Origin of the sequence: Bartonella sp. AC535YNZD (assembly GCF_042196625.1) — a bacterium.
In the GTDB taxonomy this organism is placed as follows: Bacteria; Pseudomonadota; Alphaproteobacteria; order Rhizobiales; family Rhizobiaceae; genus Bartonella.
Window position 1 is genome coordinate 288,358 of the sequence record NZ_JBHIQP010000001.1, and the last position, 48,263, is coordinate 336,620.

A 48,263-nucleotide genomic window follows, 5' to 3' on the forward strand; every position below is an offset into this window, starting at 1 on the left:
AATGGCATTCATATCTATGCTTTGTGGGAGAGAGTAGATCTTATTATGCTGTAAAATACCGTCATTTGAAGTGTAATGATATAAGGCAGTTTTTTGAAACATGAGGTTTTTAAGAATGTGTGGTGAATATTTAGATTTACGTGTCGAGCTTTGGGTTAAGTGAATTGTGTGAGTGGGAAGCAGGTGGAATCTGCTCGATAGAGAATTCGGACTATCTATAGACCGGAGTGAGTAGAAATCTTCGTTCTTTAAGATGTGTGTGGGACGTCAATTTTATTATGCTTTTGTTCCACGGCGTCCCATCCCGATCAAGGGCGGGGCTTTTTCATCTAATGGCCAGCGTGAGCGGGGTGCAATGTCAAGAGAGCTTGTTTCTCCTCGTGCGAGTTTTTGTGCACCGGCAAAAGCAATCATTGCAGCATTATCCGTACACAAGGAAAGAGGAGGGGCTATAAATTCAAAACCATGTTGATGAGCAAGGTCTTGCAACGTAGAGCGAATGGCTTGGTTTGCGGCAACGCCGCCCGCAACAACTAAAGCAGGAGAACGCTTTTCTTGATTATCAGAGAGAGGATATTGGTGGGTAAAGTGTTGTAAAGCTAGGTGAACACGATCACGTACCGTATCAGTCACAGCGGCTTGAAAACTTGCGGCAATGTCAGCAATATCATTTTCTGTAAGGGGAGCTATGGCTGTTGCGGCTTGTCGAACAGCAGTTTTGAGTCCTGAAAAAGAAAAGTCTAATCGTTTTTCACCTTTTAAAGGTCGTGGAAGAGGGATGCGATTTTTATCACCAAATAAAGCTGCTTTTTCAAGTGCTGGTCCACCAGGATAAGGAAGACCTAAAAGTTTTGCTGTTTTATCAAAGGCTTCTCCTAATGCATCATCAATAGTGGTTCCTAAACGCCGGTAGTTGCCTACTCCATGAACAATGATTGTTTGTGTATGACCTCCTGAAACTAAAAGTAATAAATAAGGAAAGCTGACGTTGTGCGTTAACACAGCTGTTAAAGCATGTCCCTCTAAGTGATTTACCGCAATAAATGGTTTGCCAGTGGCAAGAGAGAGTGCTTTTGCGCTCATAACGCCTACCAACAATCCTCCTATCAAACCAGGACCACTGGTGGCTGCAATGCCATCAATATCTTTTAATTTTGTGTTTGCTTCTGTTAGTGCTTGCAGAATTAAATGATCAAGAACTTCAACATGGGCACGAGCAGCAATTTCAGGAACAACACCGCCGTAAGGTGCATGGTGATCAATTTGACTCCAAACAACATTGGAAAGAATTCGGCTGTTTGATTCATTGTTATATTCAATGACAGCCGCTGCCGTTTCATCACAACTTGTTTCTATTCCCAGCAGACGCATTTTAAACAAAACCTTATATTGAAGCTTCTTTCTTACGTGCGTACCATGAACAGAAAAAGATGCAAAGTATTTCTCTTAGAATTGATTTTTCTATGAAAAATATGTGTTTTGGCATTTTCTTTGAATTTTATGATATCGTTGATTAAAAAATAAAGCTGTATTTTCGAGTATAAAATGCAAATATTTTTTTAAAACTTGTCTATTAAAGTCTATAATTGTAAATATTATTGAGAAAAATGAGATTTGGAAAATTTCTGTAAATTTATACTCTTTCGAAGATATTTGAGAAAAGCTTCATTTTTAAAACTTTTTTCATTTTATTATTTTATTTTTGAAAAAAGTGTGCACAAAAAGTGATAAAGATGGTCGATTCTTCAAAACCAAAAGTTAAATCACATTATACTGGTACGCGCCGTAAGAAACCAGTTATTGAACATGAAGCTATTCCCCATGATTCAGAGGAAAAAATCCACAATTCTGTAGAATCTCCTGCACGAGAAAAACAGAATATGCAAGGTCAGGATAAAAGTATCTCTAGTACAATTTGGCTTTTCTTATCCCTTTCTGGGATTTTGGGGGGATTCATTGCTTTGGGAATTTTTATGGGGCTTCAATGGGCTGGTTTTTTTCCTTCTCCTTTTGTGGCAAATTCTGCTGGGCAGGAAAAAGCCTTGCAGATTGCTGAAGCCGCAAAAAGTCAAGGTGAAGACACAAAGGAACAATTGAGCCGGGTCTTTCAAGAAATCGATGCGTTAAAAACAGAGTTTTCTTCTTTTTCATCACAACAGTTTAAAACAATGAAAAATGATGAACTATCGAAAGAAGAAAGCAAAAAAGCTTTTGCGATTTTAGAGGAAAAAGTAAAAACTCTTGAAGAAACTGTACAAACTTTTGTTAGAGAGTCGAAAGAGATAGAGACGGCTTTGTCTGTTGGGCAGAGCAATGCAAATGATCTTGCTGCGTTAAAACAACAGTTAGAAGCACTACAGGAAGAAACTGCTGTTAAAAATAGTGAGAAAAAAGAAATAGATACCGCGCTCTTTACTGCAATTAGTTCATTAAAAAATGCTGTAGAGCGTGGTGGATCTTATAATAATGAATTAAAGCTGTTACGGCAATTATCGCCTTCGATTAATGGACTTGATGTGTTGCAAAAAACAGCTACTGTGGGTCTTCCAAGTTCAGCACAACTTTCAGTTGATTTTGCTCATGTTGCTGATGCAATTGTTGGTACGCAAAATCTTGTTGCGTCAGATGCTGGTTTTTTTGACCGAATTTTAGCGTGGATAAAAGGGCTTATTGTTTCGCGACCGATTGGAAATGTTGAAGGGACAACGCTGGGGGCTATTGCGGCACGCATGGAAGTTGCCATTCAAGCTGGTGATTACGAAAAGGCTTTGAGTGAATGGCAATCATTGCCCCAAAGTGCAAAAGATGTTTCAATGGATTTTGTTAAGCAGCTTGAAAGACATATTGCTATTCAACAGTTGTTGCAGCAATTGTTATTGTCTGTGCAACAAGGATCTTTTAAAGCAACAAAGATGTAAATAGGCCCAAGATGATACGTGTTTTTATTTATATTTTTGTTGTTTGTATCCTCGGTTTAGCTTTCACGTGGGTTGCTAATCACAATGGTATTTTTGTTCTCACATTTTTGCATTTCAGATTTTCTGCTTCATTTCTTACAGTGTTAAGTGTGCTTATTTTGTTTTTTGTAACGCTGGTGCTTTTATGGTGGTTATTGTCTTTCTTTTTTTCCATACCGAATGCTCTTTCCAATTATTTTTATAAACGCCATCAAAAGCGTGGTTACGAAGCTCTTTCAAAGGGGATTCTTGCAACTTTTGCTGGTGATAGTATGGTTGCGCAAAAAATGGAAACACGGGTTGCTAAATATCTTGCAGGAAAACAAGAGCCATTGGTAAAACTCTTACAAGCGCAAACCTTGTCTTTACAAAATGATTCTGTTCGCGCCATCGGTCTTTATGAAGAGATGAGAAAGGAAGATCCGACAAAACTGGTTGGACTTTATGGTTTGTTTCGTGAAGCGATGAAGAGTAAAGCTTATGAGGCAGCGCAACAATATGCCGAAGAGGCACTGACTTTATCGCCAGCACTTTTATGGGCGCATCAGGCGGTGCTCGATCGGTTAAGTACTGAGGGTAAATGGGATAAGGCACTTACTATTTTTGAAAGAACGCAAAAAGCTCTCCCGCGTTCTATTCGCGCGACTCCAGAGCGGCAGCATATACAGGTTTTACTACTAAGTGGGCAGGCACTTTCTTTGTTTGATACACATCCTGTACAAGCACGTGAAGCTATTTTGAAAGCCCATAAATTGGCGCCTGATTTTGTTCCAATAATAGTTATTGCTGCTGATATTCTTTATAAATTAAACGAAACGCGTAAAGCGGATAAAATGATTATAGCGGCTTGGCAAAAGGAGCCTCATCCTGACTTGGGAGCGCTTTATCTTGAAAGAGAAGAAGGAGCCATTGGGCGATTGAAAAGGGCTAAGACACTTGCTTCTTATAATAAAGATGCATTTGAGTCGGCTTTCCTTATTGCTAAAGCAGCTTTGGATGCTGGTGAAACAGCATTAGCAAGAGAGAAGGCACAAAAAGCATTACAATGTCATCCACGGGAAAGTGTTTATTTATTGTTGGCAGATATTGAAGAGGCACAGGGAAACAGTCAAGGTGCTGTGCGTCAATGGCTTTCTTTAGCACTTCGTGCTGAACGTGATCCAGTGTGGATGTGTGATGGGGCCATTTTTTCTTCTTGGTCAGCGGTTTCTCCAATCAGTGGACGTTTGGGCTGTTTTGAATGGAAGGCGCCTCCTTGTATGCCTTCTCTCACATTAGAGGCGGACAATATTGTGTCGAAAAGGCAAGACAAAGAGTATGTTATGGGAAAAAGTGATGATGTTGGAGATAAGAAGCTTGAAAAATTAACACCTATAGATGATTCTCTTTTGCATAATGCGCAGGTGGAGAAACAAGATATAAAAGAAAAAGATGTAAAAATGTTCAGTCAAACTCACTTAAATGTTGATGATCCAGGGGTTAAAACAGAAGAAGAAACATCTTTATCGAGGAAAAAATTTCGTTTATTTTAAATTGCATCAATATGGTAGTATGAGCGTTTTTTCAGAAGAAAAAATTAATATAGAAGAAAAAAAATTATCTTTAATCTTGTCCAATAAAATTATTCTCTTATGCTTAAAAAATGAAATTTTGCTTGGTAGCAGATGTGATTGGTTAAAAAATGTTTTTAAATCAGAGATGTCTTGATAAAAAACAAAAAAATAACAAACCAAGGATTGCTGTCGTTATTCATCGGCGCTCTACCTATACTGGTCGTTTGGGAAAATTTTTACAACAAAATGGTTTTGTTCTTGATATTTATCGTCCTATTTTTGGACAAAAACTCCCTGATACATTAGAGCATTATGCCGGCGTTGTTATTTTAGGGGGACCGATGAGTGTGAATGACAGCGAAGCCTATATTGGTGAGGAAATTGATTGGATTTCGTTATCACTAAAGGAAAATAAGCCTTTTTTGGGTATTTGTCTTGGAGCACAAATGTTAGCGCGAAATCTAGGGGGGCGCGTTGGTACAAGAAGTGATGGGACTGTTGAAGTCGGCTGGTATCCACTAGAAGCAACCCCACAAGGGAAGGAATTGATGAATTGGCCAGAGATGGTCTACCATTTCCATGATGAAGGTATTTATGATTTACCGAAAGAGGCAATGCTTTTGGCAACAGGGAATACATATCCTACACAAGCTTTTCGTTATGGAAACAATGCATGGGGCTTGCAGTTTCATGCTGAATTTACACGCGCTATGATGCGGCGTTTGGTCGTGCGTTCGGCACATAAATTGACTGAAAAAGGTGCTCAACCTGCTTGTGCACATTTGAAAGGTCGTTTAATCTATGATCGAGCTTTGAGTCAATGGTTTGAAAGCGCATTACACCAGATTTTTTGTACACCGCCCGTACTTGTGTGATTATTGATAACGCATTGATTTATATAGGTAATTCACGGTTTTGTATATTGAATGAGAACCCCGAATATAGTAAGGTTTTTTCATTCCAAACCTGTGTATATTGACTCAATAAAAACCTCTTGTTTGCATGTCACAAGTAGGGCTGGCGTGTGGGCAAAAACTGTATAAGAAAAGACTAAAAATGCTTCTTATGAACTGTCTTAAGTGCCAAGAGCTGTCGCAACATTTGGGGGCTAGCCAAATATAATGATGGTGCTAGCTTTGGGGCCTCCATAAGCGTAAAGATGGGGGGCTCAATGGCTTTATCGTTAAGAAACACTATTCATTATCATTTTTGTTGTGCTGTAAAAGAGTATGGTTTAAGGCAGAGGTAGAAAATCTATGTAAAACTTTACACATGAGGTATTTTTTGTTAAAGGGTATAATCGTTCTTCTTAAGAAAACCTTGTTGAGTTTATGAGATACAGTACTTTAGAATGATGTATGGGGGCTTCTTGAAGTGATCAGTAGATAAAGTCCGGTCGATTAAGAAGTTGGGTTGTGTATAAACTGACCGGGGTTAGAAATCTTTGTCCTTTTTAGGGTGGGAGAAAGTTAAGAGATAAAGAAAGTTTTAATGTTGTCCAAATCCTCTCAATTACCATTAAGACGAAAAAGTTTTTCTTTAAGCTATTTAATTTTTGGGCTTTTTTGTTTGGCTCTGATATTTATTTATAGCGCACTCTGGTTTTTTTTTCACGTAAAATAGAAGACCATGTTTCTGATATATTTGTAAAAGTATCTTCCCATAATATGGCGGCGGTATGCGAGAATGTACGCAGGGATGGTTATCCTTTACGTGTCGGTGTTGTTTGTGACAAGTTTCAATTTTCTTGGCCTTTACATGGGGTTTCTTTATCGACGGGGCGTTTGACGGCTGGTGCACCAATTTATTCACCTTATTTGGTCGAGTTTAATGTTCGTTCTCCTGCATTAATTGTTTTTTCCGGAAAAACTCCTATAGTATCGCATTGGCGCAATTTGGTGATTGAAACAGAGCCTTATTGGAAAACGGGTAAAACATTGAAGTTTATAGCTGAAGGGCTTGAGATTGCATCTTTTTCCTCTTTCTCTGAAGATCAAAAGCTTCAAGAAGCATTAAGAGCACAAACGATAGATAAAAAAACGACACAAGAAAATATTGAAGATCCGGCATCTTTGCAAAATACGCATGACGTGATTATTCAGCCATTAGAGCCACAAGATATGCCTCAAAAAATAACGGCAGAATTTTTGCGTTTTGATCTAAAACATGAAAAGAATGATTTATCGGGACATATAACTTTTGACGGTTTTGATGCTTCTCCCTTTTTAAAATCTTCTTTTGTTGATATTCCTAAAATTGATGGTAATTTGAAATGGATTTTAAATGACATTTCTTTTCTATCTGAAGATGAAGAAAAAAATTGGCAACAGCGACTGTATGGAAAAAGTGGACTTTTAAAGCAAGGTGAATTGACTTTTCATACAGGTGGTGCAGTGCGTATTAGTGGACCTTTTTCTTTTGATGATGAAGGATATTTGACAGCAAAATTTGAACTTGTCCTTATTCAGTCCATGAAGCTTCTTGACACTCTGCAGCGCTTATTTCCCGCGCAAGCCAATAATCTTCAAGCGTTATTTTTTATTTTAGGTGCTTTGCCTAAAAATGCGGACGGCGCTCCCGTTCTTTCATTGCTCATTAACAATGGGTGGGTAAAACTGGGATTTTTAAAACTTGGTCGTCTTGCTCCACTTTAGGTGTTGTACCAAAGCCTTTTTTCATCTTTACTATCAAATTTCGACTTTTTCTGATTTTCACACTTTTTTGCAATTTTAGAGTGTCAAAATATATTTTAACAAAATGCGTATTTAATGGTAAAAAAAAATAGCTATAAAAATAAAAAATTATCACCTACTCCTAACTCGTCCAACCTCTTTTCACTTAGTACAAAATCTTATGTCAAACTACATATAACAACAGTGTTTGTATGGAAAAAGTGGCATTTTAAAGTATGCTGGATTACCTTTTTATACAGGTGGTGGGTTGTGTGTTCGTAGATTTTTTATGTATGGAGCAAGCATATTGTATATATCTGTTTGGGGGTAATCTATTAAAACAAGTCAACAGCCTAACTGGAGGAGAATATGAAGTTGTAAAGGGGAAAATCAACATCCATCTTTACTGTCATTTTTTATTCGATTTTACGCATTTCAAAAGCAGTTACAGTTATATCTTTTAAATAATGGATTAAGCTTATCCTTTTATTTCTGATATTTTTTAATGAAGCCATATGTCTTCCACGTAAAACAGAATATATTTGTATTGCATATTTACGCATTTGTTAAAAAAATATTTCTCAGTACTTCTTGTTTCCGATGTCGCTTATGAATGGTATAAGGATAAAGCCATTAAGCACCACCATCTTTTCGGTTATGGAGTAACAAGCTAAGGGGCAACACCATCATATTATATTTGCTAACTCTCAATGTTACTGCAGATTTTGGCACTTGAGGCAGTTTATGAGGGGCATTTTTAGTTCTTTCTTTACTGTTTTTATCTATTCGGCTTTCCCATTTGCAATATGCAAGGGGAAATGTGGTTAATTAATTGAATATAAACAGATTTTAAATGAGACAAATTTAGAATATCGAATTATCAGTCATCATAAAAATGATAAAATTATGATTGTAAATCAATATATTATATTTTTATGATGAAGGATATTTGACAGTAAAATTTGAATTTATTTTTTATTTTGAGTGCTCTGTCTAAAAATGCAGGATAGGGCTTCCGTTCTTCCCTTGTTGGTTAGTCATGGATGGATAGAACGGAGCAAAAGCTTAGCTGTTTTGTACTGCTTTTAAGTCTGAAAGTTTATGTTTTTAGGGTGAAAAATCAATCCTGTTGTTTTTTTGAAATTGTTGCAAACAATTCTATTGTGATAAATAGCGAGATTTTATTTTGGGTGTTATGTTTAAAATGCAAACTCCCGCTCTATATTTTCGCTGGTTTGTTGTGGTGGTGGGATAGAACGGGAGATTGAGTGGGTCGTTTTGTATTTGCTTTAGGTTTGAAAGCCAACATTTTGAAGTTGAGAAATTAATCCTGCTGCAAAAGTAAAACGAGAAATATTGAGATCATTTTCAATAAGGGCACTAATGCGGTTTGTAATATTATGAATATTATTTTCTTCTGTTTTTTTCCAAGTGTCAAAAGGATCTTTTTTCTTGCCATAATTTTTGAGGATTTTCATAACGATTTGCCGTAAGCTTTCGGAAACATTTTCTTTGGCTTGGCTTAGAGCCATACTATCATAATAATCTAAGATGGGAATTGTTCGACGAGCTTCATTAATGCGGTTTATACGAATGATTTGTGCAAGCGAGAAATAAATCTCTGCAGTTTTAATAAGATCACTGTTGCTTTGTTTTGCAATCAAAGAAATATCACAGATTATTGGTGCTGCTTCCAAGAGAGCCAATTGTTTTGCTAATGCTTTTGGTGCTCCTTCTTCACTGTAGTGTAGTGCTTTTTCTTCAATCTTTTGATTAATATCGTTGTTGGGAGAATGCATAAGCTCTTTTTCAATAATACTACGGGCTTGCTTTATTGTTTTTACAATTTCTTCTAGTGGACGTGAGAGATCCATGTTGTGCAAACCCCAATTGGTCGTTTCAAAGAGCATTGGGGTCATTGCTGCATAGAATTTGTTTTGGACAAGACCAGGTATTTTATTATCAAGCTTATCAATTTGATCAGATAATTGAGGAATTTCAAAACCATCACGGATGGCAATAAAAACGCGAATAATATTTTCAACCTTTTGTTGTGTTTCATCGTGTAGCCGATTAACAAAAGTGGGGCCTCCACGATTTACAATGTCATTGGCAATCAGTGTTGCGATAATATTACGACGCAATTGATGGTTAATCACTTCCTTCTTAAAATTTTCTTGAATTTGGGTTGGAAAATAGTTCAGCAAGGCTGTATTGAAATAGTGATCATCAACAATGGGGCTATTAGCAATTTCTTCTTTTAAGGTCAATTTAGCATAGGCAAAAATAACGGCGAGTTCTGGACGGAGAAGACCTTTGCCTTGGGTTGTTCTTTGTCGTAAAATTTGCTCATCAGGGAGTATTTCAACTCTGCGATCTAGAAGTTTTTTTTGTTCCAAATCGTGCATAAAGCGTATTTGATAGGGCAAATCAGTAGTGCTTTGGTTTTCCGCCAAAGAAAGAGCAAGGGGTTGTAGATAATTGTTACGCAAGACGAGTTGCTCGACTTGAGGCGTCATTTTTTTCAAGAGCTTATTGCGATCTTCGCGGGTTAACGTTTTGGCACGTAGTGCTGATGCAAGAACAATTTTGAGATTGACCTCAATATCAGAACAATTCACACCAGCAGAATTGTCAATGGCATCCGTATTGCATCGACCACCATTTGAGACATATTCAATCCGTCCACGTTGTGTAACACCAAGATTAGCTCCTTCACCAATAATTTTTGCACGCACTTGTTCTCCGGTAATGCGTATTGCATCATTTGCACGATCACCTACTTGGGCATCGTTTTCTGTTGCAGCACGGATATAAGTACCAATACCGCCGAACCATAAAAGATCAACCGGGGCTTTGAGAAGAGCAGAGATAATTTCAAAGGGTGTTCCTGTTTGTTTTTCAAAACCAATGGCTTGTGCTGCTTCAGGTGAGAGAGTAATGGTTTTTTCTTTTCGTGAGAAGATACCACCGCCCTTTGATAATTTGCTTTTATCGTAATCTTGCCAACTTGAGCGAGGAAGTTTAAAAAGGCGCGTACGCTCTGCGTAGCTTTCGTCTATGTTTGGATCTGGATCAATAAAGATATCGCGGTGATCAAAAGCGGCAATCAATTTTGTTTGTTTGGAAAGCAGCATTCCATTACCAAAGACATCACCAGACATATCGCCAACACCGACACAGGTGAAGGGCGTTGTTTGAATATCATGATTAAATGATTCTCTAAAATGTCTTTTGACGGCTTCCCATGCGCCTTTAGCTGTAATACCAATGTCTTTGTGGTCGTAACCTGCTGAGCCTCCAGAGGCAAAAGCATCATCAAGCCAAAAGTGGTTTGCTTGGCTGATGGCGTTGGCTGTATCAGAAAAAGTTGCTGTTCCTTTGTCTGCTGCTACAACAAAATAGGGGTCAGGGTCATCATGACAGATGATATTGTGGGGCGCACTTATTTTGCCATTAACCAGATTGTCTGTGATGGAGAGCAAAGCAGTGATAAAGTCTGTATAAGCTTGACGTGCTGCTTCTATAATAACAGCACGGTCATTTGTTTGGGGAAGCCGATGGGGATAGAATCCACCTTTTGCACCTGCAGGAACGATAACTGCATTTTTAACTTGTTGGGCTTTGACTAAGCTCAGCACTTCGGTACGATAATCTAATGCACGATCAGACCAACGAATTCCGCCACGGGCAATAGGTCCAAAACGCAAATGGACTCCTTCAACTTCCGGTCCATAAACAAAAATTTCTCGGTAAGGGCGCGGTTCAGGCAAACCTTCAATCTGGCGCGGATTTAATTTGGTGGCTAAAATACGCCGTGGACTTCCATCAGGAAGAGGCGTAAAGGCATTTGTTCGTAAACTCGCCTCTATAAGGTTACAATAACGGCGTAAAATGAGATCATCATCTAAACCAGAGACTTTCCGTAATTTTTCTTCAATGCGCTTTTGAATGACTTGTTGGTTTTTTTCCCGTTCTTTTTCTGTATGGCTTTGATGAAATTTTAAATGAAATAAAGCATAAAGATCTTGGGTGATGTCAGGATAAGCATTTAAAGTTTGGGCAACGCGATCTTGCGAATAAGGAATTCCAGCTTGTTGGAGATAGCGCCCATAATGGCGCAAAATAACAATTTCATGCCAATCAAGCTCAGCTGTTTGGGTGAGAGCATTAAAGCCGTCATTATCAGCATTTTGTGCCCAAATGGCTTCAAAGGTTTCGGCGTGTTTTTGACCGTCTTTTTCAAAATCGATACAGCGTTGGAAAGTACTTTCTAGCTGCATATCATGAAGATACACAGAGCGCCCATTGCCATCTGGTAATTCAAGAGTTTGTTCAGCAATAACGCGAAACCCCATATTTTCAAGGAGTGGTACACGTTTAGAAAGGGCAAGTGCTTCATGGCGGTGAAAAAGCCGAAGAGAAATGCACTGTTTTTCTTTGTTTTGTGCATGATAAAAGATCACGAAAAGGGGCTTTTCATCATGAAGACTTAGAATATGTCCGGCATCGTTAATAGCGTCTTCAGCTGAAAATAAATCACGATAGCTGTTGGGGAATTCACTGGCTAGACGTATTTGTTGCTCTGTTATTTTCTTGTTAAGAGCGATGGCTTGAACCCTGTCTTCCCAACTTCGTGCAATCGAACGTACATGTTGTTCAAGTGTGGAGCGCTCAATAAGGGGAACAGTTTCGTTTCCTTTACGATGGATGATATAATAGACACGTATAAGAGTGCTTTCCAAAAATAGCGGATAAGATTCAAAAAAGTCACCTTTATAGAGCTCAACAAAATGTTCGCCAACTTTTTCACGCAGGCTGCTGCTATATTGATCACGCGGTACGTAGACAAGGATAGAAACAAAGCGCCCAAAAGAATCAGTATGGGCAAGAACCCGTAAACGTGGGCGCTCATCTAATTGTAGAATAAGTTTAGTGTTTTCTGTCAATGTATCAACATCAGAGCGAAACATTTCATCTCTTGGATAGGTTTCTAAAGCACTGATGAGTGCTTTTCCTGAATAATCGGCGTGATTGTGTCCAAGACGTTGAATAATAGTTCGGGCTTTTTCTTTTAAGAAAGGAATTTGCAAAATAGAACGTGTATAAGCTGAGGAGGTAAAAAGCCCTACAATGCGTAATTCTCCACAGAGTTGGTTTTCTTTATCAAAGATTTTAAGACCAATATAATCCAGCCAAACAGAACGGTGAATTTTGGAGCGGCTGTTCGCTTTTGTCACGATAAATAGATTATCGCTTTGCATGAAGGATAAAACTTCTTGAGGAGGCTCTTTCATGCTTTTATCGTCAACAATATGAATAGAAGCATCCGTGAGTATACCAAGTTCAATATTACTCGCTGTAAAGGATTTTAGGGGTTTTTGGTCTTTGATGAAGTTGTAAGTGCGCATACCAAGGAAAATGAAATTATCGTCCATTAGCCAGTGAAGAAATTCAATGGCTTTTTCGCCTTCTTGTTTGTAGTGCGGGGGAAGACTTATTTGGTAGGCATGAATATGTTTTTCAACTTCTTCAAGCATAGGTTTCCAGTCTTGTACAGCAGCATTAACCTGTTCAAGAACTAAGGTGAGTTCATTTTCAAGTTTCTGCGTCTGCTGTTTATTGAGTGACTCGATGTGAATTTGCATCAGACTGATGCGTTTTCCAGAAGCACTATCAAGAATGGGGTGTGCAATCAAATAAATATGGTTTTTGTGTTGATTGAAGACATTTAAAATAGAATCGAGAAGGAAGGGTTTGTTATCATTGACAAGCGTGATAACGGTTATAGGCTTGTTATTACGGGTTAAGTTTTGTTCAAAGAAGATGGTATTTTTTCCCGTCTGATGGAGATTAAAAGCTTTTACCGCGATAGCAGTGGCCCTTTGAAGTTCTTCACTTTCGTAATAAGCAATATCTTCTTCATCGGTTTGAGCAAAAAGGATTTGTTCTATTTTATCTTGGGTGTTTTTTATTTCTGTTTTTTTTTGTTGCAACACATTCACTCTCCCTTTTTGCTCTTAGGGGCCTTTTCTTCTCTTTGTTAAAAGCAGACCATTATATTTTTACATACTGTAACACCTTCTTCCTAAAGAAAATAGCTCTTTATTTGGAAAGAATGAGTTTGTTTTTGCTATTTTTTAGTAATATTTTGTACTTTAAAGAAATATTTTTCTTCAAGGAAAAGGCATTTTTAGTATTTTTGTATGTTAATAGTTTGTTTTTTAAAATATACAAAATGAAAGTAAAAAAAGAAGCAAAAGTAAAAAAAGAATGGCGCATTTACCAGAAAGACTTTTAAGTGGTTACCAAAACTTTATAAACAATCATTTTTTATATAAAATAGCAGATTATCAGCAATTGGTGATTGAGGGGCAAAAACCTGAAGTTTTGGTCATTGCTTGTTGTGATTCGCGTGCAGTACCAGAAATGATTTTTGATGCTAAGCCAGGGGAAATTTTCACCCTGCGCAACGTGGCGAATGTGGTTCCTCCTTTTTCTCCTGATGACCAATATCACGCAACATCAGCAGCTCTTGAATATGCTGTGCAATTGCTTGAGGTGAGACATATTGTCGTTTTTGGTCATGCCCATTGTGGAGGTATTCGTACTGCTCTTAATGAGACATATAAATCTTTATTATCAAATGATTTTATCGGTCAATGGATCAGTCTTTTAGCACCAGCCGCAGAAATTGTTTTGAATAATAAGTCGCTGTCGTGGCCAGAAAAACAGACGGCATTAGAGCAGCTTTCTATTCGTCATTCGTTGAGAAATTTAGAGACGTTTCCATGGATAAAGCTTCGCAAAGATCAAGGTTTTTTGACATTGCATGGGGTTTGGTTTGATATCTCTAGCGGAAAATTATGGAGCATGGAACAGGAAACAGGTTGTTTTATGCGTGTTGAAGTTGAAAGTTTTGAAGTATAGTATTTGTTGTTTTTATTTCTTCGTATAAAAAGACATTTTATGATAAAACTTGACAAAGCTGGGGTTTTATTGTTTGAAGGAGCAAGCTTTCAGTGACAAAATTAACTTGGAGCCACCGACTGAGACCCCGGTTTAAGGGTATAAAGAGATCTCAGAGGTCAACATCCGACGGCGCGATGCGTTCTCGGATGCTATTTTGGTTTGTTTGTTATGCAACAATGAGGTAAATGATGTTTGAATCCTTGCAAGAGCGACTTGGTTCTATCCTGTCTCATTTGACGGGACGTGGCGCTTTATCGGATCAGGATGTTGTAGAGGCGCTGCGTGAAATTCGTCGCGCTTTATTGGAAGCTGATGTTGCTCTTGATGTTGTGCGCTCTTTTACCGATAGAGTTCGGGAAAAAGCTGTTGGGGCCCAAATCGTTAAATCAATTAAACCAGGCCAAATGGTGGTTAAAATTGTTCATGATGAATTGGTTCATATTCTTGGAAATGAAAGTGTTCTGAGTGATTTAAATGCACCAGCTCCTGTTGTTATCATGATGACTGGTTTGCAAGGTTCGGGAAAAACAACCACAACAGCAAAGCTTGCAAAACGTTTTACTGATAAGCACAATAAAAAAGTTCTCATGGCGTCATTAGATACACGCCGTCCCGCTGCACAGGAGCAATTGCGCCAATTGGGAGAACAGGCAAAACTTGCAAGCTTGCCTATTATTGCGGGTCAGCTGCCCGTTGATATTGCATTACGTGCTGTGCAAGCTGCTAAATTGGGTGGTTATGACGTGCTTATTCTTGACACAGCAGGACGTAATCATATTGATGAAGCTTTGATGCTCGAATTGGCTGAAATTAAAGCATGTTCCCTTCCTCATGAGATTATGTTGGTGGCTGATAGTTTGACGGGGCAAGATGCTGTTCATCTTGCTCGTTCTTTTGATGAGCGTGTAGGGATTACGGGGATTATTTTAACACGGATGGATAGTGATGGGCGTGGTGGCGCTGCTCTTTCTATGCGTGCTGTTACAGGTAAACCAATTAAAGCAATTGGAACTGGTGAAAAAATAGATGCTTTAGAAGAATTTCATCCCAGTCGTATTGCTGATCGTATTCTCGGAATGGGGGATATTGTTTCTTTGGTTGAAAAAGCGGCAGAAACAATGGATCACGAGAAAGCTGCTGCTTTTGCAAAAAAAATGCAAGCCGGAAAATTTGATCTGAATGATCTTGCAGAACAGTTGCAGAAAATGAAAAAACTGGGTGGAATGGGCGGTATTATGGGCATGTTGCCGGGAATGGGGAAGGTCAAAGAGCAGATTGCGGCTGCGGGGTTTGATGATCGTTTGTTTGATCGTCAATTGGCCATTATTTCATCTATGACACCGAAAGAGCGGGCGAATCCAGAGCTTTTAAAACATAGCCGCAAACAACGAATTGCTAAGGGGTCTGGTACGACAGCGGCTGATATTAATAAACTTTTGAAGATGTATCGCCAAATGGCTGATATGATGAAAGCCATGGGTGGTAAAGGAAAAAGTGGTTTGATGGGAAAAATGTTGGGAGGCCTTGGTTCCAAAATGGGTTTTGGAGGCAAGGGGAATTTGAGTGGAGATTCTCCAGTTATACCTGATTTATCGGGAATGGATTTGAAGCAATTCTCAACGCTTCAAAAGCAGATTGAAAATGATAATGGAGGGAAGATTTTGCCTGGACTTCCCAAGCGTGGGCCTATATTTCCTGGTCTTTCCAATAGCATTGCCGATAGGGGAAAATTTCCTCAGCATCCTAAGAAAAAATAAGATGTAAAGAGGGAAAGGAATATGATGCAGGAAACAGTATTAAACGAATTAGCACATTTACGAGCATCTATTGATAATTTTGATGCAACTTTGATTCATATCTTAGCAGAGCGTTTTCGTTGTACGAAAGCTGTTGGGCGCTTAAAAGCGCGTTATGATTTGCCTAAAGTAGATCCTTTACGGGAGAAACATCAAGTAGCGCGTTTGCGGCAATTGGCTATAGATAGTCATCTTGATCCTGATTTTGCTGAAAGATTTTTAAAATTTATTATTAAAGAAGTTGTGAGTCATCATGAAGTGATTGCTGAAGAGCAAAAAACAAAAAAAGTCAATTTAAACGAAAGCCAGAGCTGACAATAGGAGATAAAATATGGCATTGAAAATTCGTTTGTCCCGTGGAGGTTCAAAAAAACGTCCTTATTATCATATCGTCGTTGCAGATGTTCGTAGTCCGCGCGATGGGCGGTTTCTTGAACGTGTTGGAGCATGGGATCCAATGTTGCCTAAAGATGGACCGAGGGTGAAACTTAATGAAGAACGTATCCAATATTGGCTTGGGCAAGGGGCTCAACCAACAGATCGCGTTTTACGGTTTTTAGATGCAGCTGGCTTGAAAAAGCGTCCAACTCGTAATAATCCACATAAAGGTGAACCGGGTAAAAAAGCACAAGAACGTATAGCAGCAGCAAAGCAAGCGGCAGAAGAAGCAGAGGCAGCGGCTGAAGCAGAATCTGCTACAGCATAAGAAGCATGATTGTTTAATCAACGTGTTTTTAAAAGCTTTAGAAAAATAAATATTATCCGTTTTTGTCTATCAAAAACGGATTTTCTTTAAAAAGCTGCTTGTTTAAATCCGCACTGGTTTTTTTAATCAATGGTTTTAAAAATCAATGGCGCGGCCTTTAATTTCCCAGTCTCCATAGCGGGAAGGGTCCTTGCCACCGCGTCCGCCGTTTTCTAGAGGTTGTTCTTTTTTTGTTGCGCGTTTTCGTCTTTCTTCAGCTTCTTTAAGGGCGCGTTGTGCTGCGGGAGAAAGAGATTGCTGTTTAATGACAGTTGCATTTTTTTTGCTTGTTTTCTCATCTTTTTTATTCATTTTACACCTATTCCATTGAAGAAGCAGAAAGAAAACACCATCATATAGTATTGATTGACTTTTATCATGGAGTTTTTTGAGTAATGAATATAATGCGTACAGCTATGCTTTTGGCTTTTTTAACTGCTCTCTTTATGGGAGTTGGTTATCTTGTTGGAGGGGGTGGTGGCATGGTCATTGCTCTTTTGATGGCAAGTGGTTTAAACTTTTTTTCTTATTGGAATTCAGATAAAATCGTTTTACGCATGTACGGGGCGCGTGAAGTTGATCAGCATTCTGCGCCTGTTTACTATAAAATTGTAAGTGATTTAGCGCAAAGAGCTTCTCTTCCTCAACCAAAAGTTTATGTTATTGAGAATCCACAGCCAAACGCTTTTGCAACGGGACGTAATCCGCAAAATGCAGCTGTTGCTGCAAGTACTGGATTGTTAAAGCGGTTGAATTCGGAGGAAATTGCCGGCGTTATGGCGCATGAGCTCGCACATATTGAGCATCGTGATACATTAACAATGACTCTAACCGCAACGATTGCAGGAGCCATTTCAATGCTTGGTAATTTTGCTTTCTTTATGGGAGGACCGCGCAACTCTTCAGAAGATTCTCATGGCGCTGGGGCAATTGGAGGATTTATTGCCTTGCTCGTGGCTCCTTTTGCAGCGATGCTGGTGCAAATGGCGATTAGCCGTACACGGGAATATGCTGCGGATCGGAGAGGGGCTGAAATATGTGGTAATCCTTTATGGTTGGCTTCCGCATTGCGTAAGATTGCTGATGGGGGACGTGGGGTATATAATGAAGAAGCAGAGCATAATCCAGCAACCGCGCATCTGTTTATTATTAATCCTTTGAGCGGTGAGGGAGCCGATAGTCTTTTTTCGACACATCCAGCAACTGCAAATCGTATTGCTGCTCTTTATCGGCAAGCAGAAGAGATGAAAGGGGCTCTTGCCAAAAGTGTGGGCTGGAATAAAGAAGACGCTATACATGAAAAAAGCAGCGGGATGAACTATGGAGATTTTCATAGTGGTCAGGCTCATGCATTAGATGAGCAAGAAAACATTTCTTTTCAGCGTGTTACAAAACGTCCTTCTTGGCTTCGTTATGAAAATTCAAAAAGATCTCGTTGATAGAGTTATTGAGGGAGTTTTTAAGGAAGCAGTAATATAAAGGTGGTGTTTTGAAACACAAAAAAGCGGGGCATGTGTCTGAAAAAAATGTTCCAGGATTAGCTGTTCGGCAGGTGTGTGTGCGCCTTTTAGGGGCGGTGGTTGATAAGTGTACGCCTCTTTCTGGTTTGACGGATAATGAACACGGACATCCACACTATTTAAAACTTTCACAACGAGATCGTTTGTTGTGTCGGGCTATTTTGATAGCTTCATTACGTCATCGAGGGCAGATTATAGCGGCTTTCTCACGCTTTTTGGCACGTCCTTTGCCTTCACAAGCACTTTCACTTCAGCATCTTTTGCATATCAGTGTCGCACAAATTCTTTATCTTGATATTCCTGATCATGCGGCTATTGATTTAGCTGTACGTGTGGCAAAACTTGATCCTCGTATGCATCGTTTTTCAGGAGTTGTGAATGCTCTTTTGCGCAATGTTGCGCGTGAGGCAGAGCTTTTACGCCAACAAGTTCCTACCATTGAAGGTGTTCCAGCGTGGTTTGGACAGCTTTTAGTGTCAGCTTATGGAACAGAAAAGGCACATCAGATTATAGCAATTCAAAGTATGGAACCCCCTCTCGATTTGACAGTGAAATCTGATAGCGTTGGATGGGCTGAAAGACTTGGCGGTGTTGCGTTGCCCAATGGTTCTGTTCGATTGAATCGTTTGGAGTGTTCTGTTTCTGATTTACCTGGCTATCGTGAAGGGTCTTGGTGGGTTCAAGATTTTGCTGCAGCCTTGCCTGCTTGTTTATTTGGGAGTATTCGGGGTAAACGCGTTGCTGATCTTTGTGCGAGCCCTGGGGGAAAAACAGCACAATTGGCTTTGCAGGAGGCAGAGGTGACTGCAATTGAGCTTTCTGCTAACCGCGTCAAGCGTTTAAAAGAAAATATGGAACGGCTTCATTTTTCAGCTCACATTTGGCAGGGCGATGTGAAAAACTTCCATCCCACACAGCTTTTTGATGCAGTTCTTCTTGATGCCCCTTGTTCTTCTACAGGAACAATCCGTCGTCATCCAGATATTTTATGGACGAAATCGAGAGATGATATCGTCAAGTTAGCGGCGTTGCAATATGATTTGCTTGTCGCAGCAATTTCTTTGGTAAAGGAAGGGGGACGTATTGTTTTTTCCAATTGTTCATTGGCAAGAGAAGAAGGTGAAGATCTTATTGAGAAAATTTTATCGATACGCAATGACATTGTTTTAGACCCTATTTATCCAGAGGAAATGGGAGCATTGGAACATTTGCTTTGTGGGGGGATGTTACGGACAACGCCTGCGGATTTTTGTCATAAAAATTTTGATGCTGAGAAAACCGTATTTTTAGGAATGGATGGTTTTTTTGCTGCGCGCTTACGAAAAATTGCTTAATTAACGCTTCATTTACAAAAATGGTCGAAATTGTATTTGATTCAGCATAAATGGAGATGAAATTTTGGCGGTTGCGGTAAAAGCTACTCAGGTAAAAGTGGCAGACTGTATCGATACGATACAGAATGTTATGCGGCGTTTATGGGTTGGACCATTGTTTCGTTGGCGGTTTTCAGGGTTTCGTCCTCATAAAATTTTAGCGCATCCCATGGATTTGCATGTAGCTGATCCAATGATGGCGCATGAATTTTATCATGGTCGTTTTGCTTTTGCTGGTCACATTGTTCATTCTGGTGCTGTTTCGCCGTTTTCATTGGTTCCACCAACGCTAGAATGGGAAGCGGCTCTACATGATTTTCATTGGTTGCGCCATATGGAGGTAGCAGAAAGTAATTTAGCTTCTGCACATGCACGCTCTCTTTTAGAAGATTGGTTTGATCATACTGGCAAGAAGGTAAAAGGGCTTGCTTGGAGTGGTCCTGTTGTGGCGCGGCGCTTGATTTCATGGATTTGTCATTCGAAAATGTTGTTAGAAGGCGCAAGTGAGCGGTTTGAAAAACGCTTTTTACGTGCACTTGGTTTGCAATTTCGTTATTTGCGCGTGACAATTTGTAGTATGGAGCACAATGATCAACGTTTACAAGCAGCAGTGGCTTTGACATTCGCCTCTCTTGCTTTGCCTGTTTCTGTGGCAGTGAAAAAAAAGGTACAAACGACGCTTATAGAGGAGCTTTCCCGTCAAATCCTAGTTGATGGTGGGCATATTTCCCGTAGTCCTGTTATTTTGCTGAATTTGTTATCGGATTTATTGTCGTTACGGCATCTTTTTATGCGTAGCAATGAAACGGCACCTCGTATTTTGATTGATTCTGTTGAGCGTATGTTGCCAGCTTTACGATTCTTTATCCATGAGGATCAAACGTTGGCCCATTTTAATGGGGTTGGTCCCCTTGTGTCGGAACGTTTATCATCACTTTTGGAGCTTGATGAAACAGGAGGGAATCCTTTTAGTTATGCCCGTTATTCAGGATTTCAGCGCTTAAAAGCCAATCAAACAACAGTGCTTGCAGATACAGGAAAGTTTCCACCCCGCTCTGTAGCACAGCAGGCTTGTTCGGGATGTTTGTCTTTTGAAATGTCTTCACAAGGGCACCGTTTTATTATCAATACCGGTATTAATCCTGATGGGAGGGAAGATTATCGACATTTAGGGCGTGTTACTGCAGCACATTCAACAGCTACGCTTAATGATTGTTCAGTGGGTGCTTTTTATTATAAAAATAAAAATGGCGCGCCATTTTTGTTTGATGGACCAACAGATGTTCAAGTATGCCGTATAGAGGATTCAGAGAAGACGGGTTTTATTGCGAGTCATAATGGTTATGTGAGACCCTTTAATCTTATTCATGAGCGTGGTCTTATTTTGGCGACAAATGGAGATACGATCGAAGGTTTTGATCGATTTTTTATGCCAAATAAAGGGGGAAAGAGACACAAGAGTGTGCAAAATGAACAAAATCATGTTGCTGTTCGGTTTCATCTTCATCCACAAGTTGAAGTTAACTACGATGGCAAACGTGTGTGTTTAGCCGTAAAGAACGAGAACGTGAAGAGCGAACAAGTATGGTATTTTATATCGCCTGACGCAGATATTTGTCTTGAAGATTCGATTGATTTTGCAGAATTAACAGGTCCACAACGGACACAACAGATTGTTTTATATTTTCGTCCTGCATTTCAGGAAAAAGTTCGTTGGCGTTTTATCCGTAAAGCGTTTGATAAAAAATTAGAACATTGTTCCAACCCATAGTATATTGCGTTTTATCTTGTGTGTCGCAAAACATTATTGTTTATTGTAGTAATATTCTCAAAATTTGAAGATCATATCAATTTTATACACGAAGCATTTTTTTGGAGTATGGGTTGGATGTTTTTAGGCAAGGTTTGCTCATAGAGTTTCATGAGGTGATGCTAAAAGGGATTGGCTTCAGAAAAAAAGATTTTTGAAAGACCATTGTTGACAGATGAGTACTAGTTAAGGATTTTGATCCTTTAAAGATATGGAGAGAAAATTAAGCCGTTGCTTATCTTCAATAAGTTCTTAAGTGTGCTGTTGGGATCAATATTTCTCTCTGAGAGAGTTGCATTAATAGGATTACGCTCTTCACGAAAAACAGAGCGCTATTGTATTGTATGTTCACGGACTTATTTTAAAGAAAAATCCCTTAACGCTTCCAAGCCTATTTTGCGACGATGCCCGTGATAGGTATAACGGTAAATCCATTAAGCACCCCCATCTTTACGCTTATGAAGGAGCAGCTCAGCACTATCACACTATTGATCAGTGTCCAATGTTTGTAACAAGCTCTTGGCACTAGAGATGGTTCATAAGAGGCATTTTTAGCCTTCTCTTAAGAGCTTTTATCCATACAGCTCCCCCCGCTTGTAACGTGCAGGCGAATGGTTTTGGTTGATTCAACATACATAAATTTGAAATGGAAGAATCTTACGGTGTTCGGGGTTCTCATTTAATATGAATAACGCTAAATTATTATTATAAATCAAAAGTTGTATATCACAGAAGCACCGAAAATTCGAGAAATGATACACAGCAATGGCCAAGAAAAACAACTCTTCTGCTCTTTGTTACTATACTAAAAATGAAGTCATAATAACAAACCACAAAATGCATGCTTTTTCATAGCAAAGCATTCTCTCAAATATCTCAAACAACTTTCATAAAGATTTACGCGAATAACGTCGTGCAATTGAATCAATATCACCTCGACAAATTCCAAGATCGCTGAGTTCATATGTTGAAAGACGACTTAACGCATTAACGGTTCGACGATAACGGCGCCAATTACTATAAAAACGTAGAATATTCATATCCTCTACTCAAACTTTTCATTACACTCTTTAGTTTAAGAATAGAGTATATTACTAAAAAGAGTTGTGTTATAATATCATAGCAGGTATGCATCTACATACAAGATAATATCCCTTTAACATTTTCCTCATGCGAAAGGGTAACCATTAAAAATATCAACAAGAACATCTTATCCCTAACCAATGGCTAAATTATGTGCATTTTCTGCGGTGATAAACTTCTTCACGTGTAGATTCTTTGGATTGAATAACTGCTTCCATTTCAACAGTTATCAATAGTCATACGATAATTATGAAAAAGTCCTTGAAACCTTTGTTTCATACGAAAAGAAAAGCAGCAAAATTATTAATGGCGGAAGTGACGTGTTCCTGTAAAAACCATCGCTAACCCCTGTGCATCAGCAGCGGCGATAACTTCTTCATCACGCATGGAGCCTCCTGGTTGAATAACTGCTGTTGCCCCTGCTTCAGCTGCTGCTAATAAACCATCTGCAAAAGGAAAAAATGCATCTGATGCAACAACAGATCCTTTTGTGAGAGTTTCTGTTAAGCCTGCTCTTTGCGCACTTTCTGCTGCTTTACTTGCAGCAATTTTGGCTGAATCGATGCGGCTCATTTGTCCAGCTCCAATTCCAACTGTTGCACTATTTTTCGCGTACACAATAGCATTCGATTTAACGTGCTTTGCTACACGAAAAGCAAATTGAAGATCACGCATTTCATCTTGAGTTGGGGTCCGCTTTGTCACTACTTGCAATTTAAGATCATCGACTACCACGTTATCACGTGATTGCACTAAAATGCCTCCCGCTAATGTTTTAGCAAGAAGTCCTCCACAACGTGGATCAGGAACTCCACCTGTAATAAGCAAACGAAGATTTTTTTTCTTGGCAATAATTTCACGTGCCGCCATTGTGGCATCAGGAGCAATAATCACTTCTGTAAAAATTTTAACAATCTCTTCAGCACATTCTTCATCAAGGGGCTGATTTAAAGCAACAATTCCACCAAATGCCGATACATTATCACACATAAGAGCTTTCAAATAAGCTTCTTTCAAATTTTCTCCTTCCGCAACACCACAAGGATTGGCGTGTTTAATAAGAGCGACAGCAGCGGTTTTTTGCGGATCAAACTCTGCCACAAGTTCAAAGGCTGCATCTGTATCATTCAGGTTGTTATAAGAGAGCGCTTTGCCTTGTAAAAGTTTTGCTGTTGCAATACCAAAACGTTTTTCATTATTGCGATAAAATGCTGCCTGTTGATGTGGATTTTCTCCATAGCGCATAACACTTTCAAGATGACCAGAAAAACTCTGCCACGATGGAGTTTCAATTTCTAAATCCCGTGCAAACCACGATGCTATTGCCGTATCATAAGCAGCGGTGTGTGCATAAGCGCGCATTGCTAGCTGATGACGCATAGATAAGCTTAAACATCCATTATGCTGCTTTAATTCAGCTAGAATCGAATCATAGTCGTTTATCGCTGTTACAACACCGGTATAAGCATAATTTTTTGCCGCTGCGCGAATCATTGCCGGTCCGCCGATATCAATATTTTCAAGAATTGTTTGATTGTCGGCGCCGGATTGGGCTGTCTCTTCAAAAGGATAAAGATTCACAACTAAAAGATCAATTCCATGAATGTTGTTCTTTTCCATAGCATCTTTATGGCTAGGGTCTTCTCTTACCCCTAACAAAGCACCATGAATCAAAGGGTGGAGTGTTTTAACACGCCCATCCATTATTTCAGGAAATCCGGTAACTTCAGCAACATCTTTTACGGGTAAACCAGCCGCTATGAGGGTTTTGGCTGTTCCTCCTGTTGAAATTAATTCAACATTGTAAGTAGCGTTAAGAGCTTGTGCAAAAGCAACCACACCCGTTTTATCAGACACAGAAAAGAGAACACGACGAACCTGATGAAGATCAGGTATGGGAAAATTTTTGGCAACAACACCCATAACAGCAGCCTTAAAAATGAAAGAGTTAAAATTCTAGTAAAACAAGCTTATACGTTTATAGCATAAGCCTTTAGCAAAATACATTGAAAGGATAAACTGTCTTTTTAGAATATAGGATGACTCACCTTTTTCTATTATTCTGTAAAAACCTCTCATTTGAGGTGTGATGATAGGTATAAAAGTCTCATTGAGACATTAAATGTTTTTTTGTTGCTTATAACTCAACATCTCACCTTCATAGCAGTTTTGAAACAAAAATGCATCCGTATGTTCTCTGCTATATTAGCCTTTATACTAGATGAAGGCGAAAGTATTGCATATATCAATTGGAGTAATCTCTGAAATGGGAAATAATCTAATGAAGCAAGAATATAAAATTATAAAGGCAAAAATGGGTGACTATCTTTCCTATTATTTTTAAATTTGACTTTATGTTTTTCAAAAGCGTTATGACAATTCTTTTTAAGAGTGTGGCGTAAATCTTTTGTGGATGGTATAAAGTTCATTGTATGCCTATGATCTTTAATTTAACAAAGGCGCAAGTTGGTAGCTTTTATTCTCTTTATCAGTTTTCAAGATTCTAAAAATTTTTGTTACTTGAGATGGAAGAGGTATTTTTTTAGTTTTTTTGCCGTAGCAGAAAAAGAAAACCTCCTAACACACCAGCAGCTAAAATAAACCACGTGATTGCATAAACGAGATGATTATTTCGAAAATGGATAATCGTAAGACCAGCAATGGGAAGGTTTGCTTGTGGGGTTGTTTTTTTTCCGGCATCAATGAAATAAGGGGCAACAGTGGACAAACCAAGTTTTTGTGCCATAGCGGGGAGATCGCGCGTATACCATAAATTTTTGTCAGGATTATTTTTGCGTGGAAAAAATCCATTTTTTTCACTCATGCGTAATAAACCTATGATCGTTGTTTGTTCTGTGTCCGTGGTAGAATGTTGCTGAGATGAGGCATTTGTATCCAATTGCTCTGAGTTTTGAAAATTGTTACGTTCATCCATGGGGATAAAACCACGGTTGATAAAGGTCAATGCATTGTCATTAGTGGTTTGTAAAGGAGTCAAAACCCAATATCCCGTAGTATTTTGAGCGGTAGCCGTGACCAAAATATTTTTATCTGTTAAAAATTTTCCCGTGATAACAACAGGTTGATATTCATATTTTTCAAAAGTAACATCTGCCCATTGATTTTTGGGGGGGGCTTTTATGGGGGGCAAATGAATGCGCTGATTGGTACTGGTGATAAGATTTGTTTTCCAGTTTAACCGTTGTACTTGCCATATACCTAATGCACTGAAGAGAAGAAAAAAACAAATACATAAAGTTCCAAACAAAAAAGAAGAAAAACGGTTAGGATTTTCTTGAAGCTTTGTCATGGGGGACTCTTGTTTACTCATGATTTATATTTCCTTTCAGGACAATAAGCTTTCATTCTAACATGGTGTGACTTTAAAAAAACATTTTGTACGCCTTATTGCAGAAAAAGATGAAAAATGCTCCCATAAGAGATGAAAAAGGTTTTATAAAAGACTTGACCTTTTGTTGTCGACCCCCTATTAGAAAGAAACTTCCCAATGGTGCCCGTTCGAGGTAGTGTTGTGCGTGCTTTACGTTCATTCTATCCTTTGGGTATAGGGATTTGAAAGTTTCTTAGAGTTTTAAGGGTGAAGTTTATGTCTCGTGCATGTGAATTGACAGGGAAGACGGTTCTGTATGGTAATAATGTTAGCCATGCAAATAATAAGACTCGGCGTCGTTTTTTACCAAATCTTTGCAATGTGACATTGATTTCAGAAGTGTTACAGCAAAGTTATCGCTTGCGCATTTCTGCAAGTGCGTTGCGTTCTGTTGAGCACCGCGGTGGTCTTGATGTTTTTTTAATGAAAGCAGACGATAAAGAGTTGTCACAACGTGCGCGTTTGTTAAAACGCCAAATCATTAAGAAGAAATCTGAGCAAGAAGGTGAAAAAAAAGCTGAGCAAGCAGCGTAATTTTCAGCGTTATTGTTTTTGGCTTTTTTCTTTTTGATCGCTCTGTTTTATTGGTTCCATACCCCAGGTTAAAAAAAATGTCTTCAAGCGGTCTTTTATTAGAACAGCAAAGAAAAAGGTATGTTGTTTTTTCTATTTTTGCAATGTGCCTTGCTGTCACGGCTTCTAATATTTTAGTTCAATATCCTGTCTATTGGTTTGATTTGAATGAGCTGTTGACTTATGGGGCTTTTACCTATCCATTTGCTTTTCTGATTAATGATTTGACCAATCGTTTTTATGGTCCATCTGCTGCGCGGCGTGTGGTTTATGCTGGTTTTTTTGCGGGTGTCTTTGTTTCTTGGGTATTGGCGACCCCACGGCTTGCAATTGCCTCTAGTCTGGCATTTTTATTTGGGCAACTCCTTGATATTATTGTTTTTACTCCGTTGCGACGTAAAACATGGTGGAAAGCACCTTTAGCAGCAGCATTGGTTGGTTCGGCTTTGGATACAGTGCTGTTTTTTTCTCTTGCTTTTTCTAGCTTTTTTGCCGTTCTTGATAGGATAACAGGCTATGCTGATAGTTCTCTAGTGGAGAGTACTGTTTTGGGAGGGATAGGCATGCCAGTTTGGCTCTCACTTGCTTTTGGTGATTTTTCGGTAAAAATTGTTATGAGCCTGTTGATGTTGATTCCTTATGGGACAATTCTTAACATTATAAAGCTTCCTCTTTATCGAGGGCATTCAAAGGATGCTTCCTCTTTTGTTTGTAACAAATAATAGCCTTTTTGTTTTCCTGAAGCCAAGAAAATTGTACGCTATATTTAGTATGGCAAGTTATTTATAATGATACTTTATCATTTACCAACTTAAGTAAGAACTCTAACACAAAATACTTTTCTTCTTTCAAAACTCTCTTGTGAGGAAGAAATAGAGTCATTTGTTTGTATCTCACAAGAAGGCAATGTGAATAAAATTGTTTGAGAAGGGGCTAAATATACTTTTTACGAGCGGTTTAAGGTGAAAAAAATTATAACTTATTTTCATTAATAGATTAAAATGATAATTATGTTTTTCATTTGAGTGAAAAAGTCCAATATCATAAACTTTTACGCGTTTTAAATACTCTTATTATTGAGTGAATAAAAATTATTTATTTGTCTATGTTACAAGAGAAATTGGCGTGGAGACAACGCCATTTGAAAAGGAAATACTTCTTATGAAGAGCTTTAATGCAATAAAAGTGCAATATTAGACGCTGGAAGTATACTGATTGACCTTAAAATATTGGAAGCTTGAAAATAGGTTTCTGCTGTTGGCTTTTTGCTTGTAAAGCGTAAAGGATGATTCCGGATTCTACATTATGCTATATATGGGTACTGTCGTGAAATCGGCTTGGAAGCAAGGAAGAATGTAAGAGTGCGGATAAGATATATAATGGTGTGTGCTTTTTTCGTGAATGAAGCAATATTCTTTTTTTCGTGTTTTTCTTATATTTTATGTGAGTAAAGGTTTTTGCTTTTATTAATGAGATGGGAGCTTATGTTGATCATTCACTCGTGGAGAGTGACTGTTTTGGAATGGTTATGGAGTGTCAGTTTTGCTTGTCATTTGCTTTTAGCAATTTTGCCGAAAAATCGTTATGAATCCATTTATGCTGATTCTTTTATAAAATAATTCTTAGTATTTAAAACATCCTCTTTGGATGATGCTTCTTTTGCGTATAATAAATACGAATTTTATCATTTTGTGTTACTGAAGGTGAAAGTATAGGCATTATATTTTCTGTGAGAGCAGCATTTTAAAGCTATGTCTAGTGGAGATATTTTTCTATATACGTGTATTTCAATATTTAAATATAACGAAATAACACAAGATCGAGACAAAAACGGGTGATTATTCAGTCTTTTAATTTGAAAGGCACTTTGGGATATGGACGTAAATGGAGAATTCCAAGTAAAACTTATCCGTTGCAATAAAACCGGAAAGTAAAAACAAACTCATTATAATTTTTGAAGATGGTTGGAGCATTTCTTTTAGAATTCATAATGCATCCAGTAAAGTAGAAGCCTTCCTTAAAGTTTGATATTCAATTTGTGGGATTATCTTCTCAGGTTTTTAGCCATAAAATTCCGATGGTTTAATGATAGAAATAATTTTTTAAAATGTAATCGTTGTTGATTCAAGGAAGGCTTATTTCTTATAACTATGAGGACTTTTATCACTAAAAAGTACTTCTAATTGTTTTGTTATAGCGTCGGCAAGTTCTTCAGCATTCATAATTGTTACAGCACGTTGATAATAACGTGTGACGTCATGACCAATTCCAATGGCAATGAGTTCGATGGGGGAATGGGTTTGGATTTCTTGAATCACTGCACGTAAATGTTTTTCTAGATAATTGCTGGAGTTGACCGATAGTGTTGAATCGTCAACAGGAGCACCATCAGAAATGACCATAAGAATGCGACGTTGTTCACGCCGTAATAAAAGGCGTTGATGTGCCCAAATCAAAGCTTCTCCATCAATATTTTCTTTTAATAATCCTTCTTGCATCATCAAACCTAAATTGCGTCGTGCGCGACGCCATGGGGTATCAGCACTTTTATAGATGATATGGCATAAATCATTAAGACGTCCAGGATTATGGGGGTTGTTTTGGGCAAGCCATTGTTCGCGTGATTTTCCTCCTTTCCAAGTTTTAGTGGTAAAACCTAAAATTTCAACTTTGACACCACAACGTTCAAGAGTTTGTGCCAAAATATCGGCACAACTTGCAGCAACGCTAATGGGGCGTCCGCGCATTGAACCAGAATTATCAATGAGGAGTGAAACAACCGTGTCTCGAAATTGGGTATTACTTTCTATTTTAAAAGAAAGGGGTTGTGTTGGGTCGATAATAAGGCGTGGAAGTCGTGCTGTATCAAGATATCCTTCTTCAAGGTCAAATTTCCAATTGCGATTTTGTTGCGCCATCAAGCGGCGCTGGAGACGGTTTGCTAAACGTCCAACGATGTTTTGGAGATGATTGATTTGCTTATCAAGAGAACGGCGTAAGTTATCTAACTCGTTTTCAGAACAAAAATCTGTTGCTTCCAAAATTTCATCAAATTGACGGGTGAAGATTTTATAATTGCCGAGTTTTTGCATTTGTTCCGAATCGGAAAAAAGGTGTTTGGGTTTGTGCGGCTTTTCTTGCCAAGGTCCATTTTTTTGCTCGCCGTCAGCTTGATCATTGTTGTTTGATTGTGTCGCTTGTGTTTTTCCGTCGTCTTGCACATCACTTTCTTGTTCAGTGCTGGTTTGTTCTTCACTTTGAGCGTGTTTTTTGTTTTTACTCTCTTCTTCTGCTTGGTCTTGAGGTTCATATTCGTTTTTTAATTTTTTATTGTTTTCACTGTTAGAAGCTTCACCCTGTTGTACTGTCATTTTGAGTGTAACAAGCATTTGGCGAACGATTTGTGCAAAAGCCTGTTGGTTGTAAATATGATGTGTAAGTTCATTAAGCTCTGCTGCGGCTTTTTGTTCGAGTTCTTGACGCCACAATTCTAAAACAGGGCCCGCTTCTTTTGGGGCAGGGCGCTTTGTTACTTTTTCACGCAATAAAAGTGCAATCGCTTCTTGGATGGGAGCCTCACTTTGGTTGCTAATCTTGTGATAATGGGCTCTCTTGTATTTATCGGCGAGCATGACATCAAGATTTTTTGCAAGCCCCTCCATGGTTAACGTGCCAATTGCTTCCACACGTGTTTGTTCGAGAGCATCAAAGACAGCACGTGCTTCTGATTCTAGTGGAGCAAATTGCATGTGAATGCGGTTGTCATGCCATGCTTTGCGAAGAGCCATGGAATCACCTAATCCGCGGGTAATGGTGATGTCTTTATTCGTTGCGTATTGAGGTAATTCTGGTAAACGTGCACAACTTTCGCTCAAAGATGGTCGGTTATGACTAAAGGAAACTTCAAGGTTGTTTGTGCCTGCAATCGCACGCATACAGGTGGAAAGTGTTTTTTTAAAAGCTTCAGTATTAAGAGTGTTGTTGGAAGAATCTTTTGCTGGATTTTTGTTGTCACCAATATCGGTAGCCATGAGTGACAGATTCCTTAAGGCGAAACACCATGAATGAGTGATTCGGGAAGCTCTTGTCCAAAGGCGCGTTGATAAAATTCTGCAACAGTGGCACGTTCGAGTTCATCACATTTATTGAGAAAGGTTAATCGGAAGGCAAAGCTGACATCTTGAAAAATTGTTGTATTTTCTGCCCAAGTAATGACGGTACGTGGACTCATGACAGTTGAAAGATCTCCATTGATAAAAGATTGGCGTACCATATCAGCAACATGAACCATTTGTGAAATTATCTTTTTTCCTTCAGTCGTTTGAAAGGATTTGACCTTTGAACAAATGATATTAACCTCTTTATCATGGGGTAAATAATTGAGTATCGTAACAATAGACCAGCGGTCCATTTGAGCTTGATTAATTTGTTGGGTACCATGATAAAGACCGGTTGTATCGCCAAGACCAACGGTATTTGCTGTTGCAAAAAGACGAAACGCTGGATGTGGAGAGATGACACGGCTTTGATCAAGTAAGCTTAGTTTTCCAGAAGTTTCAAGAACGCGTTGAATGACAAACATAACATCGGGACGCCCCGCATCATATTCGTCGAAAACAAGAGCAATATTATTTTGATAAGCCCATGGCAAAATGCCCTCTTTAAATTCAGTGATTTGTAAGCCATCTTTTAAAACGATAGCATCTTTTCCTACAAGATCGATACGACTTACATGACTATCGAGATTAATGCGAAGACAAGGCCAGTTAAGACGTGCAGCAACTTGTTCAATATGCGTTGATTTCCCTGTACCGTGATAGCCAGAAACCATTACACGGCGGTTAAAGGTAAAACCTGCGAGAATCGCTAAAGTTGTTTGCTGATCAAAAAGATAATCAGGATCAATATCAGGAACATGGGGACTTTTTGTGCTAAAAGCAGGGACTTTCAGATCTGTTTCAATATGAAATAGATCGCGAGCACAAAGTGTAATATCGGGCAAATTTTCAACGGTAAGATTTGTCATTATGTTTCTGGAAGGGAGAGGACGCTATTTATTCATTAGAAACGATACAAGAGTTAAAGTATTTATGCAATGCTCTATAATGAGAGCCTTAGATATTAAAGAAAGATTTTTTTACGTATTCTATAATGTTTTGCAAAAAAAAGTAACATTTTGCGCAAATAATGATGGTCTAAATGAAAATAGACTCATATAAGCGCATATTTTCAGCACAAACCAGACTTTTTTAGCAAATTGTAAGCATGTAAAACATCACGAAAGCGCTCTTCTGAAGCACGATTACCACCATTGGAATCAGGATGGTGCTTTTTTACCAACTCTTTATATTTCATTTTGATGTCTTCTGCTGAAGCGTTTGCCTGTAGTCCCAGTGTATCAAAAGCTTTTGCTTCTAAGGGCTTTAATTTTCGTGAAAACTTATTGCTTGAATGCTGCCCAGTAAAAAGCGTGAAGGGATCGCGCATGCGATTTTGATAGGCCGCTGTTCCAGAGCGAATCTTTGCATAATTCGCGGCTGTTTTTTTCGATGTACCATTGCTCAGATCTGTAGGCCATGTCGGACGATGTCCTGTGAGAGCATCCTTTTGAAATTTTGCGATATCTTTATTGCTAAGACCAGAGAAGTAATTAAAATTTTTATTATAGGCGCGTACGTGTTCAATACAAAAATATAAATATTGTCCTTCGTGATTTCGACCTGCTGGTGCTTTATGGGACCCTGTTTTTTCACAACCTTCCCACTGACACTGTTGTGCTTCTGGCTCAGCTTTTTGTTTTTTATTTGAGCTTATGCGAATTGAATCGAATAATTTAGATGTTATTGTCATATTATTGGTTTATGCAAAATTGATTAATTTTACAAGAATTGACTTTTGAAAAATTTGTTTTCACACTTATTCTATTATGAAAAAGGTGTATTTTTGCACGTTCATTTTGTTTGAGGAATGAAAAATGTCTATAGAAACAATCATCAACAGAAAGCTTCAGGATGCTTTTCATCCGCAGAAACTGGAAGTGATTAACGAAAGTCATCTTCATGAGGGACATCCTCATGATGAACATGCTTTTGATGGTAAAGGAGAAACACATTTTCGGGTGAAAATTTTATCTTCTTCTTTTTCCAATATGACGCGTGTAGAAATACATCGAGCGATTTATCAAGTTTTAAAAGAAGAGCTTGCTACTTGTGTTCACGCTTTGGCACTTGAGGTTGAAACACTCTAATTTTTTGATGAGACGTTTTTAGGAACGGGGATGGGCCTTTTGATAGATTTTTAACAAATGGTCTGTATCGACGTGGGTATAGATTTGTGTGGTGGAAAGACTAGCGTGCCCAAGAAGTTCTTGAATGGTGCGCAAATCTCCCCCCCGTGATAAAAGATGGGTGGCAAAAGAATGGCGCAGTGTATGAGGCGTTGCAGTTTCTGGTAAACCAAGGCTTGCACGTAAATTACGGACAGCTTTTTGAATAATGGCAGGCTGTAGGGGACCACCCCGCGCACCACGAAACATGGGTTGGTTGTCTATTAAAGGATATGGGCAGCATTGAAGATAATTTTGTACGGCTTCGTAAACAATTTTTATGAGGGGAACAAGGCGTGTTTTGCCTCCTTTTCCAGTTATAAATAAACTTGTTTTTTCAGGATCAGAAAATTGTTCTGGTGTGAGGCTTAAGGCTTCTGATATTCGCATTCCACAGCCATAAAGAAGCATGAGGACAGCAGCATTACGCGCGGTAATCCAAGGTTCATTTTCCAGTTGATTTTCTTGTTTGACTATGTGAAGTGCTGATTTTATCGCTAAAGATTTTGGGAGCGATTTGGGGTGTTTGGGGCTTCGGATAAGTTGAGCTGCGGGAACATTGACGATTCCTTCACGTGATAAGTATTTGAAAAAAGAACGGATGCCTGCTACTCCGCGGCTTAAAGAACGAGCACTTACATTATTTGTTCGCCGATAAGCAAGATAAGCACGCAAGTCACTAACGCGTAAATGAGCAAGATCTGTAAGGGTTGGTGTATGGCTTAAGTGTTGACAGAGAAAAGACAAAAATTGCCGCGTATCACGTTCATAGGCTTGCACTGTTTGTGCTGACATACGACGTGTTTGGGTAAGACACTCTAACCAATTTTTCCTTGCGTTTAAAATTGCATGGTCTGCTGGAATGAGAGGAATATTTTCATCTTTTCTCTTGTCGTTTTTGATAGGCATTATCTAGTTGAGAGTTTCTTTCTTTTTAGATTTTTCATCGTTAGAATGACCATTCTTGTTTTGGGGTTTCTCTTCACGATTGATAAGCTGCTTTTCACCTTTGAGAGAGAGTATTTTCAAAAGATTGTGCGTTGACATCAAATGCGCAAAAATTAATCCTAAAAAGCCATTTTTATGAAGTTTGGCAAGTTGGCTTGCTGATAATTTATTCAATTTTTCTTCATCAACAACCCAAAAATGTTCCAATTGCGCTGAGAGACCTTTATCGTTTTTCACATTGATGGATTTTTGGCTTAGAAGATCCATTTCTACAAGAGCATCAATAAACTCAGAGGTTTTCTCCATAGCGATTTTAAAACTTTCAAGAAAGCGAATACGTTCTTCCATAAAAGGAGAAATAGAGCCATCGGAATTAAAAAGTTCTGTTCCTGCAACTTCATTAAACATACCGGACTGTTGATCAAAGCACACAGAAAGTTCTTTTTCATTGCTAATTTGTGCTAAAACAAAAGGGTAGCGGCGGACAAAAGCAGGAACATAAGTATTGTTTTTCCAACTTTTATCAGAAGCGATATAGTCATTTTCGTCATTAGAAAGACCGACAAGAGCTGCGGATGTGTAGTGCCGTTTTTTTTGTTCATCTTCAGCGCACATAAATAAAATAGGATAGTCTAGTGCTGCTTGAAAATATTCAGTACTTGCTAAAGGAACCCAATGAGTATCCTTGGCAAAAGACATATCACTTGGAGGAGCAAATTTTAGATTTTTATGGGAAATTTTGTTGATTGGTGTGATATCTTTGTAAAATAGCATAATATTTGCCATAAGACTTTCTCCTTTATTAATTTGTTTTTGTTACCAAGAAAGGTCTTTTAGAAGATTGTCTCATATGGCAACAAGATTGAATAGAAAACTATAAGATTGAAGGGTTCATTTTTGAGAGATAATATTTTTGCATGAAGTATAATAAAGAAAAGCTTAAAAATAAAGTCTATCTTGCCATTATTGGTACGCCTCATGGTGTAAAAGGGGATGTTTTTGTTAGAATTTTAAGTGCTGATCCCCAGCGTTTCAAGTCTTATGGTACTCTTTATGATGATATGGGGCGTTCTTATGACATTGTAACTCTTCGCATGCAAAAAAATAAGGCGATTGTACGTTTTAAAGGGATAGAAAATCGTAATACTGCTGAGTCTTTAAATGGTATTCGCCTTTATGTGATGCGTGATCAATTAATTGATGATTTGATGGAGGATGAGTTTTATCAAGTCGATTTAATAGGTTTGTGTGTCCAAGATTGTGGGGGAAAAATCTTAGGTGAGGTATGTGGTTTTTTTAATTTCGGGGCTGGTGATTTGCTTGAAATACGTTTGAATACGGGTAAAAGAGTTCTTATTCCCTTTAGTAAGGCGGCGGTACCAGAAATTTGTATGGACTCTGGTTTTCTTGTTGTTGATCCCATGGCAGCTGGTTTTAGCGATAGAGGAGAAAATGATAAAAAGGAAATAGCTTGAATCTAAAAATAAAGATGAAGGTAAAAAACAACAGATGAATTTCGTCAATAAAAAGTGGAATGTGTGAAAATATTAAAAATGCTCTTTTGAGCAGATATTGTAAGCACTTTATTTCGAAATAGTCCTGAATTTTTAGAGTCTTTTTTTAGTGTAAGTATTTAGAAGGATCGTATTGAATATGGCGCAGATCAAGGAGACTCAGATTAACGCTATGGCGTTAAAAGTCTTGTTTGTGCTATTTTTGCTATTATAGAATCTGTTTAAGAAAATAAGGATAAGAAATAAAATGAAATTTCAGGCGCGCGTTTTAACCCTTTATCCTGAAATGTTTCCTGGTTTTTTAGGGTATTCTTTAGCAGGGCAAGCTTTAGAGCGTGGAATTTGGTCACTGGAGACGGTACAGATTAGGGATTTTGCTTTAGACAAACACCATAGCGTTGATGATAAACCTGCTGGTGGGGGAGCTGGTATGGTAATGCGGGCGGATGTATTGGCGGCTGCTCTTGATTGCTGTCCACAGGATTCGCCAAGATTGTTGATGAGTCCACGTGGACGCCCTTTTGACCAAGCTTACGCGCATAGCTTGGCTCGTGATACGGGTGTGACGTTAGTTTGTGGACGTTTTGAAGGGGTTGATGAGCGAGTCATAGAAGCACGAGAATTAGAAGAAATTTCTATTGGTGATTATATTCTTTCAGGGGGTGAAACAGCCGCATTGGTTATCTTAGATGCTATTATACGTCTTCTGCCCGGAGTGATGGGGAATGCAGCTTCTGCAAGGTGTGAAAGTTTTGAAAATGGCTTGCTGGAACATCCGCAATATACACGCCCTTCTCTTTTCGAAGGGCGGGGTATTCCGCCTGTATTGCTCTCAGGTCATCACAAAGCGATCGCAGATTGGCGTCAAAGCCAAGCCGAATTGTTAACACGTCAACGTCGCCCTGATCTTTATGCGCGTTATGATAAAAATCATCAGAAAACTTGATTCATATGATAAGGTGGTGTATTGCATGGCTCTCTTTTTAGAGAGTTTTTTATAAAAGGTTTTCTGTAGTTCCAAAATTAAAATGAAGGAATGGTGTATTCGCTCCTGTGTAAGACATAGCCTAAAGAGCTCCTTATTCTTAATAAAGGCTTTTTTGGTAAGAGTTGAGCGCTCTGACTGTTCGATAAAGAACGTGAAGGATAAAAGAAATGAATATTATCGCACAGCTTGAAGCTGAACAATGTGCAAAAATTGAAGAAAAGCGCCAATTTCCAGCATTTCAGCCAGGAGATACAGTCCGTGTTATGGTGCGTGTGACAGAAGGTACACGGACGCGTGTTCAGGCTTATGAAGGTGTTTGTATTGCACGTTCAGGTGGTGGGTTGAATGAGACCTTTACAGTACGCAAGATTTCTTACGGTGAAGGGGTGGAGAGGGTATTTCCTGTTTTTTCTCCTTTGATTGAAGGTGTTGAGCTGGTGCGCCGTGGTAAAGTGCGCCGTGCAAAACTCTATTATCTGCGTGGCTTGAGAGGTAAAGCTGCGCGTATCGCTGAAAAGAGAGATTATCGGAAAAAAGCTGAAAAGGTTGTTGAGAAAGTAGAAGCAGCAGCCGTAAGTACAGATGTTGAAAAGCAAGTTTCTGAGTAAAGATTATATCGGCTAAACTTTATGCAAAAGCGGCTTTTATGCCGCTTATTTGTGTCTTTCTTGATTCGTTTTGCCTTTTAAAAGGCTTGGAGGAGACATAAAAATGTTTAATCTATCAATTTTCCCTCTTTTTATTCTTAATCATGGGTGCAGTTTAAGAGACTATTGCATATATCGTGGATACTCAAAAGGATAAGTTTAATCTGAAAAAATGTCTGTTTATATTTGGAAAATATTTTAGACCTTTGACGTGAAGATAAAAGTGTATTAGATTAAGGCGAGTTTTGCGGATCATATCCGGGGAGTAATCGGTTTTTTTATGCGTGACCTTTAATCCGTTATTTGAGACAACCGACCTGTAATATCGGTATCTTGAGATGCCAAACAAGTAAAAACGAGAGAGTATGTTTAGTCGTTTTGCGCGAACTTTTTCGTTCATTGCGGTTGCAAAAACCAGGTCAGGATATTTTATGATAAACCAGGTCAGGATATTTTATGATAGAGACAACTAGGATAAAAGAGCGCCCTCGTTCCCCTCATATAAGCATTTATCGTTGGACAATTACTATGGCCATGTCTATTGCACACCGCATTACGGGTATGGCACTTTATGTTGGAACGGTTTTTCTTGCTGTTTGGTTAATTGCTATTGCGTGTGGCGAGGAGACATTTAGAACAGTTCATGAGATTTATAGTTCTTGGTTTGGATTGTGTATTTTGTTTCTTTATACTTTGGCAGGGGTTCATCACATGGTTGGTGGTGTTCGCCACATTGTTTGGGATCTGAAGCCTTGCCTTTTGGCAAAAGAAAAGGCAACAGTCACTGCGTGGGCGACAGTGTTTATTTCTCTTATTGTTACTTTTGCGATTTGGATTATTGGATATACCGTTGTTTAGCTGGGGGTGAAAAGAGATATGAAAAAAGATTTTCGAACGGAACTTGGAAAAGTACGGGGGCGTGGCAGTGCTCATGAAGGAACAGAGCATTTTTGGCTAGAACGTTTGACAGGGTTTATCAATCTACCACTTTTGATATTTTTTATTGTTCTTATTCTTTCGCTTGTGGGCAAGGATTATAGTATTGTGCGTGCACGGCTTGCACATCCTATTGTTGCTATTTTGATGGGATTGATGACTTTTTCGGTCCTTTATCATATGAAACTTGGTATGCAGGTGGTGATTGAAGATTATATTCCACGTGAAGGTTTTCGGATATTCTTTTTGACGTTAAATATTTTATTTTGTTTTCTCGTAGGTGGTATCATTATTTTTTCTCTTTTGAAAATTGCATTAGGGGGTTAAACAAGTATGGCGGGTACAGGATCATCTCTGGGCGCTAAAGCAGGTAACGCCCCTTATCGCACTGTAGATCATAAATTTGATGTTGTTGTTGTTGGGGCAGGTGGTGCAGGATTACGTGCAACATTAGGTATGGCGGAACAAGGATTAAAGACAGCTTGTATTACGAAGGTTTTTCCAACGCGCTCACATACGGTTGCAGCACAAGGGGGGATTGCTGCATCGCTTTCAAATATGGGGCCTGATAATTGGCAGTGGCATTTATATGATACCGTGAAAGGTTCTGATTGGTTGGGCGATACCGATGCAATGGAATATTTGGTGCGTAATGCTCCTGCTGCTGTGTATGAATTAGAACATTATGGCGTTCCTTTTTCGCGAACGCAAGAAGGCAAAATTTATCAGCGTCCTTTTGGTGGACATACGACACAATTTGGTGAAGGTCCACCTGTTCAGCGTACTTGCGCAGCAGCTGACCGTACAGGCCATGCCATTTTGCATACGCTTTATGGACAAAGCTTAAAGCATAATGCGCAATTTTTTATTGAATATTTTGCCCTCGATCTCATCATGACGGATGGGGTTTGTACGGGGGTTGTGGCATGGAATCTCGATGATGGTACAATACATCGTTTTTCTGCCAAAATGGTTGTTCTTGCAACCGGTGGTTATGGACGCGCTTATTTTTCTGCGACATCGGCGCATACCTGTACGGGTGATGGTGGTGGAATGATCGCACGTGCTGGATTGCCACTTCAGGATATGGAGTTTGTGCAATTCCATCCGACAGGGATTTATGGTTCTGGTTGCTTAATTACAGAAGGAGCTCGGGGTGAGGGGGGCTATTTAATCAATTCTGAGGGTGAACGCTTTATGGAGCGCTATGCACCTTCCTTTAAGGATTTGGCTTCACGTGATTTGGTTTCGCGTTGTATCACTCTTGAAATTCGTGAAGGGCGTGGCGTGGGACCTAAGAAGGACCATATTCATTTGGTTCTCAACCATATTGATCCTGCAATCTTGCACGAGCGTTTACCAGGAATTTCGGAATCAGCTCGGATTTTTGCAGGGGTGGATGTAACAAAAGAACCTATCCCCATCTTGCCAACGGTCCATTATAACATGGGGGGAATTCCTACCAACTACTACGGGGAAGTTCTCAATCCAACGGCTGATTCGCCTGATCGTATTCAACCAGGGTTGATGGCGGTAGGAGAAGCGGGATGTGCTTCTGTTCATGGGGCTAATCGCTTGGGGTCAAATTCATTGATTGATCTTGTGGTGTTTGGTCGTGCTGCTGCTCTTCGCGCAGGTAAAATTATTGATCGGAATGCAGAAATTCCACCCCTGAATGAAGCTGCTGTTGATGAAATTATAGCACGTTTTGATCGTTTGCGTTTTGCAAAAGGGGCGGTACCAACAGCGGTATTGCGTGAAAAAATGCAACGCACGATGCAAGAAGATGCGGCTGTCTTCCGTACAGAGGATTCTTTGCAACAAGGATGTCAGCGGATGAATAAAATCTGGGAGGAATTGTCTGATATCAAAGTTACAGATCGTTCTCTGATATGGAATTCTGATTTGGTTGAAACATTAGAGCTTGAAAATCTCATGGCGAATGCAATCATGACTGTTTATTCGGCGGAAGCTCGTTTAGAAAGCCGCGGTGCCCATGCGCGTGAAGATTATCCAGAGCGTGATGATAAAAATTGGCGTAAACATACGCTTTCACATTTGTCAAAAGAGGGTAAGGTGACGTTATCATATCGACCTGTCCATGTGGACCCGTTAACATCTGAAGCTGATGGTGGGATCGATTTAAAGCGCATTGCACCTAAAAAACGGGTTTATTAAGGGGAGACTGAAATATGGTACAAATTAAGCTTCCTAAAAACTCTCAGGTAAAACCGGGAAAGGTTTGGCCTAAACCTAAAGGTGCTAAAAAACTAACAGAATTTCACGTTTATCGTTGGTCGCCTGATGATGAGGAAAATCCTCGTTTAGATACCTATTACGTAGATCGTTCCGCTTGTGGCCCGATGATTCTTGATGGGCTTTTGTTTATTAAAAACCATATTGATCCAACTTTGACACTTCGTCGATCTTGCCGTGAAGGCATCTGTGGTTCATGTGCGATGAATATTGATGGAACCAATACATTAGCTTGTACCAAAGGGATGGATGATGTAAAACATCCCATTAAGGTCTATCCGTTGCCTTCCATGCCGGTTGTTAAAGATTTGGTTCCTGACTTGAATCGCTTTTATGCGCAACACCGAGTTATTGAGCCTTGGTTACAAACAGTTTCTCCTGAACCTGCAAAAGAATGGTTACAAAGTCACTCCGATCGCCAAAAAATCGATGGCCTTTATGAGTGCATTTTGTGTGCGTGTTGTCAGACTTCATGTCCAAGTTATTGGTGGAACGGTGATCGTTATTTGGGGCCCGCTGTTTTGCTTCAAGCTTATCGCTGGATTGCGGATTCACGTGATGAGATGTGTGGTGAACGTCTTGATAATTTAGAAGATCCTTTCCGCCTTTATCGTTGTCATACGATTATGAATTGTGCCCAAACTTGTCCAAAGGGATTAAATCCAGCGAAAGCGATTGCTGAAATTAAAAAACTCATGGTTGAACGCCGCCTTTGAAAATTTACTGATTGATCAAAATAAAGCGCAAGGTGGAAAATTGTATCTCCTTTTAGCAATTAAATCTCTAAAAAAAGATCGGCTGCTTATGGGAGCGCAGTAGCTATAATCATTCTAAAAGTGAAGTAATCCCTAAAAAATTAAGCAATCCTTGCAATGGCTGAGCAGAAAACTCATAGTTGAAAATTGATCAATTAACGAACAGTAAAAAGAAAAATAGAAAATTGTGCGTGTTTTTTGTGCTTTTTGAGGCTTAATCTCTAAAAATTTATTGGCTTCTATGAGGCGGTTAGTATAGTTATTATTGCCTTTAAAAAGGCTTTAGTTTTTTGAGTAGACTATACTTTAAATAGGCATTCTATGTAAAAATAATAAAATCAATATGCCATGTGTTTTTATTTTTATTAAATTCGTATCAGAATTTTTATTTTGATGCAGATTCAATTAATCATTTTTTATAAAAAATGATAACTCTGTATAAATATAGCACAAAAAATAAATGCTGATACAAATATTATAACGCATGTAAATTATCTAAATGAAATACAAAGGAGTGATCATTATGACAATTCGTCATTTTACGACACATTTATTATAATATCGAAAACATTGCTAATATTCAGGGATTAGGAATTTTTGATAATATCATTATATATAAAGGTCATATTTTTATTTTAAAGATTGGATTGTTAATCGCATTAAACAACAAAATTTATAGTTCTCAAAAAATGGAGAACGTAAAATCCCTCTCTATTGTAGAGATAGATCATATAGTTAAGGGGGGTAGTAATTTAAAACTATTGTAACGTCATAGATTTAAATTCACTAAAGAGCAAATAAGACGTTTGAAAAATATCAAATTTATAGTTTTTCCCGAAAATTTAGAAAACACTAGTGAGAATTCTAAGAACACGTGTTGCGAATGTGGAATAAGGGCTGTTTATAGGTTCATTTGAGTTGAATGAATTCAATCATCAAGAAAACATGTTATATTTTTTGCGTTTCGTAGGTTTTGATTTTATATGTTTTTATCTATAAAAAATAGAGATTTCTAGGTTTAGGTCTTATTTATTATGTTAGAGGGTTTCATTTTTTCTTGTATATATGCTGAAGAAGATTATTTAAGCAGTAAAAGTGTTTCTTATTTTATTTTTTAGCATAAAAGATATTTCTTAACATGAAAGAGAGGTGCCTAAGTATTAACGATATAATCAGCCATTGTTTTGGTATTTATTCTGTTCTACCGTAAAAACACTATCGTATTTAGGATTTGGTAATTAGAGTGGTTAGAAGGTGAAATCTGCTAGGTGAGGGGGCGGATTGTTTGCAGATCAGTGAGTGTTAAGAAGCTTCGTCCTTTGAGGTGTGGTAGGTGGAGTCTGTTAGCCAATTACGTAAACTAGAGCGAAATATATGTGGACAGGTTTTTAACCTAACCTCTCTTATATATTGTGATAGGAAATTCACATTGATAAGGACTACGACCGGTTACAGAAAACAGAAATCATTGCGAAAAAACAAGCGTGCTTGTTTTAAAATTTTTAAGGGCATGCAAAATTTCCTGTAGTATCACGCAGACCGTTCGTATTCTCGAGCCAAGAATTGTTCATATATCCTCTTCAATCTGATTTTCACGAATTGATGCAAGATATGGGTACGAACACCTGTAAAAATACGAACACCTGTAAGAATAAGCAGATGCAAAGCCAGTTGTATCATTATTGTTGCTTTGCAGAGTGTTTGATAAAAATCTGGAACATTTTTCCAATTCATTGCCGGTTTATTAATGACTTTATGGCGTTGTTTTTCTAAAAGAGCTTTTGCTGTTGCAGCTTTTACTTATCAGATGGGAGTTAAGAGTATTATGTATCTCTGTTGGCGTAATCTTTGAAAGTCGCTATACAGCCTCCTAATTTGAGGAGAATATGAAGCTGTAAAGGTGAAAACCAGTTTCCATTTTTAGCATCATTTTTTAATTCTGCTTTACGACTTCTAAAAGCATTTAGAGTAATGTCTTTTAAATAATAGAGATTACGCATTGCTTCACGCTTTTGTTTCTCTCGTTCTTTAATAAGATCGAAACCCTTATGTAAAACAGAACGCCCCGAACCAAATACACTTTGCTTGTCAATTTACACGCTTGTTTTTAAGAAACCTTTCTTTAAGGTGCCTAAGCTTATTTCATTACAGAGCTCGTGGATGGTATAATGGTAAAGCCCCGATGAATAATATAAAATTTATAGAGCATCTCCATTTTTATACTTCATAAAAGAGCAAGTTGGGCGTCATTAGACACTTTGCCAACTCCCAATGTTGTTACAATTTTGGGCATTTTGGATGGTTTATAAAAGGCATTTTTAGTGCTTTTTTGTACAGTTTCATTCTATACGGTTTTATTTACTTATAATGTGCAAGAGACATGGTTTTGGTTAATAAACAGCTTTGAAATGAGAGAATCCTACGGTACTAAGATCTTTTATCCAAAACGCAAAATAATGAACACTCTTTATAAGTCAATGTGATGCATCTTAAGAAGAGGGATTTTAGATCTGTTCTTTTAGGAATTTTCGCTTTTTGAGGTGCAGAGAAGAGAGCCGGAATATTCAGAGTAGAGCTTACCTTATGGAATCTATGGATATCGTCTTTAGGAGAGGGACATAAGCCACGTAATATGGTTAGCAAAGCTTGTTTAAGAGAAATTTGGTTGTTTACGAACAACTGGAGGTTAAGAATCTTTCTTCGTCCGAAGAAGACGTCGATATGTCACTATACTTTTTATTACCAAATAGAATGTGGTTTATGGATGCTAAATCGAAATGATAATTTATTTCGTATGAGGTTTTCCATATTTGGAGATTGTTTGGTTAAAAAACATATTTATTAATCACTTGAAAATAGCGCTTAGAATTTTTAAACGATAAGTTTTGGTCTTGATGACGATAATTATTTGTGATGATCGAAAGTACCTATTTTACGAAGCTTTCATTGATAGGCGAATCAAAATTTATTCTTTTCTTTTGTTTAAATATTTATTTTGCAGCTATTTTTTCTTTTTTGCATCAAAGATACTGTTTCAAAAGGTAAATGGAAAGAATGATCAAAGGCAAGAGAATAAAGAAAGCCTTATGTATAATTTGGTTTTCTCGTAGAGTTGTTGTCTATTAACTTTTTTCTTTTTTTCTTCATGAAGAGTGTAGAAAATCCATTGGAGAAGCAAAGAGAATAGGAAAAGTTAAAAAAATAGCCGTAACAATTAGTTACGGCTATTTTTGTTTGCTTCATATTACCGAGAGAGGAAGCTCCCCTTAAGCGATTTTTGATTTAGCAAAAATTGGGTCGTAAAAGACTTCAGTGAGTTTTCTATCTTTAAAGAACAACACTACGTCAACTGTTGTATAGAGAACGATTTTTATCATTTCTAACTCGAGTTGCCGGCCAATTTCTGATCTTTTAATCAAGGTGGCACATCTCTCAAATGTCTGCAAAGCGCTGTTGGCATGCGTTGTTGTAATCGACCCGGGATGACCAGTGTTGAGCGAATTGAGATATTCCCATGCTTCATTGCCTCGCAATTCAGCGAGAAAAATTCTGTCAGGCGACTGACGCATACATGCATCTAGGCATTCTTCAGCTGAAACACGGCCTACATTGTTACCATAAATCATATGTACATGATTGGGATGATTGGGTAGAAAAAGCTCATGAACATCTTCAATTGTGATAATACGCTCCTCTACAGGAACCTTTTCAACTAAAGAGCGAGCAAATGTTGTTTTACCAGATCCTGTTTTGCCTGCAATAATAATGTTGCGTTTGTGAAGGACGCATTCTTCCAAAAATTCAAGAATTTTTCCCTCACGTTTACTTTGTAAGAGTTGAACTTCAAATGGTTCCAACCGTGTGAAGTCCTGCTTCGATAACAAATTATTGGCTTCTTTTGCTGAAGGCTTATTAAAACTTACATCAGAAAAATCGTCAAATGCCCCTTCTTCTTTGAGTTCTTCTAACGTCTTAACTATGAGAGAATGTTTACGAATTACAAAGGAAAGAGCACCATCAACAACAGCTGGTGTTTGTATAATTGTACCACGTTGTCCACCAGGCAAGAGCACATAATTAATACTTCTGGGAGCCATACCGTTATAAACGATAATAGCTGTAATAAGCGTTTGCAAAAAAGTGGTTGTTAACTCTGGTACGCTATGTACTTGCCAACCCTTAAAGCTTTTCGTCCATACTTCACAGGGGCGGCAAATAGATAATTCAGTGATCGTGGGATCTTCTAAAAAACAATCAAGCGGTTGCAGAAGCTGAAAAACTGCTTGATCTTTTTGTATCGAGTTAACGTGTGACGAGACTGTAGACATCGCTGAAATCCAGATCACGAGCAACAAAAATATTTACTCGTTCGCCTTGGTTTTTGTAAAGTGTTGGTGTGATATTGATGGAATTTTGAAGAACATCGATTGCTATAGATTCAGCATTCTGAGCTCCTTTATTTTGTGAGTTATCTTTATTTTCTTTGCTGCTTTTACCAACTTTTCCTCTTACCCATTCTCCTAAATCACCGATAATGCTTACCATAATTGCACTACCAAATCTTTCCCAAAAATGTCTGTCAACCCAGCCACCAATACCTGCTTCACCCAGAGGACCTGTGCCTGGTGAGTCAAGATTGACAACAACACCAGAAGGCGTTTCAATGCGTAACCATTGCACAAATACGCGCGTTTGTCCTTGTTGTATGCCACTTTGGTAAAAACCAACGACTTTAGAACCACGGTCAAGCAAAACAACACGTCCACTTGTGGAATAAATATCGCGTGTTAAATGACACGTTGTCATTCCGGGTTGTGATGTAATGATTTTTGTTTCTAACGTACAATCTATTTGCGTTCCTTGTGTAATCAAAAAGTCACGGTTACGAAGTTGCATCGCATGTGATTGACCTAAACGCACGGGCTGAAGGTTATCAAATAATACGCCATTACCTCTATCATTATTCGATGCTTTATTATTTGTATCTGTAGATCCTTCGCTACCACCGTTGTTAAGGCTAGAACTGAGCATACGTTTGCGTGCTAATTCTTCAGAATCTTGGAGCATATGTGGAGGAATGGCTGTTTGAAGAAGTTTACTCAATGCCGGTGGAATATCCAAGTTTGAATCTTCTGTTTGTGTTGATTTTTCTGCTTCTTCTACAATCTTTGGCTCTTCTATAATCCGAGGGACATAGTTTGGTATAATTTGCTGTACTATTTGTTGTGGTTTTTCTTCCTCAACCTCCACGGTATTACGCATTTTAAAAGCTTTCCAAGTCAAGGCAATCGGTATCGCTACTATGACAATAAGTCCTACCATTAACAATGCACGGGTACCTGGAATTGTTGGACGACGTTCAGAACCTAGTTCGGACCCTCCATAGGTACCTTCAATATGTTTTTGTTCGACGTTGTCCAGTTTTGTACCTTTTCCCTCTCCTTCCTTATTGTCAAACATCATTTTCCTCCTTTATTGATACGATAAACCACCGAAGATACTGTCCCTGTTGTGTTTGGTACGCCATTGGGGTCATAGGCTTCATTAAAAACAGCTAGAGCGCGTTTACCAAGCCGTATAAGCCATTTAGGATTGACCTTATGAACGGCGATAATATCATTAGAACTGCCGATAACGGTGCGTGGTATTAAGCTTTCATTACCTTCAGCATCTACGACATAAATCGATGGCATATCCATGTTAGCGGGAAATTTAAAGTAAGTAATACGCCCATTGTCCCAAGCATTTATCGGAGCAATATCTTGGTGACCACTCATGGTATAACTGAGATTATAGCCGTTGACGCTTTGGTGAAAACCACGTTCAATCGCAAGGCGTCGATTGTTTTCTTCTGACTTTTCATCGTTTGAATCGGGATAATGGAAAGCCAATTCATATGTTGATCCCGCACGGTCATTCCGAAATTGTAGTCGGAATTTATAACTCCGTTTGTCGGTTACAACGATGAGATTGGTATTGGCAAGTTCTGCTTTTGGTTTAATAAAAATATGCCGCCCTTTATGAGCAAAGGCATAGGCTTCAGAATCACCAAAGGCATGAGTTATGTACTGTTCACCTTCTTCAAGAATAATATGTGTTGCCACACCAAGAACTGTTTCAATTTGAACCACATCCGCTTCGTTATACGTTATATAGCGAATGCGGTGATCATATTGTGAATTTGATGGACTTTTGAGCGCCTGCACAGGTACCGTATAAAGAGAAGAAAACGAAGACAATAGAACAACGAACGCAAGTTTTTTCATAACAATCAATTCCTTAATCATTCAACAGTATTTCTGGGTCAGAACGGTAACTTGTTACTTGAAAACCAAGGGGGTTAAGCAATCGATCAGATGATTTCATGGGTGCACCAACATAGGTGTAACCAATTGTTGCAATTTGGTGCTGTTTTGGTCCAGTAGCAGCACCGTTGCTGTCAAGTTGCTGAGTCGTAAAACGTACAGTTGCTTGACCGAGTCCATTAGGCTGGATTGATCGTACTTTAACTGTGATACGTGCTTTGTTGGAAAGCACTTTGTCCCGTGCATTTTCTCCATCATAGATTTTATAATATTCTTGTTGAACAGATGCCGCACTTAAAAGTGCTGTTGTGTCATAGTTCAGTTGAATGGTATCGTAGTCGTAAGTTTCGCGGTTAAGCACATATTGATTTAGCCAATATCTATCTACAACTTCACCATAGCTTTCTTCGTGTTCACGCATGATTGAGATAACATCAACTGCACCCGTCGTATTATCAACGCGCAATACTAAGGGAGTTGGAGCTGGTTGAGAAAATCCAACAACTCCACATATCATACCGAATAAGCCAAAAAGACCCACAGTACTCGCAACACGCCATGCCGTTCTGCGCGACCTTATAAATTCATTGATAAGATCACGTTCTAAGCCACGGCTTTCTTCATAATAACTTCTAAGTTGTTCGGCTTTCACTGGTTTTGCTTGTTTTGTTTTCATCTGTCTCCTCGCTTGATTTCGGCAGGGATTGTTTTATTAATAGGCACGCGGTTCCTATCATTGGGCTGTTTTAGCTTTGGTGCTAATGCACAAGCCGATAAAAGGTTTACAATCAAAATTATAAGAATGATCGACTTCATTTTAATATGACTCTTTTTTACTGTTATACACATTCTGATATTTGTTGTCATTATTATAATTTTGACACTAAAGTAAAGTGTATAGTTTACGATAATTTATCTTTTCTTAATTTCATTTTTTAATTTATGAAAATAGCTCAATTTCAGTGCGAGTATTTTTTACTTTAGGATTGGATATCTTGGTTATTTTGTCATATGGATATTAAGGGCGTCTGTTACGGGAATCATTGCTTTCTATCTCATCTAGTTTCTATGTCTCCATAGATGTCCAAATGTAATGCCTTTTGCGAGAGAATTGGCCATGCTTGATAGTTTGAGTAACAGCATG

Annotated in this window: 40 protein-coding genes; 23 read left to right on the forward strand and 17 right to left on the reverse strand. The window is 38.5% G+C overall.

Going from position 1 to position 48,263, the window contains the following annotated elements:
• Positions 1-276 precede the first annotated feature (276 nt).
• Positions 277-1,371, reverse strand: coding sequence for a tRNA (adenosine(37)-N6)-threonylcarbamoyltransferase complex transferase subunit TsaD (tsaD, locus tag ACFIM8_RS01065; protein WP_375606040.1), 1,095 nt, complete (start codon positions 1,369-1,371; stop codon positions 277-279).
• Between the two features lie 362 nt (positions 1,372-1,733).
• On the opposite strand from tsaD, the gene ACFIM8_RS01070 reads away from it, so the two are divergent.
• The 4 genes from ACFIM8_RS01070 (at position 1,734) to ACFIM8_RS01085 (ending at position 7,164) form a co-directional block, all read left to right on the forward strand.
• Complete coding sequence (locus ACFIM8_RS01070; RefSeq protein WP_375614362.1) at positions 1,734-2,918, forward strand: hypothetical protein; 1,185 nt, start codon at positions 1,734-1,736, stop codon at positions 2,916-2,918.
• An 11-nt stretch (positions 2,919-2,929) separates the two neighbouring features.
• Positions 2,930-4,489 carry a heme biosynthesis protein HemY gene (locus ACFIM8_RS01075; protein WP_375606038.1) on the forward strand — a complete coding sequence of 520 codons (1,560 nt, stop codon included), beginning with the start codon at positions 2,930-2,932 and terminating at the stop codon, positions 4,487-4,489.
• Between the two features lie 149 nt (positions 4,490-4,638).
• Positions 4,639-5,385: a glutamine amidotransferase gene (locus ACFIM8_RS01080; protein ID WP_375606037.1), complete on the forward strand. Its 747-nt coding sequence runs from the start codon at positions 4,639-4,641 to the stop codon at positions 5,383-5,385.
• A gap of 792 nt (positions 5,386-6,177) precedes the next feature.
• Positions 6,178-7,164, forward strand: a complete 987-nt coding sequence (locus ACFIM8_RS01085; RefSeq protein WP_375606036.1) for a DUF2125 domain-containing protein — start codon at positions 6,178-6,180, stop codon at positions 7,162-7,164.
• 1,307 nt (positions 7,165-8,471) lie between these two features.
• Here ACFIM8_RS01085 and ACFIM8_RS01090 read toward each other — a convergent pair.
• Positions 8,472-13,181: an NAD-glutamate dehydrogenase gene (locus tag ACFIM8_RS01090; protein ID WP_375614363.1), complete on the reverse strand. Its 4,710-nt coding sequence runs from the start codon at positions 13,179-13,181 to the stop codon at positions 8,472-8,474.
• 274 nt (positions 13,182-13,455) lie between these two features.
• On the opposite strand from ACFIM8_RS01090, the gene ACFIM8_RS01095 reads away from it, so the two are divergent.
• The 4 genes from ACFIM8_RS01095 (at position 13,456) to rpsP (ending at position 16,656) form a co-directional block, all read left to right on the forward strand.
• Positions 13,456-14,112, forward strand: coding sequence for a carbonic anhydrase (locus ACFIM8_RS01095; protein ID WP_375606034.1), 657 nt, complete (start codon positions 13,456-13,458; stop codon positions 14,110-14,112).
• Between the two features lie 230 nt (positions 14,113-14,342).
• Positions 14,343-15,911 (forward strand): signal recognition particle protein, encoded by a 1,569-nt coding sequence (gene ffh / locus ACFIM8_RS01100; protein WP_375614373.1) that lies wholly within the window; start codon positions 14,343-14,345, stop codon positions 15,909-15,911.
• A gap of 24 nt (positions 15,912-15,935) precedes the next feature.
• Positions 15,936-16,265 carry a chorismate mutase gene (locus ACFIM8_RS01105; protein ID WP_375606220.1) on the forward strand — a complete coding sequence of 110 codons (330 nt, stop codon included), beginning with the start codon at positions 15,936-15,938 and terminating at the stop codon, positions 16,263-16,265.
• A gap of 16 nt (positions 16,266-16,281) precedes the next feature.
• A complete protein-coding gene (gene rpsP / locus ACFIM8_RS01110; RefSeq protein ID WP_375606033.1) occupies positions 16,282-16,656 on the forward strand; it encodes a 30S ribosomal protein S16 in 375 nt (124 codons plus the stop codon).
• A 135-nt stretch (positions 16,657-16,791) separates the two neighbouring features.
• On the opposite strand, the gene ACFIM8_RS01115 is transcribed toward rpsP, so the two are convergent.
• Entirely contained in the window at positions 16,792-17,007 is a 216-nt protein-coding gene (locus ACFIM8_RS01115) for a DUF1674 domain-containing protein (RefSeq protein ID WP_375606032.1), read from the reverse strand.
• A gap of 83 nt (positions 17,008-17,090) precedes the next feature.
• On the opposite strand from ACFIM8_RS01115, the gene htpX reads away from it, so the two are divergent.
• The 3 genes from htpX to ACFIM8_RS01130 all read left to right on the forward strand — a co-directional run bounded on the left by htpX (position 17,091) and on the right by ACFIM8_RS01130 (position 21,359).
• Positions 17,091-18,134, forward strand: coding sequence for a zinc metalloprotease HtpX (gene htpX, locus ACFIM8_RS01120; protein WP_375614364.1), 1,044 nt, complete (start codon positions 17,091-17,093; stop codon positions 18,132-18,134).
• A 50-nt stretch (positions 18,135-18,184) separates the two neighbouring features.
• Entirely contained in the window at positions 18,185-19,549 is a 1,365-nt protein-coding gene (locus ACFIM8_RS01125; protein ID WP_375606030.1) for an RsmB/NOP family class I SAM-dependent RNA methyltransferase, read from the forward strand.
• A 64-nt stretch (positions 19,550-19,613) separates the two neighbouring features.
• A complete protein-coding gene (locus ACFIM8_RS01130) occupies positions 19,614-21,359 on the forward strand; it encodes a heparinase II/III family protein (protein WP_375606029.1) in 1,746 nt (581 codons plus the stop codon).
• A gap of 926 nt (positions 21,360-22,285) precedes the next feature.
• On the opposite strand, the gene ACFIM8_RS01135 is transcribed toward ACFIM8_RS01130, so the two are convergent.
• From ACFIM8_RS01135 to ACFIM8_RS01145, 3 genes are all read right to left on the reverse strand, one after another.
• Positions 22,286-22,438 (reverse strand): DUF1127 domain-containing protein, encoded by a 153-nt coding sequence (locus ACFIM8_RS01135; RefSeq protein ID WP_273790070.1) that lies wholly within the window; start codon positions 22,436-22,438, stop codon positions 22,286-22,288.
• Positions 22,439-22,784: 346 nt separating this feature from the next.
• Positions 22,785-24,404 carry a bifunctional phosphoribosylaminoimidazolecarboxamide formyltransferase/IMP cyclohydrolase gene (gene purH / locus ACFIM8_RS01140; RefSeq protein ID WP_375606028.1) on the reverse strand — a complete coding sequence of 540 codons (1,620 nt, stop codon included), beginning with the start codon at positions 24,402-24,404 and terminating at the stop codon, positions 22,785-22,787.
• A 619-nt stretch (positions 24,405-25,023) separates the two neighbouring features.
• Positions 25,024-25,812 carry an SURF1 family protein gene (locus tag ACFIM8_RS01145; protein WP_375614365.1) on the reverse strand — a complete coding sequence of 263 codons (789 nt, stop codon included), beginning with the start codon at positions 25,810-25,812 and terminating at the stop codon, positions 25,024-25,026.
• 276 nt (positions 25,813-26,088) lie between these two features.
• Here ACFIM8_RS01145 and rpmB point away from each other — a divergent pair, with 276 nt between their 5' ends.
• The 4 genes from rpmB (at position 26,089) to ACFIM8_RS01165 (ending at position 28,473) form a co-directional block, all read left to right on the forward strand.
• Positions 26,089-26,406, forward strand: coding sequence for a 50S ribosomal protein L28 (rpmB, locus tag ACFIM8_RS01150; protein ID WP_375606026.1), 318 nt, complete (start codon positions 26,089-26,091; stop codon positions 26,404-26,406).
• Positions 26,407-26,483: 77 nt separating this feature from the next.
• The gene (locus ACFIM8_RS01155; RefSeq protein ID WP_375609943.1) at positions 26,484-27,167 is read left to right on the forward strand and encodes a VUT family protein; all 684 of its coding nucleotides are present in this window, start codon (positions 26,484-26,486) and stop codon (positions 27,165-27,167) included.
• Positions 27,168-27,929: 762 nt separating this feature from the next.
• Positions 27,930-28,064 (forward strand): hypothetical protein, encoded by a 135-nt coding sequence (locus ACFIM8_RS01160; protein WP_375614366.1) that lies wholly within the window; start codon positions 27,930-27,932, stop codon positions 28,062-28,064.
• A gap of 298 nt (positions 28,065-28,362) precedes the next feature.
• Positions 28,363-28,473 (forward strand): HaeIII family restriction endonuclease, encoded by a 111-nt coding sequence (locus tag ACFIM8_RS01165; RefSeq protein WP_375608480.1) that lies wholly within the window; start codon positions 28,363-28,365, stop codon positions 28,471-28,473.
• Positions 28,474-28,580: 107 nt separating this feature from the next.
• Here ACFIM8_RS01165 and cobT read toward each other — a convergent pair whose 3' ends face one another.
• The 3 genes from cobT to ACFIM8_RS01180 all read right to left on the reverse strand — a co-directional run bounded on the left by cobT (position 28,581) and on the right by ACFIM8_RS01180 (position 32,295).
• Positions 28,581-30,476: a cobaltochelatase subunit CobT gene (gene cobT, locus ACFIM8_RS01170; RefSeq protein ID WP_375614367.1), complete on the reverse strand. Its 1,896-nt coding sequence runs from the start codon at positions 30,474-30,476 to the stop codon at positions 28,581-28,583.
• 14 nt (positions 30,477-30,490) lie between these two features.
• Positions 30,491-31,471, reverse strand: coding sequence for a cobaltochelatase subunit CobS (gene cobS / locus ACFIM8_RS01175; RefSeq protein WP_375614368.1), 981 nt, complete (start codon positions 31,469-31,471; stop codon positions 30,491-30,493).
• A gap of 203 nt (positions 31,472-31,674) precedes the next feature.
• Positions 31,675-32,295, reverse strand: coding sequence for a J domain-containing protein (locus ACFIM8_RS01180; RefSeq protein ID WP_375606021.1), 621 nt, complete (start codon positions 32,293-32,295; stop codon positions 31,675-31,677).
• Positions 32,296-32,419: 124 nt separating this feature from the next.
• On the opposite strand from ACFIM8_RS01180, the gene ACFIM8_RS01185 reads away from it, so the two are divergent.
• Positions 32,420-32,692 (forward strand): BolA family protein, encoded by a 273-nt coding sequence (locus ACFIM8_RS01185; protein WP_375606020.1) that lies wholly within the window; start codon positions 32,420-32,422, stop codon positions 32,690-32,692.
• 18 nt (positions 32,693-32,710) lie between these two features.
• Here ACFIM8_RS01185 and ACFIM8_RS01190 read toward each other — a convergent pair whose 3' ends face one another.
• Positions 32,711-33,679 (reverse strand): tyrosine recombinase XerC, encoded by a 969-nt coding sequence (locus ACFIM8_RS01190; protein ID WP_375608471.1) that lies wholly within the window; start codon positions 33,677-33,679, stop codon positions 32,711-32,713.
• Between the two features lie 3 nt (positions 33,680-33,682).
• On the reverse strand, positions 33,683-34,504 hold the full coding sequence (locus ACFIM8_RS01195; protein WP_375606018.1) for a SapC family protein: 822 nt from the start codon (positions 34,502-34,504) through the stop codon (positions 33,683-33,685).
• A gap of 131 nt (positions 34,505-34,635) precedes the next feature.
• On the opposite strand from ACFIM8_RS01195, the gene rimM reads away from it, so the two are divergent.
• The 7 genes from rimM (at position 34,636) to ACFIM8_RS01230 (ending at position 40,775) form a co-directional block, all read left to right on the forward strand.
• A complete protein-coding gene (gene rimM / locus ACFIM8_RS01200; protein WP_375606017.1) occupies positions 34,636-35,193 on the forward strand; it encodes a ribosome maturation factor RimM in 558 nt (185 codons plus the stop codon).
• Between the two features lie 286 nt (positions 35,194-35,479).
• Positions 35,480-36,178: a tRNA (guanosine(37)-N1)-methyltransferase TrmD gene (trmD, locus tag ACFIM8_RS01205; protein WP_375606016.1), complete on the forward strand. Its 699-nt coding sequence runs from the start codon at positions 35,480-35,482 to the stop codon at positions 36,176-36,178.
• A gap of 209 nt (positions 36,179-36,387) precedes the next feature.
• Positions 36,388-36,828 carry a 50S ribosomal protein L19 gene (rplS, locus tag ACFIM8_RS01210; RefSeq protein ID WP_375606015.1) on the forward strand — a complete coding sequence of 147 codons (441 nt, stop codon included), beginning with the start codon at positions 36,388-36,390 and terminating at the stop codon, positions 36,826-36,828.
• A gap of 495 nt (positions 36,829-37,323) precedes the next feature.
• Positions 37,324-37,725 carry a succinate dehydrogenase, cytochrome b556 subunit gene (gene sdhC / locus ACFIM8_RS01215; RefSeq protein ID WP_375614369.1) on the forward strand — a complete coding sequence of 134 codons (402 nt, stop codon included), beginning with the start codon at positions 37,324-37,326 and terminating at the stop codon, positions 37,723-37,725.
• A gap of 18 nt (positions 37,726-37,743) precedes the next feature.
• Positions 37,744-38,130, forward strand: a complete 387-nt coding sequence (gene sdhD / locus ACFIM8_RS01220) for a succinate dehydrogenase, hydrophobic membrane anchor protein (protein WP_375606013.1) — start codon at positions 37,744-37,746, stop codon at positions 38,128-38,130.
• A gap of 6 nt (positions 38,131-38,136) precedes the next feature.
• Complete coding sequence (gene sdhA, locus ACFIM8_RS01225; protein ID WP_375614370.1) at positions 38,137-39,981, forward strand: succinate dehydrogenase flavoprotein subunit; 1,845 nt, start codon at positions 38,137-38,139, stop codon at positions 39,979-39,981.
• Positions 39,982-39,995: 14 nt separating this feature from the next.
• On the forward strand, positions 39,996-40,775 hold the full coding sequence (locus tag ACFIM8_RS01230; RefSeq protein ID WP_375606011.1) for a succinate dehydrogenase iron-sulfur subunit: 780 nt from the start codon (positions 39,996-39,998) through the stop codon (positions 40,773-40,775).
• 1,862 nt (positions 40,776-42,637) lie between these two features.
• On the opposite strand, the gene ACFIM8_RS01235 is transcribed toward ACFIM8_RS01230, so the two are convergent.
• The 6 genes from ACFIM8_RS01235 to ACFIM8_RS01260 all read right to left on the reverse strand — a co-directional run bounded on the left by ACFIM8_RS01235 (position 42,638) and on the right by ACFIM8_RS01260 (position 47,935).
• Entirely contained in the window at positions 42,638-42,814 is a 177-nt protein-coding gene (locus tag ACFIM8_RS01235; protein ID WP_375606010.1) for a hypothetical protein, read from the reverse strand.
• Positions 42,815-44,080: 1,266 nt separating this feature from the next.
• Entirely contained in the window at positions 44,081-45,142 is a 1,062-nt protein-coding gene (virB11, locus tag ACFIM8_RS01240; protein ID WP_375606009.1) for a P-type DNA transfer ATPase VirB11, read from the reverse strand.
• Positions 45,117-46,274: a type IV secretion system protein VirB10 gene (gene virB10 / locus ACFIM8_RS01245; RefSeq protein ID WP_375606219.1), complete on the reverse strand. Its 1,158-nt coding sequence runs from the start codon at positions 46,272-46,274 to the stop codon at positions 45,117-45,119. Before virB10 ends, virB11 begins: the two co-directional genes overlap by 26 nt.
• Positions 46,274-47,080, reverse strand: coding sequence for a P-type conjugative transfer protein VirB9 (gene virB9, locus ACFIM8_RS01250; protein ID WP_375606008.1), 807 nt, complete (start codon positions 47,078-47,080; stop codon positions 46,274-46,276). The genes virB10 and virB9 overlap by 1 nt, the downstream gene beginning before the upstream one ends.
• 13 nt (positions 47,081-47,093) lie before the next feature.
• A complete protein-coding gene (locus tag ACFIM8_RS01255; protein WP_375606007.1) occupies positions 47,094-47,795 on the reverse strand; it encodes a virB8 family protein in 702 nt (233 codons plus the stop codon).
• Complete coding sequence (locus ACFIM8_RS01260) at positions 47,792-47,935, reverse strand: TrwH protein (RefSeq protein ID WP_375614371.1); 144 nt, start codon at positions 47,933-47,935, stop codon at positions 47,792-47,794. Before ACFIM8_RS01260 ends, ACFIM8_RS01255 begins: the two co-directional genes overlap by 4 nt.
• Between the last annotated feature and the right edge of the window lie 328 nt (positions 47,936-48,263).

Coding starts and splice junctions, on each gene's coding strand:
- sdhC (WP_375614369.1), top strand. CDS start 37,324: ATGATAGAGACAACTAGGATAAAAGAGCGCCCTCGTTCCCCTCATATA.
- ACFIM8_RS01075 (WP_375606038.1), top strand. CDS start 2,930: ATGATACGTGTTTTTATTTATATTTTTGTTGTTTGTATCCTCGGTTTA.
- ACFIM8_RS01105 (WP_375606220.1), top strand. CDS start 15,936: ATGCAGGAAACAGTATTAAACGAATTAGCACATTTACGAGCATCTATT.
- ACFIM8_RS01070 (WP_375614362.1), top strand. CDS start 1,734: ATGGTCGATTCTTCAAAACCAAAAGTTAAATCACATTATACTGGTACG.
- rpsP (WP_375606033.1), top strand. CDS start 16,282: ATGGCATTGAAAATTCGTTTGTCCCGTGGAGGTTCAAAAAAACGTCCT.
- htpX (WP_375614364.1), top strand. CDS start 17,091: ATGAATATAATGCGTACAGCTATGCTTTTGGCTTTTTTAACTGCTCTC.
- ACFIM8_RS01135 (WP_273790070.1), bottom strand. CDS start 22,438: ATGAATATTCTACGTTTTTATAGTAATTGGCGCCGTTATCGTCGAACC.
- ffh (WP_375614373.1), top strand. CDS start 14,343: ATGTTTGAATCCTTGCAAGAGCGACTTGGTTCTATCCTGTCTCATTTG.
- ACFIM8_RS01235 (WP_375606010.1), bottom strand. CDS start 42,814: ATGCGTAATCTCTATTATTTAAAAGACATTACTCTAAATGCTTTTAGA.
- sdhA (WP_375614370.1), top strand. CDS start 38,137: ATGGCGGGTACAGGATCATCTCTGGGCGCTAAAGCAGGTAACGCCCCT.
- ACFIM8_RS01260 (WP_375614371.1), bottom strand. CDS start 47,935: ATGAAGTCGATCATTCTTATAATTTTGATTGTAAACCTTTTATCGGCT.
- purH (WP_375606028.1), bottom strand. CDS start 24,404: ATGGGTGTTGTTGCCAAAAATTTTCCCATACCTGATCTTCATCAGGTT.
- ACFIM8_RS01255 (WP_375606007.1), bottom strand. CDS start 47,795: ATGAAAACAAAACAAGCAAAACCAGTGAAAGCCGAACAACTTAGAAGT.
- virB11 (WP_375606009.1), bottom strand. CDS start 45,142: ATGTCTACAGTCTCGTCACACGTTAACTCGATACAAAAAGATCAAGCA.
- ACFIM8_RS01115 (WP_375606032.1), bottom strand. CDS start 17,007: ATGAATAAAAAAGATGAGAAAACAAGCAAAAAAAATGCAACTGTCATT.
- ACFIM8_RS01195 (WP_375606018.1), bottom strand. CDS start 34,504: ATGGCAAATATTATGCTATTTTACAAAGATATCACACCAATCAACAAA.
- ACFIM8_RS01230 (WP_375606011.1), top strand. CDS start 39,996: ATGGTACAAATTAAGCTTCCTAAAAACTCTCAGGTAAAACCGGGAAAG.
- tsaD (WP_375606040.1), bottom strand. CDS start 1,371: ATGCGTCTGCTGGGAATAGAAACAAGTTGTGATGAAACGGCAGCGGCT.
- ACFIM8_RS01080 (WP_375606037.1), top strand. CDS start 4,639: ATGTTTTTAAATCAGAGATGTCTTGATAAAAAACAAAAAAATAACAAA.
- rimM (WP_375606017.1), top strand. CDS start 34,636: ATGAAGTATAATAAAGAAAAGCTTAAAAATAAAGTCTATCTTGCCATT.
- ACFIM8_RS01160 (WP_375614366.1), top strand. CDS start 27,930: ATGTTGATCATTCACTCGTGGAGAGTGACTGTTTTGGAATGGTTATGG.
- sdhD (WP_375606013.1), top strand. CDS start 37,744: ATGAAAAAAGATTTTCGAACGGAACTTGGAAAAGTACGGGGGCGTGGC.
- ACFIM8_RS01180 (WP_375606021.1), bottom strand. CDS start 32,295: ATGACAATAACATCTAAATTATTCGATTCAATTCGCATAAGCTCAAAT.
- ACFIM8_RS01190 (WP_375608471.1), bottom strand. CDS start 33,679: ATGCCTATCAAAAACGACAAGAGAAAAGATGAAAATATTCCTCTCATT.
- ACFIM8_RS01155 (WP_375609943.1), top strand. CDS start 26,484: ATGTCTTCAAGCGGTCTTTTATTAGAACAGCAAAGAAAAAGGTATGTT.
- ACFIM8_RS01095 (WP_375606034.1), top strand. CDS start 13,456: ATGGCGCATTTACCAGAAAGACTTTTAAGTGGTTACCAAAACTTTATA.
- virB10 (WP_375606219.1), bottom strand. CDS start 46,274: ATGTTTGACAATAAGGAAGGAGAGGGAAAAGGTACAAAACTGGACAAC.
- cobS (WP_375614368.1), bottom strand. CDS start 31,471: ATGACAAATCTTACCGTTGAAAATTTGCCCGATATTACACTTTGTGCT.
- ACFIM8_RS01085 (WP_375606036.1), top strand. CDS start 6,178: ATGGCGGCGGTATGCGAGAATGTACGCAGGGATGGTTATCCTTTACGT.
- rplS (WP_375606015.1), top strand. CDS start 36,388: ATGAATATTATCGCACAGCTTGAAGCTGAACAATGTGCAAAAATTGAA.
- ACFIM8_RS01145 (WP_375614365.1), bottom strand. CDS start 25,812: ATGAGTAAACAAGAGTCCCCCATGACAAAGCTTCAAGAAAATCCTAAC.
- virB9 (WP_375606008.1), bottom strand. CDS start 47,080: ATGAAAAAACTTGCGTTCGTTGTTCTATTGTCTTCGTTTTCTTCTCTT.
- rpmB (WP_375606026.1), top strand. CDS start 26,089: ATGTCTCGTGCATGTGAATTGACAGGGAAGACGGTTCTGTATGGTAAT.
- ACFIM8_RS01185 (WP_375606020.1), top strand. CDS start 32,420: ATGTCTATAGAAACAATCATCAACAGAAAGCTTCAGGATGCTTTTCAT.
- cobT (WP_375614367.1), bottom strand. CDS start 30,476: ATGGCTACCGATATTGGTGACAACAAAAATCCAGCAAAAGATTCTTCC.
- trmD (WP_375606016.1), top strand. CDS start 35,480: ATGAAATTTCAGGCGCGCGTTTTAACCCTTTATCCTGAAATGTTTCCT.